Source organism: Streptomyces sp. NPDC033178 (genome assembly GCF_055577685.1).
The window spans coordinates 90,962-147,397 of the sequence record NZ_JBVIPT010000025.1 but is presented as its reverse complement, the minus strand read 5'-3'; the positions used below and the strand labels follow the sequence as shown (position 1 = coordinate 147,397).

General features: G+C 70.8%; 49 protein-coding genes and 1 riboswitch. Of the genes, 15 read left to right on the top strand and 34 right to left on the bottom strand.

Features of this window, described 5'->3' with window-relative positions; all coding sequences use genetic code 11:
• Positions 1–209 precede the first annotated feature (209 nt).
• The gene (locus ACZ5VQ_RS43420; RefSeq protein WP_469109823.1) at positions 210–389 is read left to right on the top strand and encodes a hypothetical protein; all 180 of its coding nucleotides are present in this window, start codon (positions 210–212) and stop codon (positions 387–389) included.
• Here ACZ5VQ_RS43420 and ACZ5VQ_RS43415 read toward each other — a convergent pair.
• The gene (locus ACZ5VQ_RS43415) at positions 352–1,560 is read right to left on the bottom strand and encodes an acyl-CoA dehydrogenase family protein (RefSeq protein ID WP_469109822.1); all 1,209 of its coding nucleotides are present in this window, start codon (positions 1,558–1,560) and stop codon (positions 352–354) included. The genes ACZ5VQ_RS43420 and ACZ5VQ_RS43415 overlap by 38 nt on opposite strands.
• Before the next feature lie 323 nt (positions 1,561–1,883).
• On the opposite strand from ACZ5VQ_RS43415, the gene ACZ5VQ_RS43410 reads away from it, so the two are divergent.
• Positions 1,884–3,131: a glycoside hydrolase family 18 protein gene (locus ACZ5VQ_RS43410; protein WP_469109821.1), complete on the top strand. Its 1,248-nt coding sequence runs from the start codon at positions 1,884–1,886 to the stop codon at positions 3,129–3,131.
• Between the two features lie 115 nt (positions 3,132–3,246).
• Here ACZ5VQ_RS43410 and ACZ5VQ_RS43405 read toward each other — a convergent pair whose 3' ends face one another.
• The 3 genes from ACZ5VQ_RS43405 to ACZ5VQ_RS43395 all read right to left on the bottom strand — a co-directional run bounded on the left by ACZ5VQ_RS43405 (position 3,247) and on the right by ACZ5VQ_RS43395 (position 5,671).
• Positions 3,247–3,906, bottom strand: coding sequence for a TetR/AcrR family transcriptional regulator (locus ACZ5VQ_RS43405; protein WP_362084578.1), 660 nt, complete (start codon positions 3,904–3,906; stop codon positions 3,247–3,249).
• An 87-nt stretch (positions 3,907–3,993) separates the two neighbouring features.
• Positions 3,994–4,140: an SCO1431 family membrane protein gene (locus tag ACZ5VQ_RS43400; protein WP_189839832.1), complete on the bottom strand. Its 147-nt coding sequence runs from the start codon at positions 4,138–4,140 to the stop codon at positions 3,994–3,996.
• 148 nt (positions 4,141–4,288) lie between these two features.
• The gene (locus tag ACZ5VQ_RS43395) at positions 4,289–5,671 is read right to left on the bottom strand and encodes a peptidase C39 family protein (RefSeq protein WP_469109820.1); all 1,383 of its coding nucleotides are present in this window, start codon (positions 5,669–5,671) and stop codon (positions 4,289–4,291) included.
• Positions 5,672–6,035: 364 nt separating this feature from the next.
• Between ACZ5VQ_RS43395 and ACZ5VQ_RS43390 the strand changes: the two genes are divergently transcribed.
• Both ACZ5VQ_RS43390 and ACZ5VQ_RS43385 read left to right on the top strand, forming a co-directional pair.
• Entirely contained in the window at positions 6,036–6,662 is a 627-nt protein-coding gene (locus ACZ5VQ_RS43390; RefSeq protein ID WP_469109834.1) for a uridine kinase family protein, read from the top strand.
• Between the two features lie 434 nt (positions 6,663–7,096).
• Complete coding sequence (locus tag ACZ5VQ_RS43385; protein WP_307526716.1) at positions 7,097–8,965, top strand: AAA family ATPase; 1,869 nt, start codon at positions 7,097–7,099, stop codon at positions 8,963–8,965.
• 70 nt (positions 8,966–9,035) lie between these two features.
• On the opposite strand, the gene ACZ5VQ_RS43380 is transcribed toward ACZ5VQ_RS43385, so the two are convergent.
• The 10 genes from ACZ5VQ_RS43380 to ACZ5VQ_RS43335 form a co-directional block, all read right to left on the bottom strand.
• Positions 9,036–10,145 carry a hemolysin family protein gene (locus tag ACZ5VQ_RS43380; protein WP_362084572.1) on the bottom strand — a complete coding sequence of 370 codons (1,110 nt, stop codon included), beginning with the start codon at positions 10,143–10,145 and terminating at the stop codon, positions 9,036–9,038.
• Complete coding sequence (locus ACZ5VQ_RS43375) at positions 10,142–11,506, bottom strand: hemolysin family protein (RefSeq protein WP_469109819.1); 1,365 nt, start codon at positions 11,504–11,506, stop codon at positions 10,142–10,144. The genes ACZ5VQ_RS43380 and ACZ5VQ_RS43375 overlap by 4 nt, the downstream gene beginning before the upstream one ends.
• Before the next feature lie 200 nt (positions 11,507–11,706).
• A complete protein-coding gene (locus tag ACZ5VQ_RS43370; protein WP_469109818.1) occupies positions 11,707–12,195 on the bottom strand; it encodes a PH domain-containing protein in 489 nt (162 codons plus the stop codon).
• A gap of 12 nt (positions 12,196–12,207) precedes the next feature.
• A complete protein-coding gene (gene hisG / locus ACZ5VQ_RS43365) occupies positions 12,208–13,065 on the bottom strand; it encodes an ATP phosphoribosyltransferase (RefSeq protein WP_362084564.1) in 858 nt (285 codons plus the stop codon).
• Positions 13,066–13,166: 101 nt separating this feature from the next.
• On the bottom strand, positions 13,167–13,439 hold the full coding sequence (locus ACZ5VQ_RS43360) for a phosphoribosyl-ATP diphosphatase (RefSeq protein ID WP_026249121.1): 273 nt from the start codon (positions 13,437–13,439) through the stop codon (positions 13,167–13,169).
• Between the two features lie 34 nt (positions 13,440–13,473).
• A complete protein-coding gene (gene ribH / locus ACZ5VQ_RS43355; RefSeq protein WP_362025837.1) occupies positions 13,474–13,959 on the bottom strand; it encodes a 6,7-dimethyl-8-ribityllumazine synthase in 486 nt (161 codons plus the stop codon).
• A 24-nt stretch (positions 13,960–13,983) separates the two neighbouring features.
• On the bottom strand, positions 13,984–15,276 hold the full coding sequence (locus ACZ5VQ_RS43350; RefSeq protein ID WP_469109817.1) for a bifunctional 3,4-dihydroxy-2-butanone-4-phosphate synthase/GTP cyclohydrolase II: 1,293 nt from the start codon (positions 15,274–15,276) through the stop codon (positions 13,984–13,986).
• Positions 15,273–15,917 (bottom strand): nicotinamide mononucleotide transporter family protein, encoded by a 645-nt coding sequence (locus ACZ5VQ_RS43345; RefSeq protein ID WP_469109816.1) that lies wholly within the window; start codon positions 15,915–15,917, stop codon positions 15,273–15,275. The genes ACZ5VQ_RS43350 and ACZ5VQ_RS43345 overlap by 4 nt, the downstream gene beginning before the upstream one ends.
• Complete coding sequence (locus ACZ5VQ_RS43340; protein ID WP_469109815.1) at positions 15,914–16,549, bottom strand: riboflavin synthase; 636 nt, start codon at positions 16,547–16,549, stop codon at positions 15,914–15,916. The genes ACZ5VQ_RS43345 and ACZ5VQ_RS43340 overlap by 4 nt, the downstream gene beginning before the upstream one ends.
• 152 nt (positions 16,550–16,701) lie before the next feature.
• Positions 16,702–16,832, bottom strand: a riboswitch (FMN riboswitch).
• Positions 16,833–17,169: 337 nt separating this feature from the next.
• Positions 17,170–18,369 (bottom strand): ROK family transcriptional regulator, encoded by a 1,200-nt coding sequence (locus ACZ5VQ_RS43335; protein ID WP_469109814.1) that lies wholly within the window; start codon positions 18,367–18,369, stop codon positions 17,170–17,172.
• Positions 18,370–18,490: 121 nt separating this feature from the next.
• Here ACZ5VQ_RS43335 and ACZ5VQ_RS43330 point away from each other — a divergent pair, with 121 nt between their 5' ends.
• Together ACZ5VQ_RS43330 and ACZ5VQ_RS43325 are read left to right on the top strand one after the other, a co-directional pair.
• Entirely contained in the window at positions 18,491–19,705 is a 1,215-nt protein-coding gene (locus ACZ5VQ_RS43330; protein ID WP_469109813.1) for an MFS transporter, read from the top strand.
• 126 nt (positions 19,706–19,831) lie between these two features.
• Positions 19,832–21,250 carry a uracil-xanthine permease family protein gene (locus ACZ5VQ_RS43325; protein WP_469109812.1) on the top strand — a complete coding sequence of 473 codons (1,419 nt, stop codon included), beginning with the start codon at positions 19,832–19,834 and terminating at the stop codon, positions 21,248–21,250.
• Here the strand turns inward: ACZ5VQ_RS43325 and ACZ5VQ_RS43320 are convergent.
• A complete protein-coding gene (locus tag ACZ5VQ_RS43320; RefSeq protein ID WP_469109833.1) occupies positions 21,232–22,353 on the bottom strand; it encodes a glycoside hydrolase family 6 protein in 1,122 nt (373 codons plus the stop codon). The genes ACZ5VQ_RS43325 and ACZ5VQ_RS43320 overlap by 19 nt on opposite strands.
• A 173-nt stretch (positions 22,354–22,526) precedes the next feature.
• Here ACZ5VQ_RS43320 and ACZ5VQ_RS43315 point away from each other — a divergent pair, with 173 nt between their 5' ends.
• The gene (locus tag ACZ5VQ_RS43315; protein ID WP_469109811.1) at positions 22,527–23,237 is read left to right on the top strand and encodes a DUF5995 family protein; all 711 of its coding nucleotides are present in this window, start codon (positions 22,527–22,529) and stop codon (positions 23,235–23,237) included.
• Between the two features lie 85 nt (positions 23,238–23,322).
• On the opposite strand, the gene ACZ5VQ_RS43310 is transcribed toward ACZ5VQ_RS43315, so the two are convergent.
• Positions 23,323–25,029, bottom strand: a complete 1,707-nt coding sequence (locus tag ACZ5VQ_RS43310; RefSeq protein ID WP_469109810.1) for a flavin monoamine oxidase family protein — start codon at positions 25,027–25,029, stop codon at positions 23,323–23,325.
• 81 nt (positions 25,030–25,110) lie between these two features.
• Complete coding sequence (locus ACZ5VQ_RS43305) at positions 25,111–25,899, bottom strand: carbon-nitrogen hydrolase family protein (protein WP_469109809.1); 789 nt, start codon at positions 25,897–25,899, stop codon at positions 25,111–25,113.
• A 331-nt stretch (positions 25,900–26,230) separates the two neighbouring features.
• Here ACZ5VQ_RS43305 and ACZ5VQ_RS43300 point away from each other — a divergent pair, with 331 nt between their 5' ends.
• Complete coding sequence (locus tag ACZ5VQ_RS43300) at positions 26,231–26,899, top strand: Repetin (protein ID WP_469109808.1); 669 nt, start codon at positions 26,231–26,233, stop codon at positions 26,897–26,899.
• Here ACZ5VQ_RS43300 and ACZ5VQ_RS43295 read toward each other — a convergent pair.
• The 6 genes from ACZ5VQ_RS43295 to ACZ5VQ_RS43270 form a co-directional block, all read right to left on the bottom strand.
• Positions 26,868–28,256: an MFS transporter gene (locus tag ACZ5VQ_RS43295; RefSeq protein ID WP_469109807.1), complete on the bottom strand. Its 1,389-nt coding sequence runs from the start codon at positions 28,254–28,256 to the stop codon at positions 26,868–26,870. The genes ACZ5VQ_RS43300 and ACZ5VQ_RS43295 overlap by 32 nt on opposite strands.
• A gap of 123 nt (positions 28,257–28,379) precedes the next feature.
• Entirely contained in the window at positions 28,380–29,933 is a 1,554-nt protein-coding gene (locus tag ACZ5VQ_RS43290) for an HAD-IA family hydrolase (protein WP_469109832.1), read from the bottom strand.
• Between the two features lie 95 nt (positions 29,934–30,028).
• Positions 30,029–31,099, bottom strand: a complete 1,071-nt coding sequence (locus ACZ5VQ_RS43285; protein ID WP_469109806.1) for an ABC transporter ATP-binding protein — start codon at positions 31,097–31,099, stop codon at positions 30,029–30,031.
• A gap of 3 nt (positions 31,100–31,102) precedes the next feature.
• Positions 31,103–31,930: an ABC transporter permease gene (locus tag ACZ5VQ_RS43280; protein WP_362084519.1), complete on the bottom strand. Its 828-nt coding sequence runs from the start codon at positions 31,928–31,930 to the stop codon at positions 31,103–31,105.
• The gene (locus ACZ5VQ_RS43275) at positions 31,915–32,814 is read right to left on the bottom strand and encodes an ABC transporter permease (RefSeq protein WP_469109805.1); all 900 of its coding nucleotides are present in this window, start codon (positions 32,812–32,814) and stop codon (positions 31,915–31,917) included. Before ACZ5VQ_RS43275 ends, ACZ5VQ_RS43280 begins: the two co-directional genes overlap by 16 nt.
• Positions 32,811–33,956 carry an ABC transporter substrate-binding protein gene (locus ACZ5VQ_RS43270; RefSeq protein WP_469109804.1) on the bottom strand — a complete coding sequence of 382 codons (1,146 nt, stop codon included), beginning with the start codon at positions 33,954–33,956 and terminating at the stop codon, positions 32,811–32,813. The genes ACZ5VQ_RS43275 and ACZ5VQ_RS43270 overlap by 4 nt, the downstream gene beginning before the upstream one ends.
• Positions 33,957–34,178: 222 nt before the next feature.
• On the opposite strand from ACZ5VQ_RS43270, the gene ACZ5VQ_RS43265 reads away from it, so the two are divergent.
• Positions 34,179–34,928 (top strand): GntR family transcriptional regulator, encoded by a 750-nt coding sequence (locus ACZ5VQ_RS43265; RefSeq protein ID WP_469109803.1) that lies wholly within the window; start codon positions 34,179–34,181, stop codon positions 34,926–34,928.
• An 81-nt stretch (positions 34,929–35,009) separates the two neighbouring features.
• Here the strand turns inward: ACZ5VQ_RS43265 and ACZ5VQ_RS43260 are convergent, their stop codons facing one another.
• The 8 genes from ACZ5VQ_RS43260 to rpe all read right to left on the bottom strand — a co-directional run bounded on the left by ACZ5VQ_RS43260 (position 35,010) and on the right by rpe (position 42,647).
• Positions 35,010–35,462: an Lrp/AsnC family transcriptional regulator gene (locus ACZ5VQ_RS43260; protein WP_055618648.1), complete on the bottom strand. Its 453-nt coding sequence runs from the start codon at positions 35,460–35,462 to the stop codon at positions 35,010–35,012.
• 10 nt (positions 35,463–35,472) lie between these two features.
• A complete protein-coding gene (locus ACZ5VQ_RS43255) occupies positions 35,473–36,939 on the bottom strand; it encodes an amino acid permease (protein WP_469109802.1) in 1,467 nt (488 codons plus the stop codon).
• A gap of 523 nt (positions 36,940–37,462) precedes the next feature.
• Positions 37,463–37,864, bottom strand: a complete 402-nt coding sequence (locus ACZ5VQ_RS43250) for a hypothetical protein (protein ID WP_362084504.1) — start codon at positions 37,862–37,864, stop codon at positions 37,463–37,465.
• A 15-nt stretch (positions 37,865–37,879) separates the two neighbouring features.
• Positions 37,880–38,404 (bottom strand): GNAT family N-acetyltransferase, encoded by a 525-nt coding sequence (locus ACZ5VQ_RS43245; protein ID WP_362084501.1) that lies wholly within the window; start codon positions 38,402–38,404, stop codon positions 37,880–37,882.
• Between the two features lie 87 nt (positions 38,405–38,491).
• Positions 38,492–39,934 (bottom strand): GuaB1 family IMP dehydrogenase-related protein, encoded by a 1,443-nt coding sequence (locus ACZ5VQ_RS43240; protein ID WP_469109831.1) that lies wholly within the window; start codon positions 39,932–39,934, stop codon positions 38,492–38,494.
• A 128-nt stretch (positions 39,935–40,062) separates the two neighbouring features.
• On the bottom strand, positions 40,063–40,395 hold the full coding sequence (locus ACZ5VQ_RS43235; protein WP_469109801.1) for a barstar family protein: 333 nt from the start codon (positions 40,393–40,395) through the stop codon (positions 40,063–40,065).
• Between the two features lie 443 nt (positions 40,396–40,838).
• Positions 40,839–41,882 carry a sugar-binding transcriptional regulator gene (locus tag ACZ5VQ_RS43230; RefSeq protein ID WP_362084492.1) on the bottom strand — a complete coding sequence of 348 codons (1,044 nt, stop codon included), beginning with the start codon at positions 41,880–41,882 and terminating at the stop codon, positions 40,839–40,841.
• 78 nt (positions 41,883–41,960) lie between these two features.
• The gene (rpe, locus tag ACZ5VQ_RS43225; RefSeq protein WP_143635342.1) at positions 41,961–42,647 is read right to left on the bottom strand and encodes a ribulose-phosphate 3-epimerase; all 687 of its coding nucleotides are present in this window, start codon (positions 42,645–42,647) and stop codon (positions 41,961–41,963) included.
• A 173-nt stretch (positions 42,648–42,820) separates the two neighbouring features.
• Between rpe and ACZ5VQ_RS43220 the strand changes: the two genes are divergently transcribed.
• Positions 42,821–45,019, top strand: coding sequence for an MMPL family transporter (locus ACZ5VQ_RS43220; protein ID WP_469109800.1), 2,199 nt, complete (start codon positions 42,821–42,823; stop codon positions 45,017–45,019).
• A gap of 85 nt (positions 45,020–45,104) precedes the next feature.
• Here the strand turns inward: ACZ5VQ_RS43220 and ACZ5VQ_RS43215 are convergent, their stop codons facing one another.
• Together ACZ5VQ_RS43215 and fmt are read right to left on the bottom strand one after the other, a co-directional pair.
• Positions 45,105–46,535, bottom strand: a complete 1,431-nt coding sequence (locus tag ACZ5VQ_RS43215; protein WP_469109799.1) for an RsmB/NOP family class I SAM-dependent RNA methyltransferase — start codon at positions 46,533–46,535, stop codon at positions 45,105–45,107.
• Positions 46,536–46,856: 321 nt separating this feature from the next.
• Complete coding sequence (gene fmt, locus ACZ5VQ_RS43210) at positions 46,857–47,789, bottom strand: methionyl-tRNA formyltransferase (protein WP_469109798.1); 933 nt, start codon at positions 47,787–47,789, stop codon at positions 46,857–46,859.
• Positions 47,790–48,095: 306 nt separating this feature from the next.
• On the opposite strand from fmt, the gene ACZ5VQ_RS43205 reads away from it, so the two are divergent.
• On the top strand, positions 48,096–48,647 hold the full coding sequence (locus tag ACZ5VQ_RS43205) for a hypothetical protein (protein ID WP_362084479.1): 552 nt from the start codon (positions 48,096–48,098) through the stop codon (positions 48,645–48,647).
• 179 nt (positions 48,648–48,826) lie between these two features.
• On the opposite strand, the gene ACZ5VQ_RS43200 is transcribed toward ACZ5VQ_RS43205, so the two are convergent.
• Complete coding sequence (locus tag ACZ5VQ_RS43200; RefSeq protein ID WP_469109797.1) at positions 48,827–50,995, bottom strand: primosomal protein N'; 2,169 nt, start codon at positions 50,993–50,995, stop codon at positions 48,827–48,829.
• A gap of 295 nt (positions 50,996–51,290) precedes the next feature.
• On the opposite strand from ACZ5VQ_RS43200, the gene ACZ5VQ_RS43195 reads away from it, so the two are divergent.
• Genes ACZ5VQ_RS43195 through ACZ5VQ_RS43180 form a run of 4 tightly spaced genes read left to right on the top strand, consistent with a single transcriptional unit; the run spans position 51,291 to position 56,339 of the window.
• Positions 51,291–52,604 (top strand): helix-turn-helix domain-containing protein, encoded by a 1,314-nt coding sequence (locus tag ACZ5VQ_RS43195; protein WP_469109796.1) that lies wholly within the window; start codon positions 51,291–51,293, stop codon positions 52,602–52,604.
• Between the two features lie 41 nt (positions 52,605–52,645).
• The gene (locus tag ACZ5VQ_RS43190) at positions 52,646–53,365 is read left to right on the top strand and encodes a toll/interleukin-1 receptor domain-containing protein (RefSeq protein WP_469109795.1); all 720 of its coding nucleotides are present in this window, start codon (positions 52,646–52,648) and stop codon (positions 53,363–53,365) included.
• Complete coding sequence (locus tag ACZ5VQ_RS43185) at positions 53,362–55,263, top strand: hypothetical protein (RefSeq protein WP_469109794.1); 1,902 nt, start codon at positions 53,362–53,364, stop codon at positions 55,261–55,263. Before ACZ5VQ_RS43190 ends, ACZ5VQ_RS43185 begins: the two co-directional genes overlap by 4 nt.
• Positions 55,260–56,339, top strand: a complete 1,080-nt coding sequence (locus ACZ5VQ_RS43180) for a hypothetical protein (RefSeq protein ID WP_469109793.1) — start codon at positions 55,260–55,262, stop codon at positions 56,337–56,339. The genes ACZ5VQ_RS43185 and ACZ5VQ_RS43180 overlap by 4 nt, the downstream gene beginning before the upstream one ends.
• Positions 56,340–56,436 lie beyond the last annotated feature (97 nt).

The window sequence follows — 56,436 nt, the reverse complement described above, 5'->3', positions numbered from 1 at the left end:
GACCCGTTGGCCTCGGTATGACCCCCACATACACAGAGGCGGAGCGCCGCCGCCGGACCCCTTTCCCCGCGTCGGCAGAATCGGTTCCCCAAGGGTCCCAGGGGTCCCAGGGCTCCCTGGGACCACAGGAAACCCAGTGGACGCAGGGAACCCAGTGGACACAAGGGACTCAGGGAACACAGGGAACACAGAGGTCACAGGGAACCCACGTGCACCATCAGCCCCTGGATCCCCCCATCTACCGTGCCCTGATCCGCACCTGGGCCGACCGGGGCCGGACCCTGCCGGGCCGCCACGACCCGGAGTGGGCCCGGCTCGCGGCGCCCTCGGCGATGTACGGGTACGGGAGGTTCAGCGCGACTCGGGACCCGCGAGGTGACGGGCGATGACCATCCGCTGGATCTGATTGGTGCCCTCGACGATCTGCAGCACCTTGGCCTCGCGCATGAAGCGCTCCGCGGGGAAGTCCGCGGTGTAGCCGTACCCGCCGAGCACCTGGACGGCGTCCGTGGTGACCTTCATCGCGGCGTCGGTGCAGTGCAGCTTCGCCATGGCCGCCTGCTTGGCGAACGGCCGTCCCGCGTCGCGCAGCCGGGCCGCGGCGAGGTAGAGCGCCCGGCCCGCCTCGATCTGGGTCGCCATGTCCGCGAGCATGAAGCGCAGGCCCTGGAAGTCCGCGATCGGGCGGCCGAACTGCTGCCGCCCGGTGGCGTACGCGACGGCCTCGTCGAGCGCGGCCTGGGCCACACCGATCGCGCAGGCCGCGATGCCGAGCCGACCGGAGTCGAGCGCGGACAGGGCGATCGCGAAGCCCTGGCCCTCGTCGCCGATGCGCCGGTCGTCCGGGATCCGCACCCCGTCGAAGTGGACCTGGGCGGTGGGTGAGCCCTTCATGCCCATCTTCTTCTCGGGCACCGCGGCGCTCAGCCCCTCGGCGTCACCTGGCACCAGGAACGCCGTGATGCCCCGCGCACCCTCGCCGCCGGTGCGCGCGAGCACGGTGTAGAAGTCGGCGATTCCGCCGTGCGTGATCCAGGCCTTGGTTCCCGTGATCACCCAGTCTCCCCCACTCTCGGCTTCGCTCGAGTGGGAGGTACCCCCATCCTCCCGCACAGCTTTGGTACGCAGCGACGCGGCGTCCGAGCCGGAGGCCGGCTCCGAGAGGCAGTAGGCGCCCAGAAGGCCGCCGCCGAGCATGTCCGGGAGATGCTCGACCTGCTGTTGCTTGGTGCCGTAGTTGGCGAGGGCGTGGCAGGCGAGCGTGTGCACGCTGACGCCGAGGCCGACGGTGAGGCGGGCGGCGGCCAGCTCTTCGAGTACCTGGAGGTAGACCTCGTACGGCTGGTCTCCGCCGCCGTACTCGGAGTCGTACGGGAGACCGAGCAGCCCCGACTCCGAGAGCAGCGTGAGGACTTCGCGCGGGAAGTGCCCGGCGTCCTCCTCCTCGGCCGCCTTCGGGGCGATCTCGCGCTGCGCGATGTCACGCACGAGCGAGATCAGATCCCGGGCCTCGTCCGTGGGCAGTTGACGGTCCACCGGCTGCGGGGCGCGGTCGGGCATAGCGACGCTCTCCTCCCTGTCGGGCACTTCGGCGAACGCACACCTGGGTGGGGCTGCCCCGCCTGGTCTTACTGGGCACTGTCGATGCTCGGCGCCTCCGGGTCACGGAAGCGGCTGATCAGCGGCTGTGCGCTGTGAGTATGCCCGATCGGAGGCATCCCGTCACCAGTTAACGACCGCTTACTCAAGAGTAAAGGATTCCTGTGCCTAATTGGTCCGAACCATTGACCGTACTGGTCTAGTCCTCCTACTGTTTCGCTCCAACGCTTCACCGCGTTCATGCCAAATGGCGCACGTTCCCCTCTCCCCCACGAGGAGACACGATGTTCAGCTCGCTCCGCCCCCGCGTCCGATTCCGGGCGCTCGTATCCGCCGCGTGTTGTGCCGTTCTGGGCGCGGGTCTGCTCGCCGGCGCGGGCACGGCCACCGCGGCCGGCCCGGCCGAACGGGCCGCAGCGCCGAAAGCCGCCGGATCCAAGGTCGTCGGCTACTTCACCGAATGGGGCACCTACGACCGGAAGTACCTGGTCAAGAACGTCGAGACGTCCGGCTCGGCGGCCAAACTGACGCACATCAACTACGCCTTCGGCAACGTCACCGGCGGCAAGTGCGCGATGGGCGACAACTACGCGGCGACCGAGCGGACGCACACCGCCGCCGAGTCGGTCGACGGCGTCGCGGACACCTGGGACCAGCCGCTGCGCGGCAACTTCAACCAGCTGCGCGAGCTGAAGAAGAAGCACCCGAACCTCAAGGTCCTGTGGTCCTTCGGCGGCTGGACCTGGTCGGCGGGCTTCACCGAGGCGGCCAGGAACCCGGCCGCCTTCGCCCAGTCCTGCTACGACCTGGTCGAGAACTCGAAGTGGGCGGACGTCTTCGACGGGATCGACATCGACTGGGAGTACCCGAACGCGTGCAGCGCCACCTGTGACACCAGCGGGCGGGCCGCGTACAAGAACCTGATGTCGGCGGTACGCGCCAAGTTCGGCGGCTCCGCGCTCGTCACCTCGGCGATCCCGGCCGACGCCACGGCCGGCGGCAAGCTCGACGCGGCGGACTACGCGGGCGCCGCCCAGTACGTCAACTGGTACAACCCGATGACGTACGACTTCTTCGGTGCCTGGGACGCGACCGGTCCCACGGCTCCGCACTCGGCGCTGAACTCCTACTCGGGGATCCCGAAGGCTGAGTTCCACACCTCCGCGACCATCGCCAAGCTCAAGGGCATGGGCGTCCCGGCCTCGAAGATGCTGCTCGGCATCGGCTTCTACGGCCGCGGCTGGACCGGTGTCACCCAGGCGGCGCCCGGCGGCACCGCCACCGGCCCGGCGGCGGGCACGTACGAGCAGGGCATCGACGACTACAAGGTGCTCAAGACGAAGTGCCCGGCGACCGGCACGGTCGGCGGCACCGCGTACGCCAAGTGCGGGACCAACTGGTGGAGTTACGACACCCCGTCGACCATCGCCGGGAAGATGAACTACAAGAACGCGCAGGGCCTGGGCGGCACGTTCTTCTGGGAGCTGAGCGGTGACACGTCGAACGGCGAGCTGATCAAGGCGATCAACTAGTTTCGGCAGCAGGGCATTTCAGTGGAGGGCGGGGGCCGGTCGGCGGGCTCCCGCCCTCTACCCGTTCCCGCTCCGCGATCCGTTCCCGCTCCGCGGCCCGATCCCGCCGTCGGCTTCACGTGTCCCGGCGTGCGGCCTGCGGGGCCGGGTAGGAGGCGTCCAGCTCCTCGATGGCGCGCATCGTGCCGCCGAGCATCTTCACCAGCAGCTCGCGCATGAGGTCGCGCGGGAGGCTGTAGTGGTGGATCCAGTCGAGGGTGGCCCCCTCGACACTGCACAGCCAGCCGAGCAGCGCCATGCGTGGCAGCGGGGCGATCTTCCGTCGCCCGTACGCCCCTTCGGCGATCGTCTCGACGATGGCCTCGCGCACGCCCTCCCGGATGGCGTGCACCTCGGCGTCGAAACCGACGCCCCCGCTGATGATGGTGCGGTACGCGGCGTGGTTGTTCTCGGCGTAGCGCAGATAGCCGTCGATAGTGCGGTGCACCCGCTCCGCCGGGGGCAGTTCGAGGCCACCGGCCGCCCGGGAGATCAGCTCGGCCACCGAGTCCTGGACGATCGCCAGGTAGTAGCCGCGCTTGGACTTGAAGTAGTAGTAGATCAGCCCCTTGGCCACCTGCGCCTGTTTCGCGATGTCGTCCATCGACAGTGCGTCGTAGGACGTGTCCGCGAACAACTTCCGCCCGATGGCGATGAGTTCGGCGCGGCGCGCTAAGGAACGGTCGGTGCCGCGCGCTCCGGGGCGGTCGGCATCACGCTGCTGACGGTTACTCAATTCCGGACCTGGTCTCCAACTGCGAGCGGGACCCCCGCAGTATGGCAGAGCAGCGCCACCAGCCTGTTCGACTCTCTTCGACCGCGGTCAGACGAGGCCGAGCTGCGTCACGAGCATCGCGAGCACCACCACGAACGTCCAGCCCACGACGTGTTCAAGGATCTTCGGGCCGTCGTCCTTGGGCCCGCCGGTACGGGCGCGGACACGTCCGGCGGTGGCTGAGGTCGTGGTCATGGCAGCTCGCTCACGTCGGTCTTGCAGTGGACTCCCCCCACCGTTCTGTCCACCTTGCCACCGGTTCGGGCTTTTGCGGGAGAGAGCTTGGTCACGCGCGAGGGGCTGCTGTGGCGCCCGCCACAGCAGCCCCTCGCACATCCGTCGGTCAGCGGATACCCACCGCCGCCAGCGCCGACCGCTGGGCGGCCGTGGGACTGGCCGGGAAGTAGACGTAGCAGACCCCGCCGGTACCGGAGACGACCGCCCCGGAGGCGTTGTACCGCTTGGTGCGGAGCCAGATGTTCTCCCACTCACGCCGCCTGTAGACGCGCCGGACCGCGTTGTTGTCCGGCGAGGCCGGGTCGTTGGCGATCACGTCGCCGTCGGCGGTGAACCCTATGACCGCCATCAGATGGCCCGCGGTGCCGTATCCCGCACCCGTCAGCTCGGTCTTGAGGAACGACTGGGACGTTATGGCCGGAATTCCGGCGGCGATCAGCGTCTCCAGGTCGGCCAGCGAGCCGAGCCGGGTCACCACGCCCTGGAGGTCCTTGTACGTCGCCGCGTACGCGGCGTTGAAGGGCCAGTTCCCGCAGCCGTTGTACTGGTGGTCGAAGGTGAACCGGGCGGCGTGGCACACCTGCGGATCCGCGTACTCGGGCTTGACCCAGGCCAGGTCCGCCGCCGTGGGCTTCCGTCCCCAGTACTCGATGATCATCTGGGAGGAGGTGGGGCTGCACCAGGCCTCGCCGCCGTTGTCGTACTCGGGGTACTGGCCGGCGTGGATCTCCTGCGAGTAGCGCGGCACCGTCAGCTCCCGCGCGAGAGCGGGCGTCGAGGCCGGGACGGTGAAGCGGTCCGGGACGTCGGAGCCCATCGCGCCGAGCCGCCACACGGTCGGCGTGGCCGTGGTCCCGGGCTTGCGGTACAGGGTCAGCCGCAGCCGGTACGACACCAGGCGCAGCCCGGAGGCCGCGTCGTCGATGGAGAAGGTGTCCGTCCAGACACTGCTCCTGCCGTCGCTCTGGTCGTCCACCGAGGTCCGCCGGATGTCCTGGTCCCCTGCCGCCCAGCGGCCCATCACGTACCAGGGCGCGTCCGTGCCGTCGGAGTACGTGCCCGACAGCTCGACCTGGAGCCAGGTGCCCGCCGGGGTCCGCGCGTTCCAGGAGGGGATGACCTCGGTCGAGGGGACGGCGAGGCGGTGGACCGGCGAGGTCCAGCGCGCGTACTCCCAGGTGGCGGTCGTGCCGGTGTGCGGGTCCTTGTAGTCGGTCCGGCCCTCGGGCGTCCCGATCGCCAGGCCCGGGCGCACCCCCAGCACGGCACGGGTCCCTGCCGCGGTACCCCCGCGCCAGTCGGTGTACGAGGTCCAGGCACGGTTGTCCACGAGGCGCGAAGGGGCTTTCGACGGGGCGGCGGTCCGGGTTCTCGCGGGGCCGGCCGTCGAGCCGGCGGCGGCCGCCGCCGGACTCGCGGCGCCCGCGGTGGCCGCGGCGACGGCCACGGCCAGGAGACTTCTGCGGGACGGCTGTTCAGCTCTGGTCATGGGTGGGTGACCCCCAGGTGTCCGGAACGGGCAGGTCCAATGCGTGGGTGTGGAGCAACTATGGTTCGCGATCACGGCTTCTGCCAGCACTTCGCGTGTCGCGGCGCCGACAAATATTGGTCGATACCACTGGCATGGCCGCGACAGAACGACGGCACCTTCTCCCCCGGTCGCCCGAGGCCGGCCTCGCTAGAGTGAACCCCAGGAGCGCCCCGGCGCACGTGCGCGACTCCGTCCGGACGACGCACATACGCACCGCACCGCACCACTCCGCGCCGCACGACGCACGAACACACTGCACCACTCCGCGTCGCACGACACCGCACAGAACCGCACCGCACCGCACCGCACCCAGGGATCCCTCATTCATCTCCACGCCCTCGCCTCCCGGCTGCACCGGCTGCCGCCCTCCTGCGGGCCCGTCCGGCTCGTCGGCGTCGACGGGCACGCGGGCTCGGGGAAGACCACGTTCGCGGAGCATCTGGCCGAGGCACTGGGCGGGGCTCCCGTGCTCCACCTGGACGACATCGCCACGCACGACGAGCTCTTCACCTGGACCGGGCGGCTGCTCCGGGAGGTCGTCGAGCCGCTGTCGCACGGCACGACGGCGCACTATCCGCCGTACGACTGGGACACCCGCGGCTTCGGACCGGCCCGCAGCCTGCCGCCGGCGCCCGTGGTCCTCGTCGAGGGGGTGGGCGCCGGCCGTCGCGCACTCAGGCCGTGGCTGGCGCGGCTGCTGTGGATGGAGCTGGCCGACGAGGACGCTTGGGCGCGCGGGCGGCTGAGGGACGGTTCGGCGCAGAACGAGTTCTGGGAGGGGTGGGTCCGCGCCGAGCGTCGACACTTCGCCAAAGACCCGTCAAAACCGTTCGCCGATCTTCTGGTGCTGCAGTGTTCAGAGGGGTACGAGGTGCTCCAGGGACCTGCTGCGACGTCAGCGGAGAGCCTCTCGGTCACGGACCGTGACGGTCCTGCGTCTGTGTGCTGAACTTGTGAAGACCCACATCTGAGAAGTTACCTGAGTGCTCCAACTCGGCTTGACCCGGGGGCCGTACAGGACTTACGTTCTGAATGTGCGGCCATTTGAGGCCGCCCCGCAGACGCGAAGCCCCCGGTTGTTCCCCCGTGATCGGGGGCTTCGTTCTGCCTACAGCCGTTTTTCGGACGCTCCGAGGCGCGATTCGTTCACCCTCGGTCACCAAGCCGAGTGCGCCCCATCTGCTCCCACCTCGGAGAACCTGTCGTGCGGCACCCTTCGGCCCGGTACTGCCCCGCAGGTACGATGCCTCTCGGTGCGACATTCGGACGGCTGCTCTCCGCACCGAACGCAACTCCCGTCCGCGGCACAGCGGTTCGACGAAGACTGCCGACGGGCACCGGCCCGCCCGGCGATCAACGGGGGCACGGTTTGTGGGGGACGTGATGGACTTCGGCACGCAGGGCCCCGAGGCCCCGGCCGACCTCGCCTGGCTGCGAGGTGTGGACGCCTACACGATGGGGGCCTATCCGCAGGCGGAGGAGGAATTCCGCGCCGCGGTCCGGATGGATCCGGGAATGGCCGACGGCTGGCTCGGGCTGCACGCGCTGCGCATCGACACGACGACGGCGCTGCTGCGGATGTTCCGGCACCGGGAGCGCTTCGGGGAACAGCGCTCCCGCCACCGGCGGACGCTCAACTCCTGGTACTGGCTGGGCTGGTGGGTGCAGCCGGTGCTGGAGTCGCCGCGCGATCTGCTGCTCGCGCACGCCTCGCACTGGCTCGACGGGCGTCACGTCCCGGAGCTGGACCGGGCGCTCGCGAGCCTGCCGCCCGTGGACGCGGATCCACAGGTGCGGTTCCTGCACGCCTGCCGGGCGTATCTCGTCAAGGACTGGGAGCAGTTGGTCCGGCACACGGATCCGCTGATCGACGATCCGATGCTGGGCATCGAGGCGGGTCTCTTCGGCGGCATGGCACGGGTACGCCTGGAGATGTTCGGGCAGGCCGAGCCGCTGCTGTCGTCGGCGCTGATGCGCTGTCGCAGCGAGCAGCCGCAGCGCAAGGAGCTGCGGTACTGGCTGGCGCGGGCGCACGAGGGCACGGGCCGCTCCGCCGCGGCGCTGCCCCTGTATCGGGCGGTGCACCGGGTCGACCCGGCCTTCATGGACACCTCCGCACGGCTCGCGGCGATCTCCGAGGGCGACGGGTACGACGACACGGCCGACCTCGCGGCGATCACGCTCACCGGTGTTGGCCAGGACATTCTGGACGGCCCGGACGGTGTCGACCCGCTGTTCGGCGGCGAGGGCCGTGATCTCAAGCTGTCGGAGCCCGAACTGCCGCCGCCGGGCGCGCTGCCCTCCGAGGCGGACCGGGTCCGCGAGAAGGCCATCGTGCCGGTGCGTCCGCCGCATCTGCCGACCGGGCCCACCGATCCGGCACTGCTCGAAGAGGCGCTCCTGGAGCTGGAGCGCATGGTCGGTCTCGAACCGGTCAAGCGCCAGGTAAAGGCGCTGTCCGCGCAGTTGAACATGGCGCGGCTGCGGGCCGGGCAGGGTCTGCCGGTCCAGCCACCGAAACGGCACTTCGTGTTCTCGGGCCCCTCCGGCACCGGCAAGACGACCGTGGCCCGGATCCTGGGCCGGGTCTTCTACGCGCTCGGCCTGCTCGGCGGCGACCACCTGGTCGAGGCCCAGCGCGCCGACCTGGTGGGCGAGTACCTCGGCCAGACCGCCGTGAAGGCCAACGAGCTGATCGACTCCGCGATCGGCGGCGTCCTCTTCGTCGACGAGGCCTACTCGCTCTCCAACTCCGGCTACGGCAAGGGCGACGCGTACGGCGACGAGGCGTTGCAGGTGCTGCTGAAGCGGGCCGAGGACAACCGGGACCACCTGGTGGTGATCCTCGCGGGCTACCCGGAGGGCATGGACCGCCTGCTGGCCGCCAACCCCGGGCTGTCGTCCCGCTTCACGACCCGCGTCGACTTCCCCTCGTACCGTCCGCTCGAACTCACCTCGATCGGCGAGGTGCTTGCCGCGGAGAACGGGGACGTGTGGGACGAGGAGGCGCTCGACGAGCTGCGCTCCATCAGCGGGCACGTCGTCGACCAGGGCTGGATCGACGAGCTCGGCAACGGGCGGTTTCTGCGGACGCTGTACGAGAAGAGCTGTGCGTATCGTGATCTGCGGCTCTCGGTCTATCCGGGCCACCTCACCCGGGACGACCTGTCCACGCTTCGGCTCGCCGATCTCATGCAGGCGTACGGCGAGGTGTTGTCGGGGCGGGGGCCGCAGGATCCTTCGCCGATGTGAGCGACACGCAGAACTGGGTGGGGCCGCGGAAACCTTCCGGCTTCCGCGGCCCCACCCAGTTCGTGAGCCCTCAGCTCGCCAACGCCTGCTCCGGCGTCTCCGGGCCCCGGGCCGGATCCGGCGCCTCCTTGCGCGGCTCGCCGACCCGTACCGCCGGAGTCTCCCGGTGCGCCGGATCGCGTACCTCACCGACCAGCAGCTCCAGTACGTCCTCCAGGGCGACCAGGCCGAGCACCTTCCCCGACGCGTCGGCGACCTGGGCGAGGTGCGTCGCGGCGCGGCGCATCACGGTCAGGGCGTCGTCCAGCGGGAGTTCGGCCCCGAGGGTCGTCATGGGGCGCCAGACCTGCTGCGGCACGGCCCGCTCGGACTCCTCCAGGTCGAGTACGTCCTTCACGTGCAGATAGCCCATGAAGGCGCCGTTCTCGGCGGCCACCGGGAAGCGGGAGTACCCGGTGCGGGCGGTGAGTGCGACGACCTGGCCCGGCGTGACCGAGGGGCCGACGGTCACCAGGGACTCGCTGTCCAGGAGCACGTCGGTGACCGGGCGGGAGCCCAGCTCCAGCGCGTCTTCGAGGCGCTCCTGCTCCTCGGGATCGAGCAGGCCCGCCTGTCCCGCGTCCTCGACCAGCCGGTTGAGCTGCTCGCTGGTGAAGACCGCCTCGACCTCGTCCTTGGGCTCGACGTGGAAGAGCCGCAGGATGACGCGGGCGCAGGCACCGAGGCCCAGCGTCACCGGCTTGCAGAGCCGGGCGAAGGCGACCAGGCCGGGGCTGAGCCACAGCGCGGTCTTCTCGGGGGCGGCCATCGCCAGGTTCTTCGGCAGCATCTCGCCGACGACGAGGTGCAGGAAGACGACCGCGGCGAGGGCTATGACGTACCCGAGCGGGTGGATCATGCCCTCGGGCAGGTGCACGGCGTGGAACACCGGCTCCAGGAGGTGCGCGACGGTGGGCTCGGCGACCGCGCCGAGCGTCAGCGAGCAGACCGTGATGCCGAACTGCGCGGCGGCCATCATCTGCGGCAGGTTCTCCAGGCCGTACATGACCTGCCGGGCCCGTGCGGTGCCGAGCGGTTCGATCTGGCTGCGGCGGACGGAGACCAGCGCGAACTCGGCACCGACGAAGAAGCCGTTGGCGAGCACGAGCAGGGCCGCGAACAGGAGTTGGAGCACGCTCATCGGACGGCCTCCACCACGGAAACGGAAGCGGAGGCGGAGACGGCGGCCGAAGCGGCACCGGCGGTCCTGACCAGCCGGACCCGCTCGGCCCGGTAGTGCCCGACCTGGCGCACGGAGAGGCGCCAGCCGGGCAGTTCCGCCTTGTCACCGGGTGCGGGGATCCGGCCGAGCAGATCGGCGACCAGGCCGGCGACCGTCTCGTACGGGCCCTCGGGGACGTCCAGGCCTATGCGCTGGAGGATGTCGACACGGCAGCTGCCGTCGGCGTCCCAGGCGGGCCGGCCGTCCTCGGCCGGTGCGGCGGCGAGTTCGGGCACGTCGTGGCCGTCGTGCTCGTCGCGGACCTCGCCGACGAGTTCCTCGACGATGTCCTCCAGGGTGACCACGCCGGCCGTGCCGCCGTACTCGTCGACGACGACGGCGATGGGCTGTTCGTTGCGCAGCCGCTCCAGGAGGGGCTGCACGGGCAGCGTCTCCGGGACGAGCAGCGGGGCCTGGGCGATCCTGGTGACGGGCGTGCGCAGGCGGTCCTGCGAGGGCACCGCGAGGGCGTCCTTGAGGTGCACCATGCCGACGATCTCGTCGATCCGCTCCCGGTAGACGGGGAAGCGGGACAGGCCGGTGGCGCGGGTCAGGTTCACGACGTCCTCGGCGGTCGCGGAGGACTGGAGGGTGCTGACCTTCACGCGCGGGGTCATGACGTGCTGCGCGGTGAGGTCGGCAAGCGAGAGCGTACGGACGAACAGGTCGGCGGTGTCCTGTTCCAGGGCGCCTGCCTGGGCCGAGTGCCGGGCCAGCGAGACCAGCTCGCCGGGGGTGCGGGCGGAGGCCAGCTCCGCGGTGGGCTCGACGCCCAGGGTGCGGACGAGCCGGTTGGCCACGGAGTTCAGCCCCGAGATCACCGGCCGGAACACGGTCGAGAAGGCGTGCTGCGGGCCCGCGACGAACCGCGCGACCTGCATGGGCCTGGAGACCGCCCAGTTCTTGGGCACGAGCTCGCCGATCACCATCTGCACGGCCGAGGCCAGCAGCATGCCGATGACCACGGCGACACCGGACACGGCGCCTTCGGGGATGCCGACCGCGGTGATGGGGCCGTTCAGGAGTTCGGCGAGCGCCGGTTCGGCGAGCATGCCGACGACCAGCGAGGTGATGGTGATGCCGAGCTGGGTGCCGGAGAGCTGGAAGGACAGCTCCTTGAGCGAGTTGACGACCGTACGGGCCCGTCGGTCGCCCTCGGCGGCGGCCTTCTCGGCGTCGGGGCGCTCCACCGTGACGAGGCCGAACTCGGCCGCCACGAAGAAGCCGTTGGCGAGAATCAACAGGAACGCCGCTCCGAGGAGCAGCAGGGGGATGGTCATGCCGCCGCCTCGATATGTCGGGAGGGGGCGGCGCAGGTACTACAGGACGATCCGTCCATCGCTGGAGGGAGTCACTCCTCGAAATAGCAGGGGGCCTCTGGATCCCGGGTGGGAAGGCAGAGGCGGAGGCGCAACGAAAACGCCTCCGCCAACAGATTAATCAAGACATGGGCCCGTACGGCAGGGTGGAAGGCCGAGAGTCAGGCGTGATGTTCGTCGTGCTCGTCTTCCTGATGTCCGTCGGGCTCGTGAACGGAGTGGGTTTCGACGAGGGCCCGCAGCGCACGGGCGTCGCGGATCGCGTGCTGCTTGGCGATGCCCGGCTGGATGCCGAGCGCGGCCAGGCTGGTGCCGTCGCTGAGGTTCAGGAACACCCACGGGTCGCCCGGGCGCAGGTTGACCTGCAGGATCTCCGCCCAGGCCAGCTTCCGGCGGCCGGCGATGTTCACGACGGTCACGCCGGACTCGTCGGCGACGACTTTCGGCCGGGAGAGCAGCACGAGCACCCCGAAGAGCAGGGCCCCGGTGAAGACGAAGCTGGTGCGCTCCCCCGGGCTGAGCTTCTCCAGCAGCATCGCGACTGTGGTGATGACCACGAAGATCGTGGCGCCGGCGGTGAGCAGGACGGCTCGGGTGCGGCCCGGGCGGAAGGTGACCGGAAGAGCGGGCAGCTCTGGTGTGTCGGACATGGCGGGCGGTCCTCAGAGGCGGCAGGCGTGGATGGCCGTGGTCAGGATGGCCCGCGCGCCGATGTCGTACAGGTCGTCCATGATCCGCTGGGCTTCCTTGGACGGGACCATGGCGCGCACGGCGACCCAGCCCTCGTTGTGCAGCGGCGAGACGGTCGGCGACTCCAGGCCGGGAGTGAGGGCGACGGCCTTCTCCAGCTGCTCGACGCGGCAGTCGTAGTCCATCATCACGTAGGTCCGCGCGACGAGGACGCCCTGGAGGCGGCGCAGGAACTGCTGGACCTTGGGCTCGGCATCCTCGGTGGCCTCCGCGCCCGTGCGGCGGATGACGACGGCCTCGGACTTCATGATCGGATCGCCGAAGACCTCAAGGCCCGCGTTGCGCAGCGAGGTGCCGGTCTCCACCACGTCCGCGATGACCTCGGCGACACCGAGCTCGATGGCCGTCTCGACGGCGCCGTCGAGGTGGACGACGGACGCGTCGACGCCGTGGTCGGCGAGGTACTTGGCGACGATGCCCTCGTACGAGGTGGCCACGGTCTTGCCGGCAAGGTCCGCGAGGCCCGCCGCCGTGCCGGGCTTGCCGGCGAAGCGGAAGGTGGAGCGGGCGAAGCCGAGCGGGAGGATGGCCTCCGCGTTGGCGCCGGAGTCAATGAGCAGGTCGCGTCCGGTGATGCCGATGTCGAGCTTGCCGGAGGAGACGTAGATCGCGATGTCGCGGGGGCGGAGGTAGAAGAACTCGACCTCGTTCTCCGGGTCGACGATCCGGAGCTCCTTGGCCTCCCTGCGCTGCTGGTAGCCGGCCTCATGCAGCATCTCCCCCGCGGGGCCTGACAGGGAACCCTTGTTGGGGACGGCGATGCGCAGCATGAGGTCGGCTTCCTTTGTTCGTCCGTACGGCTGTCGGCTCGTACGGTGCGGGAGTGGGCGTGCTTCTCGGAGGTACGGCTCGGAGTTCTCTGAGTCGCGGCTCAGAGATGGGCGTACACGTCGTCCAGCGAGATGCCGCGGGCGACCATCATCACCTGGACGTGGTAGAGCAGCTGCGAGATCTCCTCGGCTGCCGCTTCCTTGCCCTCGTACTCGGCGGCCATCCAGACCTCGGCGGCCTCTTCGACGACCTTCTTGCCGATGGCATGGACCCCCTTGCCGACCAGCTCTGCGGTGCGGGAAGTGGCGGGGTCGCCGGTGGCGGCCTTGTGCTGGAGCTCGGTGAAGAGCTCCTCGAAAGTCTTCTTGGACATGGTGCTGCCCACCCTACGCGCAACCGCCGTTCGCTCAGCGCCAGGGTTCGGATACTGAGCGGAGGGTGGCCGCCGTCGCCACGGCGGCCGTCACCGCCTCGTGCCCCTTGTCCTCGTTCGAGCCCTCGATGCCTGCGCGGTCCAGGGCCTGTTCCTCGGTGTCGCACGTCAGGACGCCGAAGCCGACGGGCACGCCGGTGTCGATCGAGACCTGGGTGAGCCCCTGGGTGACGCCCTGGCACACGTACTCGAAGTGGGGGGTGCCGCCGCGGATGACGACGCCGAGCGCGACGATCGCGTCGTACCCGCGGCCCGCGAGGACCTTCGCGACGACCGGCAGCTCGAAGCTGCCGGGGACCCTCAGGAGGGTCGGCTCGTCGATTCCCAGCTCGTGCAGGGCGCGCAGCGCGCCGTCGACGAGACCGTCCATCACCTTCTCGTGCCACTGCGCCGCGATGACGGCGACCCTGAGGTCACCGCAGTTGCGTACGGACAGTTCGGGTGCACCCTTGCCGCTCACGTGTGTGTCTCCTCGTGCTCTTCGTTACTGGTTGCCGCAGGCGGACACGGTGGTCGTGTCCAGCCAGGGCAGGTCGTGCCCCATCCGGTCCCGCTTGGTGCGCAGATACCGGAGGTTGTGCTCGCCCGCCTGTACGGGCATCGGCTCGCGGTGGATGACCTTGAGGCCGTGGCGGACGAGCGCGTCGGTCTTCTCGGGGTTGTTGGTCATCAGGCGCAGGCTGCGCACGCCGAGGTCCTCCAGGATCTGCGCGCCGGCCGCGTAGTCCCGGGCGTCGGCGGGCAGACCCAGCTCCAGGTTGGCGTCGAGGGTGTCGTGCCCCTGCTCCTGGAGTTCGTACGCGCGCAGCTTGGACAGGAGCCCGATGCCGCGCCCCTCGTGGCCGCGGAGGTAGACGACGATGCCGCGGCCCTCCGCCTGGATGCGCTCCAGGGAGGCTTCGAGCTGGGGGCCGCAGTCGCAGCGCAGCGAGTGGAAGATGTCGCCGGTGAGGCATTCGGAGTGGACGCGTACGAGGACGTCCTCGCCGTCGCCGATCTCGCCGTGGACGAGGGCGACATGCTCGACGCCGTCCACGATGGAGCGGTAGCCGAAGGCCGTGAACTCGCCGAAGGCGGTGGGCAGTTGGGTCTCTGCCTCGCGGCGGACCGTGGGTTCGGAGCTCTGGCGGTAGGCGATCAGGTCCTCGATGGAGATGATCGAGAGGCCGTGTACGCGGGCGAAGACCACTAGCTGGGGCAGCCGGGCCATGGTGCCGTCGTCGTTCACGATCTCCGCGATCGCACCTGCGGGCGCCAGGCCAGCGAGCCGCGCCAGGTCGACGGCGGCCTCGGTGTGGCCGGGCCGGGCGAGGACACCGCCCTCGACAGCACGCAGCGGGAAGATGTGACCGGGGCGGGTCAGATCGGACGCCTGTGTGACCGGGTCGGCCAGCACCCGTACGGTGTGGGCGCGGTCGGCGGCCGAGATGCCGGTGTCAACCCCTTCCTTGGCGTCGACCGACACCGCGTACGCGGTGCCCTTGCGGTCCTCGTTGATGGCGGTCATCGGGGGCAGGTTCAGCCGGTCCAGCTCGGGACCGGTCATCGGAACACAGACCACGCCCGAGGTGTAGCGGACCATGAAGGCCATCAGTTCAGGGGTCGCGGCGGAGGCCGCGAAGATGAGGTCGCCCTCGTTCTCCCGGTCCTCGTCGTCGACGACCACGACCGGGCGGCCCGCCGCGATGTCGGCGACGGCCTGTTCGACCGGGTCGAGCGCGAAGTCCGAGGCGTCTTGATCGTGACCCGTGCTGTACCAAACCGGCGCGGTTGTCATGCCGGGGCTCCTTCCAGGACGGGCTGCCCGGCCTTGCGGGAGCGCAGCCACCAGTCGCGCATGCCCCACAGGACGAGCGCGCCGTAGATGATGTAGACGAAGCCGGAGAAGGCGAAGCCGTTGGCGAAGTTCAGCGGTACGCCCACCAGGTCGACGAGCAGCCAGGCGAACCAGAACTCGACCATGCCGCGCGCCTGGGCGTACATCGCGACGACCGTGCCGACGAAGATGTACGCGTCCGGCCAGGGGTCCCAGGAGAGCGTCGGGTACGCGGTGAACAGGCTGCCGACCGCGAGGGTGCCGACGGCCGCGGCGCCGAGGAGGTACCCGCGCTCGCGCCAGGTGGCGAAGCGCACGGCGATGGAGCCGTCCTGCGCACCGCCCTTGCCGCGGTTCCACTGCCACCAGCCCCACAGGGCGACGGCCATGACCACCATTTGCTTGCCGGCGCTGCCGGAGAGGTGGGCGGTGGCGAAGGCGGCGAGGAGGATGGCACCGGACAGGAACTGGACGGGCCAGGTCCAGATGGACCGCCGCCACCCGAGGGCGAGGCCGATGAGACCGATCACGTTGCCGATCATGTCGGCCCACTTGATGTGCTGGCCGAAGAGCGTGAACGCCTCGGAGTTGAGCCAGTTCACGACGTCGCTCCCTGGCTGCCGGGCAGCCCGGCCGGCTGCTCTCCCCGCGAGCCGAGCAGCCGCTCGACGTACTTGGCGATCACGTCGACCTCGAGGTTGACCGGGTCGCCGGGCTGCTTGAGGCCGAGCGTGGTCAGGTCGAGAGTGGTCGGGATGAGGCTGACGGTGAAGAAGTCGGGGCCCGCCTCGACAACGGTCAGGCTGATGCCGTCAACGGTGATGGAGCCCTTCTCGACCACATAGCGAGTGAGGTCCTCGGGAAGGGAGATCTTCACGATCTCCCAGTTCTCGGACGGCTTGCGCTCGACGACCTCGCCCGTGCCGTCCACATGGCCCTGCACGATGTGCCCGCCGAGGCGCTCGCCCACGGCCATGGGGCGTTCGAGGTTGACACGGGAGCCGACGGCGAGGACACCGAGGCTGGAGCGGTCCAGGGTCTCCGCCATCACGTCGGCGGTGAACTCGTCGCCCTCGTGCTCGACGACCGTCAGACAGACGCCGTTGACGGCGATGGAGTCTCCATGGCGCGCACCTTCGGTGACTACGGGGCCACGGAGCCGGAAACGGGAGGCGTCGCCGAGGTTCTCGACGGCGGTGATCTCACCCAGCTCTTCGACGATTCCGGTGAACACTTCCCGGGTCCTCCTGCCATTTCGGGCACGGACTCCGGGGCCTGTCGATGACGACAGATATGAGCGAGCGAGGACACCGGGGGCGACGCCGCGTAGGACGCGTCCCGTGGGACACGTCGAAACAGACGGCGGCGCGCACGAATGCCCGCCCGCCGCGCACTGCCTCCCATCCGGACTTTAACCGTCGGTCCAGGAATTTCACCTGGTCAACCGGCCGCTGGAAGCGACCGGGTCGCGGACTGTAACCGCCGGTTCGGACTTTCACCGACCCCGGAGTGCGCTGCTTCTGGTACAGACTCAGTGTGCCACGCCTGATCGACGCCCATGCGGGCGAATGTTGTGGGCTGCCTCACAGGGTGTGCCGATGGACTTCACTGGACACTCGTGGCGGACCAACTACCTTTCAGACACAGCAGCTTAGTATTGGTCCATACCTATTGACGCTTTGGTCTAGTCCTCTTTAGGGTCTGCGTTCACCGACGCCTCCACGGGCTCCGCGTTCGCCGGCCCGCCCCCAGAACGACCCGGCGGCGGTGACGGAGGCCCTTGCCCCGCCGCCGGGTCTCCGTTTCCCGGCCATCGACCGTTGCCGTGCGCCGCCACCCCGCCCAAGACGGGCGTCACCTCTCCGGAGGCGCGAACAGTTCGTCCTGGGCCCCGTCCCGGGCCATCAGCAGCGCCCCGCGGAGCACGGCGCCGCCGCCCAGGGTGCCGGCCCGCACCTCGGTGGGCAGCGGCGACATACGGCCGACCCGGTCCCGGACGCGGGCGGCCAGCACCTCGCCGCCCGCCCCGCCGATCTCGCCCGCGAGCACCAGGCAACCCGGGTCGAGGACGGCGACGACGGACGCGGCGCCGAGGGCGACGCGTTCGGCGAGCATGTCGAGGAAGCCCGAGGCCAAGGGGTCACCGGCATCGGCCTCGACCCGCGCCACGGCCTCCCGCACCAGCGCCGCCGCATGCGGTTCGTGCGGCGCGGCGGGCGCCACGATCCCGTAACGCCCCGCCAGTTCGGAAATCGCGGCGGCGCCCGCGAGGGAGTGGAAACCGCCCTCGCAGCCCGTCGCGGACGGCAGGCCGCTCGTGCCCGGCACCGGCAGGAAGCCGATCTCGCCCGTACCGCCGGAGGCACCCCGGCGCAGGACGCCGTCCAGGACGACGGCCGCACCGATGCCGTGGCCGAGCCAGAGCAGGACGAAGGTGTCGCGATCCTGTGCGGCCCCGTCGCGCTGCTCGGCCAGCGCCGCGAGGTTGGTCTCGTTCTCCACGAGGACACGGGCCGGCAGTCGCTCCTGCAACGCCGCGGCGAGCCGGCGGTGCCATTCGGGCAGCCCCGAAGAGTCGCGGAGTTCGCCGGTGGCGGGGTCGATCAGCCCGGGGGCTCCGACGCCGATGGTGTGCAGCCGCTCGACGCCCGCCTCCTTGGCCGTACGTTCGACCAGCGTGACCGCCTGCTCGACGGCGGGCCCGGTGTCCGTTCCGTCGCCGATCGGCACCGACGCCTCGGCCAGCACGGAGCCCAGCAGATCCGACACGAGGACGGCCACGCCCTCGGTCCGTACGTCCAGTGCGGCCAGGTGCGCGCGGTCGGCGACGATCCCGTACAGCCGGGCGTTCGGGCCGCGTCGCTGTTCGCCCGACTCCCCCACGACGCCTATGAGTCCGGCCGCGGCGAGACGTTCCACCAGGTCGGCGACGGAGGGCCGGGACAGGCCGGTGAGCTGCTTCAACTGCCCTGCCGTCAAAGGGCCTTCCTGCTGGAGGAGACGCAGGGCGAGCCGGTCGTTGATGGCCCGGGCGGTGCTCGGTGATGCGGGCATGCCGGGATCCTTCCAGATCGGGGGCGCCGGGGCGGCAGGGCCCGATACCGCCTATCTATCAGGCAGGGTCCCTGATAGTTTACGGCGGCACAGTGGGGAGAGGACAGGGAGGGGCCGGGAAATGAGTGAAGTGGTCTACGACCAGCGCGAGGTGAAACGCTCCCGGTACGCCGTGGCGGTGGTGTTCGCCGTGCACGGTGCCGTCACCGGTTCGTTCGCGACCCGCGTCCCGTGGATCCAGGACCACGCCTCCGTGAGCGCGGGCCAGCTCGGCCTGGCGCTCGCGTTCCCGGCGATCGGAGCGTCCGTCGCGATGCCGCTCGCGGGCAGCGTCAGCCACCGCTTCGGCGCCCGCGCCGCCCTGCGCGGCCTGATCGCGCTGTGGACGCTCGCGCTCGTCCTCCCGGCACTCGCGCCGAACCTGCTCACCCTGTGCCTGGCCCTCTTCGTCTACGGCGCGACGGCGGGCATGGCCGACGTGGCGATGAACGCCCTGGGTGTCGAGATCGAGAACCGACTCGACAAGTCGATCATGTCCGGGCTGCACGGGATGTGGAGCGCGGGCGCACTGGTCGGCTCGGCGGCCGGTACCGTCGCCGCCCATCTGGGCTCGGACGCGCGTCTGCACCACGCGCTCGCCGCCGTGGCGCTCACGCTGATCGGCGTGGCCGCCTGTCAGTGGGTGCTGGACCTGCGCCCCACCGAGGACGAGGAACCGCCCCCGCGCTTCGCGCTGCCTCCGAGGTCGGCGCTGCTCATCGGCGCGATCGGCTTCTGCGCGGTGTTCGCGGAGGGGGCGAGCCTGGACTGGTCGGCGGTGTATCTGCGGGACGTCCTCGACAGCTCGGCCGGGGTCGCGGCCGCGTCCACGACGGGCTTCACGCTCACCATGGCGATCGCCCGGTTCGCCGGCGACTCGGTGGTGGACCGCTTCGGCCCGGTCCGCACGGTACGGGTCAGCGGCGCCCTCGCGACCCTCGGTGCGCTGCTCGTCGTGCTGGCCCAGAACGCCGCGGTGGCCATGGCCGGCTTCGCCCTGCTGGGCCTCGGCATCGCCGTCGTCGTCCCGCTCTGCTTCGCGGCGGCCGGTCGCAGCGGCCCCAACCCGTCCCAGGCCATCGCGGGCGTCGCCACCATCACGTACACCTCGGGCCTGATCGCGCCGTCCGCGATCGGGGCCGTGGCGGACGCGACGAGCCTGGTGACGTCGTTCGTCCTGGTGACGGTGCTGACCCTCGGTCTCGCCTCGTTCGCGAACGTGCTGCGCGCCAGCGGCCGCACCGCCGGCGGGAAGGTCAGCCCGGCGGACGCGCCGGTTCCGGATCGCCGGCCCTGAACCGGCCGCCCTCCCCTCTCCGCTCTCCCCGCTCCGCCCTACCATGGCGCTGATCTTCACTTACGGATCTTGATGTCGGCCCATCGACGTTCAGATCTCGACGTACAGAGAAAGCGAAGCCCCACCATGGACCTCGGCGTGCGCTGGAAGCTGCACGGTGACGGGCGCACGCCCGCGCCGGGGGCGGTCGTCCGCCCCGACGAACGGCTGTCGTGGCCGCGTACGGCAGGGCTCGGCGCCCAGCACGTGGTGGCGATGTTCGGGGCGTCCTTCGTCGCGCCGGTCCTGATGGGCCTGGACCCGAACCTCGCGATCATGATGTCGGGCGTCGCGACGGGGATCTTCCTGCTCGCGACCCGCGGCCGGGTGCCCAGCTATCTGGGCTGCTCGCTGTCCTTCGTGGGCGTCGCGGCGGTGATCCGCGCGCAGGGCGGCACCAGTGCGACCGTGACCGGTGCCGTCTTCGTGGTCGGCGTGGCGCTGTTCCTCGTGGGTCTGGCGGTGCAGCGCTTCGGGGCGCGGATCATCCACGCCGCGATGCCGCCGATCGTCACGGGCGCGGTCGTCATGCTGATCGGCTTCAACCTGGCGCCGGTCACCGCCTCCACGTACTGGCCGCAGGACCAGTGGACGGCGCTGCTCGTGATGGTGTTCACCGCTCTCGCCGTGGTGTGCCTGCGCGGTTTCTGGTCACGGATCGCGATCTTCCTCGGGCTGGTATTCGGGTACGGGATCTCCTGGGTCTTCGACCGCCTCTTCGGGCGGATCCACTCGGTCGACGCGAGCGGCAAGCTCACCGATCACTGGCGGCTCGACCTCTCCGCCGTGGGCCGGGCCGACTGGATCGGGCTGCCGAACTTCCACGGCCCGTCCTTCGACTGGTCGGCGATCCTCGTGGCGCTGCCCGTCGTCATCGCGCTGGTCGCCGAGAACGCGGGCCATGTGAAGGCGGTCGGCGAGATGACCGGCGACCCGCTGGACGACAAGCTGGGCACCGCGATCTCCGCGGACGGCGTCGGCTCGATGCTCTCCACCGTCGTGGGCGGCCCGCCCAACACGACGTACTCCGAGAACATCGGCGTGATGGCCGCGACCCGTGTCTACTCCACGGCCGCCTACTGGGCCGCCGCGGGCTTCGCGCTGCTCTTCGGCCTCTGCCCGAAGTTCGGCGCGGTCGTGGCCGCCATTCCTGGCGGTGTGCTCGGCGGGATCACGGTCATCCTGTACGGCATGATCGGCCTGCTGGGCGCGCAGATCTGGCTCAACGCCGGGGTGGACCTGCGCAATCCGCTGAATCTGGTGCCGGCCGCGGCGGGCATCATCATGGGCGTCGGCAACGTCACGCTGGAGTTCACCGACACGTTCTCGCTGAGCGGCATCGCGCTCGGCACGCTCGTCGTCATCGTCGGGTACCACGCGCTGCGCGCGATGGCCCCGTCGCACCTCAAGTCGCGGGAGCCGCTGCTCGACGAGGGCACCTCTTCGTACGACGACTCATCGGCCGCGGGGGCGGACCCGGGGTCGGATCAGCGCGCCAAGTCGTAGGCGTAGTCCGGGGTGAACGTCCCCGGCGCGCCCTTGCAGCCGTCGGACTCGCCGGGCAGCTTCACCCACAGGTAGGCGTCGATCCGTGCCTCTCCGGTGCTCATGGTCGGCGCCTGTCCGAGCTTGCGGCCCGCGGGGTCGCACCACTCGCCGTCGGCCGGGGCTCCGTTGCCGTTGCGGCTGGTGTCGATGACGGCACCCAGGCCCGCCGGGCCGCCGAGGGCGTCGAGGGTCCGGCGGACGTACGCGATCTCGTCGCCCGTCCGGTTGAAGTTGGAGACGTTGCTGAAGATGCCGTCCGAGGAGGCGGCGGACGCGGCACCGGCCCGGCGGAGCAGCCCGGCCTGCTTCTCCGGGGTGTTCCAGTCGGAGTGACCCGCGTCGAAGTAGACCCGTGCCTTCGGGTTCGCCGCCTTGAGGACGCGTCCCGCGCGGGCCAGCGAGGCGAAACGGGCGGCCCGGTCGCCTTCGGACAGGCAGTCGGACTGGGCGATCGCGTCCGGCTCCAGGACCACGATGACCTCCTCGGAACCGAGGCCCGCCGCGAACTTGTCGATCCACCCGTCGTACGCCCCGAGGTCCGGCGCACCGCCCTGCGAGGCCCCTCCGCAGTCGCGGTTCGATATCGCGTACGGGACGACGACCGGGACCCTGTCCTTCGCCGAGCCGGCCGAAGTGACCGCCCTGACGCGGGCGGTGATGTTCGACGGCGTGTAGTCCGCGAACCACACAGCGGCGGGCCGGTCGGCTATCCGGGACTCGATGAGCGGGCGGCGCGGGTCGCCGCGGTGGTCGCGGACCCAGTCGAGGACCTGGGACTCGGGGTGTCGGTACAGCTGCACCGACACGGGTTCCGTCCGCGGCTTCGTCGACGCGGTCTTCGAGGGCTTGGGGCTCGGCTTTGTCCTGGACGGGGAGGGCGACGGAGACGGTGAGGCGGACGTCTTGGAGGGCGACGGCGTGGGCACTCCGGGCAGCGGCTGCAGGAGCGGTGAGCTGGTGACGTCGGGGCGCGCCTCGTCGCTGCCGCGACCGTCGTCGAACGCGGACATCATCCCTGTCACGGTGCCGACCGCGACGACCGCGGACGCCACGGCGACCATGGCGCCGCGCCGGGCGGCGCGCCTGCGCTCGGCCCTGCGTGCGGCCAGGCGATGGGCACGTTGCCCTGACACGTGGTGCTCCCCCCTCCGTCGGGTCCCGCGTGTTCCCCCGTTCTGGGGAAGCGCTCGGCCCGGCGGCCCTCGGCACAGCCTAGGCCTGGGACCCTGCCCCCATGGTGCCGTTGGAACAGTTCACAGCTCGCGTGCACAGCGTCGACGCGGTGGTGCACCGGATGCGTGCGCTCGGTGCGGGCTGGCCCGAGCGGGACGGTGTCGCGGTCTTCAACCGTGTCTACCTCACCGTCACCGAGGAGGTCGACCGGCGCCTGGAGACAGGGCACTTCACCGATGCCCGCGCCGCGATCACGCTGGACGTGCGGTTCGCGGAGCGCTATCTGGACGCCGTCGAGGCGGTGGCGGACGAGCGCCGTCCGCCCGCCTGCTGGCGGCCGCTGTTCCAGCTCCGGCGCCATCCCGGAGTACGTCCGCTGCAGTTCGCCCTTGCGGGCATCAATGCGCACATCGGGCACGATCTGGCGCTCGCGGTGGTGGACACCTGTCGTACGCTCGGCTGCGAACCGGCCGAGCTGGAGAACGAGTTCGACCGCGTGGGTGACGTCCTCGTCTCGCTGGAGGAGCGGATCCGCGAAGATCTGATGCCAGGCCCCGATCTCCTCCAGATCGCCGATCCGCTGACCCATCTGCTCGGCGCGTGGAGCCTGGACCGGGCCCGGGACGCTGCGTGGTCCGCCGCCCGGGCGGTGTGGGCGCTGCGGGAACTCCCCGATCTGGCCGAGGAGTTCGTGGAGCGGCTCGACACGGGGGTTGGCCTGGTCGGCCGTTGCCTGCTCACTCCGCTGAGCGTTCCGCCGGGAGCGCGGTGATCGGCCCGCGGGCCGGTGGGGGCTGGTCGTGCCCCGCGGCGGAGCCGCATGTCGATACGGCCCCGCGCCCCCGGAGGGGTCCGGCTCAGTCCTCGGGCAGTTCCACCGGGGCGATCTCGTCGTAGACGTCGCCGGGGCCCGGGTTGGCCGGGTCCGTTCCGCCGCCGAAGTGGTGCATGACGCCCCACACGGCGTTGAGCGCGGTCTGTACGGCGCCCTCGGCCCAGCCGGCCGTCCAGGAGATGTCGTCGCCCGCGAGGAAGATGCCCCGCTTGTCCTCGGGCAGCCGGTCCTGCATGAAGTGGGTGAACAGGCGCCGCTGGTAGCGGTAGTGGCCGGGCAGGTTGGCCTTGAAGGCGCCCATGAAGTAGGGCTCGTTCTCCCAGGACACGGTCACCGGGTTGCCGATGATGTGCTTCCTGATGTCGACCTTCGGATAGATCTCGCCGAGCGACTTCAGCATGACCTCCATCCGCTCGTTCGCGGACAGCGGCAGCCACTTCAGGCTGTCGTCGCACCAGGTGTAGGAGAGGCAGATGACGGCGGGCCTGTCGGGCCCGTCGTCGAGAAGGTAGGTGCCGCGCGTCATCCGGTCGGTGAGCGTCATCGACATGACGTCACGGCCCGTCGGATTTCCCCTGTCGTCGACGGCCTTGTCCAGCCAGAACGGCCGGTCGACCGGCACGAAGAGCTTGCTCGACTCCATGTAGTGGGTGCGCTCGATCGCCGTCCAGTGGTCGATCGGGAAGAGCGCGTCGTCGCAGGCGACCTTGGACAGCAGCATCCAGGACTGGGCGGTGAAGATCGCCGCCCGGTACGTACGGATGTCGCCGGAGGCGTCGGTGACCGTGATCCCGTTGCCGGCCGTGCGGTTCAGACGGGTCACGGCGGGCCGCGGCGCCCCGTCGTGCAGGGTGGCGAGCGACGTTCCGTACGCCCAGTGCACGATCTTCTGCGGCTCGCGCTCCCACAGGCGCAGCGGGAGTTGCTGGCTGCCGCCGACGATGCCGCGGTGGTGGTCGTCGGCCTCGGTGTAGACGACGCGCAGGATCTCCAGGATGGAGTTCGGGAAGTCGGTGTCCCAGCCGCCGGTGCCGAAGCCGACCTGGCCGAAGATCTCGCGGTGCCGGAAGGACTTGAAGGCCTCCGACTCGCAGAGGAAGCCGTAGAAGGTCTGGTTGTCGAGCTTCTCGACGAGCTTCGCCCAGATCTCGCGGATGCGCGGCACGTCGCGCTCGCGCATCGCCTGGTTCATGTCGGAGAAGTCGGCACCCTCTTCGAGGCAGGCGTTCCACGCGTTCATCACGTCGCGGTAGACCTGCGGCAGGTCGTCGACGCTGGTCGCGTAGTGCGACTCGCCCTTGAGGTCGACCACGGTCGAAGGGGTCGCCTCGGCAAGGGGGTTGGGGAACGGCTCGGTCCGCAGCCCCACCAGGTCGATGTAGTGCTGGAGCGCCGTGGAGGACGGCGGGAAGCGCATCGCGCCCATCTCGGCGGTGAGAGAGGGGTCGCACCCGTCGAAGCCCACCGTCCGCAGCCGGCCGCCGATCCTGTCGGCCTCGTACACGACGGGCTTGAGGCCCATCTTCATCAGCTCGTACGCGGCCACGATGCCGGAGAGGCCGCCGCCGATGACGGCGACCTCGGTGCCGAGTTCGGTCGCCGGTATCTGGCCCAGGCCCGCGGGATGCGCGAGGAAGTCGTCGTACGCGTACGGGAAGTCCGGGCCGAACATGGTGATCGGCGGCTGCGCGTCGGTGTGCGGGACGGCGGGGGGCACCGTGGACGTCATGGGGTACGGACTCCTTGCAGGGAAAGCTGGGTGGTGAGGCTGCCCGGTGGGTCTGGGGCGGGCCCGGTGGATCCGGGGATGTCAGACGAGGGACCCGTAGAGGCCGGGGCGGCGGTCCTTCAGATACGGGTTGGCCTCGCGCGAGGCGGCGAGGAGGGCGGGGACCACGTCACCGAGGACGAGTTCCTCCCCGCGGCCGGCGCGGGCCCGGGCGCCTCCGTCGGGCCCGGCCAGCGTGGAGAGCCCGACGAACTCGAACTCCCCTTCCGCACCGACCCGGTTGACGTACGCGACGTACATCTGGTTCTCGAATGCACGCACCGGTACGACGGACTCGGCGACGAACTGGAACGGGTGCATCTGGGCCGTGGGCACGACGAGGAAGTCGGTGCCGGCGAGGGCGTGCGCGCGGACGTTCTCCGGGAACTCCACGTCGTAGCAGATCATCAGGCCGACGCGGAGGCCGTCGAGCTCGGCCTGGACGACCGGCTCGTCGCCGGGGGTGAACCACTCCTGCTCGAAGCAGCCGAAGAGGTGGGTCTTGCGGTAGTTGGCGAGGCGCGTGCCGTCGGCGGAGATCAGCTGGGCCGAGTTGAAGACCAGCTCCCCCGCGCGCTCCGGGTAGCCGTAGGCGATGGCCACGCCGTGCCGGGAGGCGATCTCGGCGATCTCGTCCGCGGAGTCGCCGTCGGCGGGCTCGGCGAGGCGGTGCACGTCGGCGCCGATCGCGTAGCCGGTCAGGAACATCTCCGGGGCGGCGAGGAGCCCGGCGCCCGCGGCGGCGGCACGGTCCGCGGCCTCGTCGAGGACCTTGAGGTTCTCGACGACCGAGCCGGGACGGCCGGAGCTCTGGAGCAGGGCGGTGCGCATGCGTGTTCCTCACCGGGATCGGAGGGGGTTCGGGGGGCCAGATAGACGGTACGGGCGGCGGGCTCGGGCGGACAAGGAGGAGCCGTTGCGCGCCGGTGAACGAATCGTTGCGTCCGTCGGCGGTACGGCGGCGATTCGTTGCGCGCCCCTGGTGCGCGCCCCTGGCATGAGGGCACCTCCTCCCAGGGGCGCAGGTCACGGGTGTACTCCCCCGCCGGGCGGCGGAGGCGTGGTGCAGCCTGCGGCGCGATGTGGCGCGGCACCGGCGCCGGGACAGTGAGTGCTGTCCGCACCCGCCGTCGAACCACCGGACGAACCACGAAGGGCCGATATGAACCGCCGTACGAAGACCGCCGTGCTCGGTGCCGCTCTGCTCGTGACCGCCGGGGCCACGGGGGCCGCCGGGGCAACCTCGTCCACCACCGCCTCCACCACGCCGTCGGCCGCCACCGGATCGACGTCAGCGCCCTCCACGCCCTCCACTGCCTCCACTGCCTCCACTGCCTCCAGCGTCCCAGCGCCCTCCACTGCCTTTGCGTACACGTCCGGTGAGCGTCAGCGTGAGGCCGCCGCGCTCACCGGCAGGGCGATGCTGTACCGGTCGGCCGGGGACGACATCACGTTCTCCTTCGACGCGCATCTGGCGGCGGAGGACACGGACGATCCGCTGAAGGCCACCGGCACCTTCGAGTGGAGCCACTACGCCGGCGGGGACGGTGCCTGGGCGAAGGCCGAGGTGGACTGCCTCGTCACCGGTGCCAAGGTGGCTGTCGTCTCCGGTGTCGTGACCGACTCGGACCTGCCGGGCGCCAAGGGCAAGCGGGTCGGCATCACCGTCCACGACACCGGGCGGCAGGACCGGCTCGGATACAGCTGGGCCTCCACCGGAAACCCCGTCGAGACGAAGGACCTGCCCAAGTGCGTCGGCTCCGCGCCCTTCGAGAAGGTGAAGAAGGGCACGGGCGACTTCACGGTCGTGCCCTGGAACCCGAAGTTCTAGCCGCGCGGGCCGCCCCCTTTCCGGCGGCACCCTTCCCGGCCGCCGCCTTTCCGACGGCCGCCGGCAGCGCGGCCGTCACGAGGTAGGGCACCGCGAACAGGGCGAAGGCGGCACCGTGCGTGGTCGCCGACCCGACCACCCCGTAGGCGCCGTACACGGCGATGGTGGTCAGGTCGGTGCCCACTCCGGCCACCGAGGTCAGGGTGGCCCGGCCGGTTCCGCGGATCCGGTCCTGGAGCCGGGCGTCGGCCAGCACGCTCGCCAGCTGGAAACCGCAGAAGGAGAGCGCCACAAGGCCGATGCCGGCCGGGGTCCGCACCCACGCCCCCGCGGCCAGCGCCACCGCGGAGACCGCGAGCAGCCCGGCGAAGCCGCCCGTGCCCAGCCGCCTGCCCGCGCCGGCGAGCAGCCCGCCGACCGTCGCCCCCGCCCAGATCAGCAACAGCCAGTTCGGGACAGCGGCTTCCGCGACGCCCGTGTCACGCACGAGCAGCGGTGTGTACTCGTCGAGGGCGCCCCACACGGCGGTGACGGCCGGTACGAGCAGCAGGGCGCCACGGACGGACCGGTCGCCACGGGCCTCGGCGAGCCCGGCCCGCAGCGTCCGGGTCCAGCCGTCGCCACGTGCGTCGCCACGTACGTCGCCAAGTCCGTCATCCAGTCCCTCGCCAGGGCCGTCACCCAGCCCCTCGCCGAGGTCGTCGCCCGGGCTTTCGCGGCGGGCGTCGCCGTCCTTCGCCGCGTCGGCCGGTTCCCGGTGCTCCGGGAAGCGTGCCGCGGTGGCCGCCGCCAGGAGGCAGGCGAGCACACTGGCGAGTCCGACGGCCGGGTAGCCGCCGAACGCGTACACCGGCCCGGTCAGCGGCATCGCCGCCATCACGGCCACGAGCCCGGCCGCGCGGGCCCGGCCCATGACGGCCCCGTACCGGTCGGCCGCGTCGAGCCGGTCCAACTCCTCGTAGACCAGCGCCTCCAGCGCGCCGGAGCCGAGTGCTCCCTTGGCGCCCCAGAGGACGAAGCCGAGGGCGAAGGCCCAGTACGACGGGGCGAGTACCCACAGGGCGAATCCGGCGGCCGTGAGCAGCGGTCCGAACCAGAGCAGCAGGCGCCGCGAGACGGCGTCGGCCCAGGCGCCGGACGGGATCTCCAGCAGGACGCCGGTCAGCGCCCACAGGCAGAACAGCGAGGAGATCCGCCAGACCGTGAGGCCCGTGTCGCTGAACAGCAGGGCGTAGACCGGGTAGAGCAGGACGAAGTCGTCGAGGAACGCGTAGCCGTACAGCGTGGCCGTCAGCCGCCGGACGGCGGGGCCGGAGCCAGGGCCGGTGCCGGGCACACGCGCAGGTGAGAGAGTCATGAGGCCTTCCCGCAGGGACCGCAGGGACAGTTCGGACGCCGGAGATACGGCGTCCGAGGCGGTCCTCGGGCCCCTCGGGAGGCACGGCTGGTGGATCAATGTCGCCAGGTCATGACGCAAATGCTAGTCCGAACGGACCACCCGGCCCAGCGAGAATGTCGTGATCACCGCCGCGTGGTCCGACGGCCAGTCGTTGTCCTCGACGTCGGGCCAGGTGCGCGGAGTGCCGGTGACGAGGGTGCGGGAGGCGAGGACCCGGAGCCCGGAGCCCGCGTACAGGACGTAGTCGATCCGGTCCTGCGGCTCTGGGCGCCCGCTGCCGTCCTCGTGCTCGGTGTGGACCGGCGACCAGGTGTGGCCGGGGCTCCGGACCGGGTCGGGGTGCGCCTCCCGGTAGGAGTCGCGCAGGCCGGCCTCCTCCGCGGCCCTGGTCACGGGCCACTCGGAGTCGTCGCGATCCAGGTGGGAGGGGGCGTTGAAGTCGCCGACCAGGAGGACCGGAATGGTGTCGCGGGCCGCCAGGTCCGGGGCCATCGCGGCCAGGATCTCCCGTACCTGCCCCAGCCGTACGGACTCGTGGGCCGCCAGTTCGGACGCGGCGAGCCCGTCGAAGGAGGCCTCGTACGGACCGTACGGCGTGTAGTCGAGGTGGGCGCTCCACAGCACGACGTCCTGGTCCGCGCCGAGCGTGACGCGTACGCCGGTCGCCCCGTAGAAGCCGGGGTCCGCGGCACCGAGCCGGCCGGTGATCGGATACCGGCTGATGACGCCGAGGTTCTCGCCGGCCTGGTGGTACTCCCAGCCCAGCGCCTCGGCGAGTTCCCGGGCGGCGGTGCCGTACGTCTCCTGCAGCCCGACCACGTCGACGCCGGTCTCCAGGATGATCTTGAGCTGCTTCTCGCGATGATGGCGGACCTTGGTACCGCCGAACCAGAGATTCCAGCTCATCACGCGAAGTTCACGCAGGTCAGATGAGTCGGACAGGTCGGACGGGCCAGGCAGGTCAGACGGTTCAGGCAGGTCAGAAGGTTCAGACCGGTCAGAAGGCTCAGTTGCCTCACGGGTGGTGATCATGTCGCGCAGTCCGGCCGGGGTCACGTCCTCCAGGCTCTCCCGGACCGTGCGGCCGGGCGCGGCGGCGATCGGCGCGAGCGACGGCACCGCGAGCACCGTGCAGCCCGCCGCCTCCGCCGAGGAGACACCGGTCCTGGTGTCCTCGACGGCCACGCAGGAGGCGGGTTCGACGCCGAGGGCGCGGCAGGCGGCGAGATACGGGTCGGGGGCGGGCTTGGTGCGCGGGGTGTCGTCGGCGGTGACGGTGACCGCGAAGCGTCCGGCGCCCAGGCCCTCGACGACGAGGTCCGCGATGGCGCGCGGTGACGCGGTCACCAGGGCGGTGGGCACGCCGTCCGCGGCCAGTGCGTCGAGGAGCCGGAGCGCGCCGGGCCTGGCCACGACACCGGAGCGCACCCGGACGGCGAACTCCCGGTGCAGATCGGCTGCGACCTCGGCGAACGGGGCTCCCGTGGCCCGGCTCAGCATCTCGGCGGTGTGCTCGACGGGCCGCCCGAGCACGTCCTCCTCGTCGGCCTCCGTGAGCGACCGGCCGAGCCCCGCCGCGACGTGCTCGACCGCCTCCCACCACAGCCGTTCGGTGTCCACGAGGGTCCCGTCCATGTCGAACAGGACGGCCTGGAGCGGCTGTTGGGGACGGCGAGGGGTGCGGTCGGCAGGGGTGGTGTGGGGGATGTGGGGGGTCACGCGGCTCTCTCTCACAGGCGGTCGGCGACCAGGACGGGACGCTCCGGCAGGCTCACGGTCACGGCGGTGCCCGCGCCCAGCGCGGCGGCCTCGTGGGTCGGCAGGTCGGCCTTCACCTCGGTGCCGTCGGCGAGCCGGACGGTGACGCGGGTGGCCGCTCCGAGGAAGGCGGAGGCGACGACCCGGGCGTCCGAGGCGTCCTCGGCCGTCACCCGCAGCGCCTCGGGCCGTACGAGCACGTCCACGTCCGGCGAGGCGGGCGCTTCGCCGTCGACCGGCAGCCGCTGCCCGAGCACCTCGACCGTCCCGTCGGTCACCCGGCCCGGTATGCGGCTCATCGTGCCGACGAACTCGGCGACGAACGCGGTCGCGGGCCGCCCGTACAACTCGGCCGGAGCGGCGCACTGTTCGAGCCGTCCGGCGCGCATCACGGCGACCCGGTCCGCCATCGACAGGGCCTCCTCCTGATCGTGCGTCACGAACAGTGTGGTGATGCCGAGTTCCTGCTGGAGCCGGCGGATCTCCTCGCGCAGCGTGAGCCGCACCTTGGCGTCGAGCGCCGACAGCGGTTCGTCGAGAAGCAGGACGCGGGGCCGGAGCGCGAGCGCGCGGGCGAGCGCGACGCGCTGCTGCTGACCGCCGGAGAGCTGGTGCGGGAAGTTCCCGCCCTTGTCGCCGAGCCCGACGAGTTCGAGCAACTCGGCTGCCCGCGACTGCCGTTCGGCCGTACGCACCTTGCGCATCCGCAGCCCGAAGGCGACGTTGTCGAGCGCGCTGAGGTGCGGGAAGAGGCTGTACGACTGGAAGACCATCCCGGCGTCGCGCCGGTGGGCCGGGACGCGTGTGACGTCCTCGCCGTCGACCAACACCTCACCGGAGTCGGGGTGTTCGAACCCGGCGAGCATCCGCAGGGCCGTGGTCTTGCCGCAGCCGGACGGGCCGAGCAGGGCGAGGAGTTCGCCGGGCCGTGCGGTCAGGTCGAGCCCGTCGAGGGCGACGGTACTGCCGAACTCCCGGCGCAGGCCCCGGAACTCGACGGTGGCGGCCGTCGTGGCCGTCTTCTCAAGCGTGGTTGCGGTCATGGTTCATCCCCGGGGAGCGGTACGGGAGCGCCCACCGAATCCGGCGAGCGCGAGAAGGAGTGCCCACGTGACGAGCAGGCTGAGCACGGAGACGGCGACGGACAACTGGGCCTGCGAACCGCTGACGTTGACGATCCACACGGCGAACGGCTGGAAGCCGAGCAGCTGGGCGACGGTGAACTCGCCGAGCACCAGGGCCAGGGTGAGGAACGACGCGTTGAGCAGCGCCCCGCGCAGGTTCGGCAGCACGGCCCGTACGAGCGCCTGCGGCCAGCCCGCGCCACAGCTGCGGGCGGCCTCGACGAGGGTGCGTACGTCCATCGCGCGCAGCCCGGCGTCCAGGGCCCGGTACACGAACGGCAGCGCCATCACGACGTACGCGAGGACGAGGACGAATGGGAAGTCGGGGTTCTGGATCGACACGAACGTCTGGAACAGCGGGGTGCGGGAGAGGTGTTCGGGCCCCCACTTCAGGACCGTGCCGATCCCGGCGACGAACGCGATGGGCGGAACGACGAGAGGCAGCGAGCAGACGATCTCGACGACCGGCCGCAGCTTCGGCGCGCCGAGCCGCAGCGCGACCATGGCGGGCACCATCAGCAGCAGCACGATCGCGATGGTGGCGGCGGCCAGTTCCAGCGAGAGCAGCAGGCTGGAGACGAACCCGTCGGTGCCGAAGATCTGTGTGTACGCGTCGAAGGTGACGCCCTGTCCCGGCACGTCGACCGTGAAGACGACGGACGCTGCCAGCGGCACCAGGAAGTAGAGCGCGGCGCCGGCGAGGACGACCCCGCGCCAGGGACGTACGGACTGGTTCAGTTGTCGAGCCATCGCGCGCTCCGTCGTTGCAGGGGCAGGTACACGGCCATCACCAGGCCCGCGACGAGGACCATGTCGAGGCTGAGGGCGAGCGCCACGTTCTCCTGGCCGACCAGGACGTTGCCGGAGATGGCATCGGCGATCTGGAGGGTGACCAGCGGGACCGAACTGCCCACCATGGCCGCGGCGGTGGCGTACGCGGCGAAGGCGCTGCCGAAGAGCAGCACGAATCCGCCGAGGAGGGAGGGCGCGAGGACGGGCAGGGCGATGTGCCGCCAGTACTGGACGGCCGTGGCCCCGTTGTTCCGCGCGGCCTCGCGCCACTGGACGCGCAGTCCGTCGAGGGCGGGGGTGATGGTGAGGACCATCAGCGGGATCAGGAAGTAGAGATAGACGATCACCAGACCCGAGAAGCTGTAGAGGCTCCAGCCGTTGTCGGCGAGGCCCAGATGGCGGGTCAGGACACCGGAGTTGCCGAGCGTGGCGACGAACGCGAAGGCCAGCGGGACGCCGCCGAAGTTGGCGAGAACCCCGGACGCGGTGAGCACGGCCTCGCGCAGAGCGCGGAAGCGGGAGGTCACCACGGCCTGGGCGACCAGCAGGCCGAACACCGTCGAGACGACCGCCGAGACGGCGGACAGCTTGACGCTGCCGAGCAGGGCGGTGAGGTACGCGCCCTTCAGCGAGGCGGTCAGGTTCGCCGTGGTGTACGAAGTCGCCCCGGTGGCCGGGTCCTTGACGGTGAACGCGCCGTTCAGCATGGCCAGCGCGGGGATCCCGAAGGCGAGCGCCACGAAGGCGAGCAGCGGGACGACGGCGAGCCAGCCGGGCGCGTGGCGCCGCCGCTTCGGGGAAGCGACGGGCGCCACGTCCACACGTGTGAGGGTCGCGGTCATCCGGAGACGGCCTTGCCCCAGCCCTGGCCGAGCACGGTCTTGGCCTTGCTCTGCTGGGCCTCGGTCGGGAAGGCGGGCGTCCCGGAGACCTCGGGAAGCTTGGCGGCGGCGGTCTTGTCGAGCGTGCCGGCCTTCTCCATGGCGGTCATCAGGGCCGGACGGGCGTATCCCTTGAGCCAGAGGTTCTGGCCCTCGGCGCTGTAGAGGTACTCCTGCCACAGGCGAGCGGCCGCGGGGTGCGGGGCGTCCTTGTTGATGGCCTGCGAGTAGTACTGGGAGAACTTGCCGTCGGACGGGACCGCGACCTTCCAGTCGAGCCCCTTCTTCTTGAACTCGTCGGCGTAGCCGGCGTTGAGGTAGTCCCAGTCGATGCTGATCGGCGTCTCGCCCTTCTCGACCGTGGCGGGAGTCGACTCGACGGGCGTGTAGTTGCCGTTCTTCTTCAGCTTGGCGAAGAAGTCGAGGCCGGGCTGGATGTCGTCGAAGGAGCCGCCACTCGCGAGGGAGGCCGCCCAGACCCCGCCGAAGGCCGAACCGGACTTGGTGGGGTTGCCGTTTAGCGCGACCTGCCCCTTGTACTGCGGCTTCAGCAGGTCCGCGAAGGTGGTCGGGCAGGTCTTCACGCGCTTGGCGTCGCAGCCGATGGAGATGTAGCCGCCGTAGTCGTTGAACCAGCGGCCCTGCGCGTCCTTCTGCCCCTCGGGGATGTCGGCGAAGCCCGCGACCTTGTAGGGCGCGAGGAGTCCCTGCTGGGCGGCGCTGAGCGCGAACGAACTGCCCAGGTCCAGGACGTCGGGCGCCCGGTCCTGGCCCTTCCTCGACGTCACGGCGTTGATCTCGTCCTGGCTGCTGCCGTCGGGGTTCTCGACCTCGATCTTGATGCCGTACTTCTTCTGGAAGCCGTCGATGAGGGCGCCGTAGTTGGCCCAGTCGCGGGGCAGCGCGATCGCCTGCAGCGTGCCCTCCTTCTTGGCCGCCTTCACGAGTGCGTCCATGCCGCCGAAGGCCTCGGCGGAGGTCGCGGTGGCGGCGCTCTTGCCGTCGGTGGTGGTGGACGCGTCGTCGGGGGCCGCGCCGCAGGCACTCAGGGCGAGTGCGGCGGCGCCGACGAAGACGGCTGTTCTGGGCAGGGACACGGTCACGTTCTTCTCCAGGGGGCGCGCAGGGATCACTCGAGACGCAGAGCTGGTCAGCAGAACTTGTCTGAACAAGTTGGCCCAAGTAGGCCCGGCGTTGATGACCTGTTCGTAAACATTGTCGAAACCGTGACCCTTGATTTCCCTGCCACTCGCCGGGCGCACGTGTCACCAGCGATCCTCGTCTAGGCTGATCAAGGGGTCCACATCTGCGCACAGAGGGGGAGCATGGCGACGCGACACGAGGAGATCGCCGAGGAACTCAGGCGGGCGATCGACCGCGAGGAGTACACCGTGGGCAGTCGGCTGCCCGCCGAGACCGACCTCGCGGCCCGCTACGGCGTCTCCCGCGGAACCGTCCGCCAGGCCGTCGCCGCCCTGACCGCCGAGGGCCTCATCGGCTCCCGGCAGGGCGCGCGCCGCGTGGTCCTCGCGAGCCGCCGCAGCCAGTCCTTCGAGGAGCTGCGCTCCTTCGCCCAGTGGGCCCGCGCGATGGGCCGCGAGGCGACGGGCCACGTGGTGTCGTCGCAGTACCGCCCGGCCACCCCCGAGGACTCCGTCCGCCTCCAACTGCCCACCAGCACCCCGGTGTTGCACGTCCTGCGCGTACGCGGCCTGGACGGCGAGCCGGTCCTCCTGGAGCGCACGGTCTACGCGGCCTGGATCTCCCCCGCCGTCGAGGCCGTCGAACCGGACTGCCCCTCGGTCACCCAGCGCCTGTACGAGGACACGGGCCTCGTCTTCGCCTACGGCGAGCACGTCATCGACGCGGTGGCCGCCGGCGCCCAGGACGCCGACCTCCTCGACGTCCGCCGCACCAGCCCCCTCCTGCGCGTCCGCCGCGTGACAACAACCCGCGAGGGCCGCCCCGTCGAATGGTCCGACGACCGCTACCGCCCGGACGCGATCACCTTCAGCGTCCACAACTCCATAGCGAACAACGCCTTGGCCCGCCAGTCGGGCCAGTCGGACTTCTGAGCACCGCCCCTTCAGGGGCGCGGGGAACTGCGCAACCAGCCACAACGAGCCCGCAGGCCGCTACACCACCCGCACAACCACCTACGTCGGCGACCCCGAAGAAAACCTCCGCAACAAAGGCGAAAGCACCAACACAGACTTGGTCCGCTCCACAAACGGCTCGCCGGCAATCCGCTCAAGCACCCGCTCGAAATGCCGCATGTCAGAAGCGAAAACCTGGACCATCGCATCCGCCTCCCCCGTGACGGTGGACGCGGCCACCACCTCCTGATACCGCTCAAGCCCCCGCTGAATCGTCTCCGGCGAGGTGTTCCGCCGGCAGTAGATCTCGACGAACCCCTCGGTCTCCCACCCGAGCGCGGCGGGGTCGACCCGAACGGTGAACCCGGTGATCGCCCCGGTGGCCCGCAACCGGTCCACCCGCCGCTTCACCGCGGGCGCGGACAGCCCGACCTCCTGCCCGATGTCGGCATAGGAGCGGCGGGCGTCCTCGGCGAGGGCGTGCACGATGCGTTCGTCGAGATCGTTCAGCACTGCGGGTGGATCACTTCTCTGGAGTGGCGAGACGGGAGCGGCGATAGCCGTAACTGAAGTAGAACACGAGCCCGACGGCCATCCAGACCCCGAAGACGACCCAGGTCACGGTGTCGAGGCTGCCCATCATCCACACACAGAAGGCGAAGCCCAGCGCGGGCATCACCGGCGACAGCGGCACCCGGAACGTACGGGGCATCTCGGGCCGCGTACGCCGCAGCACCACGACGGCCACATTGACCAGCGCGAAAGCGAACAGCGTGCCGATGCTGGTCGCGTCGGCGAGCTGCCCGAGCGGAATCGCGGCGGCGAGGACACCGCAGAACAGCGACACGATGACCGTGTTGACGCGGGGCGTACCGGTCTTCGGGTGGACGCGCGAGAAGACCTTGGGTACGAGGCCGTCGCGGGACATGGCGAAGAGGATGCGGGTCTGCCCGTAGAGCACGGTCAGCACGACGCTCGCGATCGCGATGACCGCGCCGGCCGCGAGCAGCGTGCCCCAGAAGGCGTCCCCGGTGACGTCCTTCATGATCCCGGCGAGCGCGGCCTCCGAGCCGGTGAAGCCCTGCCAGGGCTTCGCGCCGACGGCGACGGCCGCGACGAGCACGTACAGCGCGGTCACGATGATCAGGGAGAGCATGATGGCGCGGGGCAGGTCGCGCTGGGCGTTCTTGGCCTCCTCGCCCGCCGTGGAGGCTGCGTCGAAACCGATGTACGAGAAGAAGAGGGTCGCTCCGGCGGCGCTGACGCCCGCCATGCCGAGCGGCATGAAGTTCTCGTAGTTGCCGGAGCGGAAGCCCTGGATGCCGATCGCGCAGAACAGCAGCAGCGCGGCAATCTTCACGACGACCATGACGGTGTTGGCGCGCGCGGACTCGCGGGCGCCGCCGAGCAGGAACGCCATGGCGAGCAGTACGACGATGAGCGCGGGCAGATTGAAGACGCCCCCGTCACCGGGCGGCGCGGAGAGCGCGTCCGGAATGGTGACGCCGATCGTGCCGTCGAGCAGCTCGTTCAGGTACTCGCCCCAGCCGACGGCGACGGCCGCGACGGAGACGCCGTACTCCAGGACCAGACACCAGCCGCAGATCCACGCGATGAGCTCGCCCATGGTTGCGTACGCATACGAGTACGAGGACCCGGCGACCGGGATGGTGCCCGCCAGTTCGGCGTACGAGAGGGCGGAGAAGAGGGCCGTGAGACCGGCGATCACGAAGGAGACGGTGACGGCGGGGCCGGCCTTGGGGACGGCCTCGCCGAGCACCACGAAGATGCCGGTGCCGAGCGTGGCGCCGATGCTGATCATCGTCAGCTGCCAGAGGCCGAGGGAGCGCCGCAGAGTGCCGCCCTCGCCCTGGCCACCCTCCGCGACCAGGCTCTCCACGGGCTTGCGGCGCATCAGGCGGGCGCCGGCTCCCGGGGGCTCGGGGGTGGGGTGACTGCGGGACTGCGGGGGTGCGCCGTGGTCGAGCACGCGGCTGGCTCCTTCATCGCTGCCGGTCAGGGCGGCGCGGCCCCACGGCAGTCCGGAGGAAGGGGACCACCGTGCACGGGGTCCCCGCCACACTACGTTCAGCGCATGACTCTACGAGGACAGCCTTTCCAGCCGTAATGCAGCAACCTTGCGCGCCTCCGCAAGATCGTTGCGTTGATCGCGGACAGGCGCGTGTTCGTTGCGCGGGGCCTTTCGACCGTTGCGCGGGCGCCGCCGCCCGGCCGGGCGCGGCCCGGCCGTCCGGCCGCCACCGAGGCCCTTCGCCCGACCGCCGCACAGGCCCGGGAGGCCGCTCGTGTCGGCCCGCCGCCCGACCGTGGGGCAGACCCGGAAGCCACTCGCGCAGGACGTCCCTCCGCCCTTCGCACAGGTCCGCCACCCGACCACCGCACAGACCCGGGAGGCCGCTCCTACCGGCGCCCCGCCCGACCGCAGGGAAGACCAGGAAGCCACTCCCACAGGACGTCCCCCTGTCGCAGGACAGGCCCCCTGGGCCGCCCGCTCAGGCCCCGTCCGGCTCCCCCGCGATGGCCCGCGCCTCGGCCACGTCGTCCTCGTCGAAGCCCAGCTGCCCGGGCCGCCCATGGGCATGGACCGCCGCCTGCTCATCGATCCACCGGTTGTGGGCCTCCCAGGCGGCCTGCTTGCTGGTGCCCATGGCCGCCCCGATCTGCGACCAGGACGCCCCGGCCCGGCGCGCCGCGCGCACGCTCAACTGGCGCCCGTACGCGGCCTTGCGAGCCACCACCTCGCTCAGCGCGAGCAGTTCGAGCAGCTCGCCCCGGTCGAGGGCCTCCTCGTCGCTCCCCGCCCCGGCCAGCGACTCACGCACGCGCAGCTCGTCGAGACGGGCCACGGCCGTCCGCAGCGTGTACTGGGGCTCGATGCTCTGCGGTGTCGTCATGACGCTACCGTCTCGTCAGGCAGGCTTGACGTCAAGAGGGCCTGACGACAGATCCTTGACGAGGAAGACGCAGGGGTCGGCGCACTCCTGGCGCACACCGTCCACGTCGAGATACGCCCAGCGGTCGACGTACGACACGGTGGGCCGGTAGCCGAGCCGTGCGTAGAGCCGCGCGGCCGACGGGTTGTCGTCGCCCACGCCGAGCCCCATGAGCCCGGTGCCGCGGGCGAGGGCCTGTTCCTCGGCGGCACGCACCAATGCCGTTCCGATACCCCGCGAGCGGAGCGACGCGGGCCAGACGAACAGCCCGTTGAGCTCGGGACAGCCCGGCCGGGCCGCCCGCACCTCGGGAGCCTCGCAACCGGTCCAGCGGACCTCCGCGTGGCCGACGGGCAGTCCGTCGAGCCAGGGGATCAGATAGCTGCTGTCACCCGCCTCCTGCCGCGCGAACCGCGCCCCGTGACTCCCGTCCACGCTGTGCGAGGGCATGAACCGCTCCAGCACCGCGATGTCCTCGGCCCGGCAGACGTCGATCCTCATCCGCCCGACCCTAGCGACAACTGAAAGCCGTGCGGCCCCCGCGTTTCGGCATGCGGGACAACAGGGGCCGTACGGAAGGGAGTTGCGTCAGCTCCAGCTGGCGTGCAGCGGCTCGCCCTCCGCGTAGCCCGCCGCGCTCTGGATGCCGACGACGGCCCGCTCGGCGAACTCCTCAAGGGAGTTGGCACCGGCGTAGGTGCAGGAGGAACGGACGCCCGCGATGATCGAGTCGATCAGGTCCTCGACGCCCGGCCGAGTCGGGTCGAGGAACATCCGGGAGGTCGAGATGCCCTCCTCGAACAGGGCCTTGCGGGCACGGTCGTACGCGGACTCCTCCGACGTGCGGTTGCGCACCGCGCGCGCGGACGCCATGCCGAACGACTCCTTGTAGGGACGCCCGTTGGCGTCGTGCTGGAGGTCGCCCGGCGACTCGTACGTACCGGCGAACCAGGAGCCGATCATGACGTTCGACGCGCCCGCGGCCAGCGCCATGGCGACGTCGCGCGGGTGGCGCACCCCGCCGTCGGCCCATACGTGCTTGCCGAACTTCTTCGCCTCGGCGGCGCATTCGAGCACGGCCGAGAACTGCGGGCGGCCCACACCGGTCATCATGCGCGTGGTGCACATGGCGCCGGGTCCGACACCGACCTTGATGATGTCCGCGCCGGCCTCGATGAGGTCGCGTACACCCTCGGCGGCGACGATGTTGCCCGCGACGATCGGCACCTGGGGGTCGAGCCCCCGGACCGCCTTGACCGCGGCGATCATCGACTCCTGGTGGCCGTGCGCGGTGTCCACGACGAGCGTGTCCACGCCGGCCGCGAGGAGCTGCTTGGCCTTGCCCGCGACATCGCCGTTGATACCGACGGCGGCCGCGATGCGCAGCCTGCCGTCCGCGTCGGTGGCCGGCGTGTAGAGCGTGGCGCGCAGGGCGCCCTTGCGGGTGAGGATGCCGGCGAGGCGGCCGTCCTTGTCCACGGCGGGCGCGTACCGGCGGTTCGCGTGGTCGAGCCTGTTGAACGCCTCGCCCGGCTCGATGTCCGCGTCGAGCAGCAGCAGGTCCCGGGACATGACCTCGGACAGCTGCGTGAAACGGTCGACGCCGCTCAGGTCGGCGTCGGTGACCACGCCGACCGGCCTGCCCTCGCCGTCCACCACGACACCGGCGTTGTGCGCGCGCTTCGGCAGCAGGGACAGCGCGTCGGCGACCGTCTGGTGCGGGGCCAGCACGATCGGGGTGTCCAGGACGAGATGACGGCTCTTGACCCAGGAGACGACCTCGGTGACGACCTCGATCGGGATGTCCTGCGGAATGACGACGAGCCCGCCCCGGCGGGCCAGCGTCTCGGCCATCCGGCGGCCCGCGATGGCCGTCATGTTGGCGACCACCAGTGGAATCGTGGTCCCGCTGCCGTCCGGCGAAGCCAGGTCGACGCCCTGCCGTGAACCGACCGCGGAGCGGCTGGGCACCATGAAGACGTCGTCGTACGTCAGGTCGTACGCGGGCTGGATGTCGTTGAGGAAACGCACGTGCTGCACATCCCAGTCGTTCAGAGGTGGCCCCCGAACAGGACAGCCCGAGGGAAGAGCACGTACTTCATTGTCCCATGTCGACGGGTATGCACGCCCCTGACCGATCGTCCAGGCCGGTCAGGGGGCTACTGGTGCGATGCTCCAAGCGCCAGCGCCACGGTGAGCGCCGGGGTGCCGTCCGTCGCCCGGGAGAACACGTCCCGCGCGATCTCCCACTCGTCGGGCCGCGCCTTCGCGTACGGCTGCCAGCCGGTGACGACGACGAGCAGCCCCTTCTCCACGGCGGGCGAGGGCCAGACGGAGGAGTCGCCGAGGCTGTCGGCGAGCGCGTCCCAGTTGCGCCCGAACCAGTCCGGCAGTTCCAGGGCGCTCACACAGCGCTCCATGAGGCCCGCCTTGTCCGCGACACCGTCGAGGTCGAGCGCGACCAGGTGGCGGCCCGCCACGTCGTGCGTCATCTCAGCACCGCCCCGCCCTGAACGAGTTGTATTGAATCCTCCCCCAGCTGTAGCAGGGGATTCCTGGCTCACGCCGCCTGCGGGTCAGCGACCCGACAGGTCTTCCACGATCGACACCAGCCGGGTTGAAACCAGCCCGGTTTGTACCGCAAAGCTTGGAGGTGCGTGTGCTGTCTTGATTCTCGATCAACACGGTGTACGCGCTTGGTTCTCGCAACGCACAGCAGTGACCTTACCCGACCGCGTGGACCCACGTGGGGGCCGAGGCCGGTGCGACCGCCCCGATGTTCGTCGACGTCTACGAACAGCCGGCCGACACGGCCACCAGTCAGACCAACAGCACGGAAAACAGGCGGGGGACGGACCGGAGCAGCATGTCGCCGATGCTGCCACAGCCGTCCCCACGCGGCGCGTCGCCGAGCCGCCGTCGGAGCGTTGCGGGCTCAGGGCCCGTCCGGGTCCGCCCGGTTCAGGGCGGGGCGGGGGGTCGGGCCCGCCGTCATCAGGTAGTCCGCGGCCGCCGTGTCCGTCACCAGGCTGGTGACGAGGCCGGAGCGCAGTACCGCGTCGATGGCGGCGGCCTTGCGCTGGCCGCCGGCGATCGCGACGACCTCGGGGATCCGCCGCAGCCGGTCGGCCTCGACGGTGATGCACCGCTCGCCCAGGTCCCGGCCCACGCGACGTCCCTCGGAGTCGAAGAGGTGCGCGGACATCTCGGCGGCCACACCGAGGGTGGCGTAGTGGGCGCGCTCCTCCTCGGTGAGCATGTCGTGCACCGTCGAGATGCCCGCCTCCCAGGAGCCGATCGACACACAGGCGACGGTGACCTTGTCGAAGTACTCGAAGGCGCGGGCGATCCCCGTCTGGCTGCGCAGCGCCGCCGCGGTGGCCACGTCCGGCAGCAGCATCGGCGCGTAGATGGGATGGGCGTCCCCGCCGGAGACCTGGGCGGCCCTGCGGACCGCCTCGACCGAGCCGCGCTCGGCCGTCCCGGCGTCGTAGACACCCGTCAGCTGCACCACCGTGCACGGCGGCAGCCGGTCGAGCGCGGCCGCCATGTGGATGGTGGAGCGGCCCCAGGCGAGGCCGAGCACATCGCCCTCGGCGACGAGTTCACCGAGCAGGTCGGCGGCGACCTCACCGAGGTTCTCCGGGTCGGGCGACTCCTCGGCCTCGGCCGGTGACTCGACGACGACGGCGTGCCGCAGGCCGTAGCGGGCGCGCAGCGCGTCCGAGCGCTCCGCGTCCAGCTCGGCGGGGACGCGGATCTCGATCCTCACGAGATCCCGTTCGAGAGCGGTTTCCAGGACCCGGGCCACCTTGAAGCGGCTGACGCCGAACTCCTCGGCGATCTGGATCTTGGACTTGCCCTCCAGGTAGAAACGGCGGGCCATGGCCGCCGCCTGCACCAGCTCAGCGGGTCCCATCCGCATGGCCGACCGGCCCGCCGACATACCCGACACGGCGATCTCCTCACTGCTGTTCACACTCTGGATTCGCCGTTCATCCTTGCAGATCCGGCGTACTTGATCAGCCCTGAGGGGCGGCGTTCACGTTCCCTTGGCTCAGTGGTCGCATGCCCATGCTGCCTGGGCCGTCGCCTCCTCCGCCTGCGTGCGCAATGCACGTACCGCCTGGGCGGGGTCGGCCGCCCCGTACACCGCCGAACCGGCGACGAAGACGTCGGCGCCCGCCTCGGCGCAACGCTCGATGGTGGAGGCCGAGACCCCGCCGTCGACCTGCAGCCACAGCTCAAGACCGTGCTTGTTGATCAACTCGCGGGTGCGGCGGATCTTCGGCAGCATGATGTCGAGAAAAGCCTGGCCTCCGAAGCCCGGCTCGACGGTCATGATCAGCAACATGTCGAGCTCGGGGAGCAGATCCTCGTACGGCTCGATGGGAGTCGCGGGCCGCAGGGCCATGGAGGCCCGGGCGCCCTTGGCCCGGATCTCGCGGGCGAGCCGCACGGGTGCGGCGGCCGCCTCGACATGGAAGGTGACGGAACCGGCACCCGCTTCTACGTACTGCGGCGCCCATCGATCGGCGTCCTCGATCATCAGATGGCAGTCCAGCGGCGTGTCCGTAGCACGCGCCAGAGACTCTACGACCGGCACACCCAGCGTGAGGTTCGGGACGAAATGGTTGTCCATCACGTCGACATGGAGCCAGTCAGCCCCTTCCACCGCCTTTGCCTCCTCGGCAAGGCGGGCGAAGTCGGCGGACAGGATGCTGGGGTTGATCTGCGCGGCCATGCGTTAAGCCTGCCATGCCCGGCGCCGGTTGTTCTCCCCGGTCGTCGAGGTCTCCGCGGTCCTCGTACCGAACCGGTCGGTATATACCAATCCTGCCGAGGGACTGCACCTGCCTTGCGGCCCGTGCCATCCTTGTCGGCCCACCAGCTCCACACGCGGCTACGGGGGTCGCCATGACGGACGCACAGGGGAAGCAGGGACGCGGGATCGGCTGGCTGGTGTGCGGCCGACGCAGCAAATGGATCGTGGTCGGACTGTGGCTGGTGCTGCTGTTCCTGACCGCGCCCTTCGCCTCGAAACTCACCGACGCGCAGGACAACGACGCGGCGTCCTGGCTGCCCGGATCCGCCGAGTCCACCCAAGTCCTGGAGATTTCCGAGGACTTCAGGCCGGAACAGATCCCCGCGGTGGTCGTGTACGCCCGCGAGAGCGGCCTGACGGCCGAGGAACGGGCGGAGATCGCCGAGGACGCGCGCCAGATCAAGGAGCTGCGTGCGCACGGCATCCTCGGGGCGGAGACCCGGGGCCCGGTCTTCGACCGGCAGACCGATCCGCGTGCGGCCCAGATCCTCGTCCCCATCAGGATGGACGAGAAGGGCTGGGAGGAGATCTCGCCCGCCGTCGACTCGATCCGTGACGTGACCGGCAAGGGCGGCGACGGGCTCGCCGTCCATGTGACGGGCCCGGGCGGTACGTCCGCGGACTTCTCCGAGGCCTTCGAGGGCATCGACTCCACACTGCTGTTCTCGGCGATGGCCGTCGTCATCGTGATGCTGCTGCTGACCTATCGCAGTCCCACCCTGCTGCTGGTCCCGCTGCTCGGCGTGGTCGCCGCACTGTTCACCGCGCAGGCGGTGATCTACTTCCTCGCCGAGCACGCGGGCCTGACCGTCAACGGCCAGAGCGCGGGCATTCTCACCGTCCTCGTCTTCGGCGCGGGGACCGACTACGCCCTGCTCCTGGTGGCCCGCTACCGGGAGGAACTGCGCCGCCACGAGGACCGCCACGAGGCGATGGCGCTCGCCCTGCACCGGGCGGGCCCGGCGGTGCTCGCGTCCGGCGCGACCGTCGTGCTGAGCATGCTGGTGCTGCTCGCCGCCGAGATGAACTCGACGCGCGGCCTCGGACCGGTCGCGGCCATCGGCGTCGCCGTGGCACTGGCCGCGATGATGACCCTCTTCCCCGCCCTGCTGGTGATCTTCGGCCGCTGGATCTTCTGGCCGGTGATCCCGCACTTCGGCTCGGCCGATCCGACCGAGCGCGGTGTCTGGGCGCGGATGGGCAACCGCATCACCCACCGCCCGCGGCTGATCTGGGGCGTCACGGCGGCGGCGCTCGCGCTGCTCTCGCTGGGCCTGATCCAGCTGCGCGCGGAGGGCATCAGCAACGCCGACGCCTTCACCGGCAAACCCGACTCGATCGTCGGCCAGGAGGTGTCCGCGCGTTACTTCCCCGCGGGCAGCGGCGATCCGCTCGTCATCGTCAGCGACCGCGCCCAGGCCGAGGAGGTCGGCCAGGCGGTCGCGGCCACCCGCGGTGTCGTACCGGAATCCCTCGGCCTGCCACCGGGCACGAAACCCGAGTTCGAGGGCAAGGTCCTCTTCGAGGCCACCATCACCGCCCCCGCGGACAGCGAGGCCGCGAAACAGACGGTGGAGCGGGTGCGGGACGCCGTGCACGAAGTACCCGACGCCGACGCGCAGGTGGGCGGCGGCACGGCCTCACTGCTCGACATGGACAAGGCGACGACCCACGACAACATCCTGATCATCCCGTTGGTGCTCATCGTGGTCCTGCTGATCCTGTGCGCCGTGCTCCGCGCCCTGATCGCCCCGCTGCTGCTGATCGGCACGGTGGTGCTGTCCTTCGCCGCGGCGCTGGGGATCAGTGCGCTCGCGTTCCGCCACATCTTCGACTACGCGGGCGAGTCGACGGACTTCCCCCTGTTCGTCTTCGTGTTCCTGGTCGCCCTGGGTATCGACTACAACATCTTCCTGACCACCCGCATCCGCGAGGAGGCAGGACGCCAGAGCACCCGCAAGGGCGTGGTGACGGGCCTGGCCACCACCGGCGCGGTCATCACCTCGGCGGGCCTGGTCCTCGCCGGAACCTTCGCCGCCCTCGGCACGCTCCCCATGGTCGCCTTCGCCGAGATCGGCTTCGCGGTCGCGCTGGGCGTACTGCTCGACACGTTCATCGTGCGCTCGGTGCTCGTGCCGTCCCTGTTCCTGGACGTCGGCCCGAAGGTGTGGTGGCCGCACCGGCTGGCCCACGAGGACGGGGGCACGGCGGGTCCGCCGACAGCCACCGGATCCGGGACCGGGACCGGGCCTCCGGAACCGGCATCGAAGCCGGGAGGCACACCGGAGTAGACCGGCCTGTCGGTGTCCGGCCTGTCAGTGTCCGGCCTGTCGGTGTCAGTGGCTCAAGGGCCGCGCCCCGCCCGGCAGCTGGGGCTCAGGCGGTCCGGCGGATGAGCGCCAGATACATGGCGTCCGTCCCGTGCAGATGCGGCCACAGCTGTACGTCGGGACCGTCGCCCAGCACCGGTACGCCCGGGAAGAGCGGGCGGGCGTCGAGGAGTTCGGCCGAGCCGCCGTGCTGCTTGAGCACATCGTCGACCACGGCCCGGGTCTCCGCGAGGTGCGGTGAGCAGGTGGCATACCCGACGACACCGCCGACCCGCACCGAGTCGATCGCCGTACGCAGCAGTCCGCGCTGCAACGGCGCGAATCCGTCCAGGTCGTCGGGGCGCCGCCGCCAGCGGGCCTCGGGACGACGACGCAGTGCGCCCAGCCCTGTGCAGGGCACGTCCATCAGTACGCGGTCGAACGTGCCCGGACGCCACGGCGGCCGTGTCCCGTCGGCGGCGATGACCTGGTAGGGCCCCGGGTTCCCGGCGAGCGCCTTGGCGACGAGGCCGGCCCGGTGCGGTTGCTTCTCGGAGGCGAGCAGCAGGGCCCCGCGCTCCGCGGCGAGGCCGGCGAGCATGGCCGCCTTGCCGCCGGGTCCGGCACAGCCGTCGAGCCATGCCTTGTCCGGTCCGTCGAGGGGCGCGTTGGCGAGGGCGAGCGCCACGAGCTGGCTGCCCTCGTCCTGCACGCCCGCACGCCCTTCGCGTACGGCGTCGATGGCGCCCGGTTCGCCGCCCTCGGACAGCCGCACGGCGTACGGCGACCAGCGTCCCGGAAGTGCGTTCTCGTCCCCGAGCGCGCCGAGGATCTCATCGGCGGTGGAGCGCCCCGGGCGGGCCACGAGGGTCACCTCGGGCCTCTCGTTGTCGGCTTCGAGGAGATCCTCGATCCCCGCACGCCCGCCCCCCAGTGAGTCCCACAACGCCGAGACGACCCATCGTGGATGCGAGTGCACCACGGCGAGATGGTCCTCGGGGTCATCGTCGTAGGGCGGCGCGACCAGCTCCAGCCAGCCGTCGAGATCGCGCTGCGCGATCTTCCGCAGCACGGCGTTGACGAACTTCGCCCGCCCGTCCCCGAGCACGACCCTCGCCAGCTCGACCGACGCGGACACGGCGGCGTGCGTCGGGATCCGCGTCCCGAGCAACTGATGCGCACCGAGGCTCAGCACATCCAGCACCGGCGGGTCGACCTCGCGGAGCGGCCGGTCGACACACGCGGAGATGACCGCGTCGTACGTCCCCTGCCGCCTCAGCGTCCCGTACACCAGCTCCGTGGCCAGCGCCGCGTCCCGCCCGTCGAAGTCGCCCTTCTCCCGCGCCTTCCGCAGCAGCGGCGGCAACACGAGATTCGCATACGCGTCCCTCTCGTCCACCGCCCGCAACGCGTCGAAGGCAAGCATCCGCACGGGGTCCTTCTTGGGACGACGGTACGGCTTGCCCTGCTGCCGGGGCCGACGGGACTGCTCGTTCACGTAAAAGGTGCTCCGGATCGTGGAAGAGGTACGGGTCCAGCGTACGTCGCGGGAACGGTCGTGCTCCTTCTCAGGGCACGCGTGCATGCACGGGGGACGGACGGCTCGTGCTTCAGGGGCGCGGGGAACGACGCACCTTTGGGGACGCGGGGAACGACGCACCTCTGGGGCGCGGGGAACTGCGCACCTTTGGGGGCGCGGGGAACTGCGCATCTTTCAGGGGCGCGGGGAACTGCGCGACCAGCCCCACCGGGCCGGCACCCGACAGCCCACCCGTCCCGCGCACCCACTCGCGCCGAGCCGCCCGTCGGAGACGAACCCTCAGCCCCCCACCACCTCGTCACCCCCGATGCGAACCCCCCGCGCCCAATCCGCCGCCCGCATCGGCTTCTTCCCCTGAGCCTGCACCCACAGCAACTCAACGGCACACGACCCGGTCCCCACGTACACATTGTTCTTGCCGACGCCCAACGCCCCCGGCGCAAGATCCGTCCGCTCGGGAGCAAGCGCAACCTGGATCAACTTGAGCCGCTCCCCCCGGAACACGGTCCACGCCCCCGGCGCGGGCGTACACCCGCGTACGATCCGGTCGACGCGAAGCGCGGGCGCGGCCCAGTCCACATGCGCGTCCTCGACGCTGATCTTCGGAGCCAGCGTGACGCCGTCCCCCGGCTGCGGCACGGCCTTCAGCGTGCCGTCCTCGATCCCGTCCATGGTCGCGGCAAGCAGCCCCGCTCCCGCGAAGGCGAGCCGCGTGAGCAGATCCCCGCTGGTGTCGGTGGGCCGCACCTCCTCGGTGACGGTCCCGTAGACGGGCCCGGAGTCGAGCCCCTCCTCGATGAGGAAGGTGGAGGCTCCGGTGATCTCGTCCCCGGCCATGACCGCGTGCTGCACGGGCGCCGCCCCACGCCAGGCGGGCAGCAGGGAGAAGTGCAGATTGACCCAGCCCTGGGCGGGGATGTCGAGCGCGACCCGCGGCAGCAACGCACCGTAGGCCACCACGGGGCAGCAGTCCGGCGCGATCTCCCGCAGCCGCGCGAGAAACGCCTCGTCCCGCGGCTTCACCGGCTTCAGCACCTCGATGCCGGCCTCCTCCGCACGCTCGGCGACAGGGCTCGCGACAAGCCTCCGCCCCCGCCCCGCCGGCGCGTCGGGCCGGGTGACGACGGCGGCCACCTCATGCCGCCCGGAGGCGATCAGGGCGTCCAGAGCGGGTACGGCGACCTCGGGGGTACCGGCGAAGACGAGCTTCATGGGTGGCAGTCGGCCTCTCGGGCGAGTTCATGACGGGCAGCACACCAGTCTATGGGGCGACGCGGACCGTGCGAGCGGTGCGGGCAGTTCGGGCGGGACCCACCCGTCGCGAGGCGAAGACGAAGACGAAGGCGAAGGCGAAGGCCGAGGCGAGCGCACGCCCAGCCGCCGGGGGCGTACGCATATGCCCCCACGCCCCATAAGCGTGACTACTCACCCTCAAACGCGTTGGTCAAGAAAGAGTTGACCAAAACGGGCCGCACTCGCGGCCCGGTCCTTTTCAACGCCGGTTCGAGAGGCTTGTTCATGGCCGACCACGCAACCCACGACGCCCAGGCTCGGGCCAGCCTGCACTTGCTGGTGCGGGACATCGAGCGGGTCCGCCGGCAGGTGGACGCACTGCGCACGCTGACAGCCCAGCTGGGCAACGTCTACCGCCCGCGCCGCTCCGGCCCGTCCACGGGCTTCGTCGTCTACGGGCGGGCCCCCGCCCCGACCGTCCGTCTCGCCCAGGAGCTGCGGGACAGCGTCGAGACCCTGGTCACCGCCGCCGTGGACTTCGACCGCTCACTGGGCTTCTCGTGGGACGCGGTGGGCTCGGCGCTCGGGGTCACCAAACAGGCGGTGCACCGCCGTTACGGCGCCCGCCGGGCCGCTGCCCAGGCCGCCGCCGAGGCCGAGCGCGCCACGGAACCGTCGGGTTCCTCCCGCACGGTCGCCGTCAACACCGGCCTTCCCACGGTCCCCGCGGCCCGTTCCATGCCGATGCCGATGCCCACCCAGCCGACATCGGGCAGCCCCACGCTCCGCGAGGACATCATCAGGCCGAGCGCCTTCCCGGGCCCGCGCAACGGCTGACGCCCCACCCACCTGTCTGCCCCCGACCAAGCTCGGGGGCAGACCCGTATCCCCGCCCGAACACCCGCCGACACCCGACCGCCCTCACCGAACCCGGCACGGCACGGCACGGCACGGCACGGCAACGGCAACGGCAACGGCAACGGCAACGGCAACGGCAACGGCAACGGCGCGGACGGTCACCCGATATCCGGCGGGTCGATCCGAATCCGCACCACGTCACTCCCCCCGCCGCCCCCACTGCCACCGCTCCCCCCACGCGCCATCCGAGCCGCCTGAGCGTTCTTCAACGCGGAGGCCAACGCGGCCCCCTTCCCCGGCGGCACCCTGATCAGCGCCCGCTCCCACGGCTCGCCCACCGATGGTGCCCCCGCACGCCGTGGCCGCCCGGGGTCCGCCGGAGGCACCGGCACGGGCCCCAACACCTCGGCCTCACGCGGCAGTTCGACCGTGGCCATGAAACCGGCGAGCGCCTCCGCCGTCCCGGACACGGCAGCCATCCGCGACACGGGCGGAAAGCCCAGCTCGGCGCGCTCGGCCAGCTCACGGACGGCGTGCCCCACCGGATCCCACCGCACCAGCGCCTGCACGGGCCGCAGCGTCGGCTCGGCGACGACCACCACGGTCCCGCCGTCCCGCTGCCCCCGCACCAGCGCCGCCGCCCCGATCCACCGCCGCAACGCGTCCTCGCCGGCCCGCAGATCGGGCCGCCCCAGCATCGCCCAGCCGTCGAGCAGCAGCGCAGCCGCGTACCCGCCCTCGGCCACGGGCTCAGCGCCCGGGGTGCTGACGACCAGCGCGGGTGCGCCCGGCACCGTGTCCAGGACCTGCTCGCGCCCCGACGTACGCACGGGGACCGCCGGAAAGGCCCGCCCGAGCTCCTCGGCGGTCCGCCGCGCCCCCACGACCTGCGCCCGCAGCCGGAACCCACCGCACTCGGGACAACGCCACTCCGTTTCGTCCCGACCGCACCACCCGCACCGCAGCCCGCCGGCGTCCTGCCCCTCCAACGGCCCGGCACAGTGCCGGCACCGAGCCGCCGCCCGGCACTGCGCACAGGCCATCCGCGGCACATAGCCACGCCGCGGCACCTGCACCAGCACCGGCCCCTGCGTCAGCCCCTCCCGTACGACCCGCCAGGCGAGGGTGGGCAGCCGTGCGGCGCGCGCCGCCTCGTCGCGCGCGAGATCCCCGTCCCCCACGGTCCGTACGAGCGGAGCCGCCCCCCGCACCTGCTCCCGCTCGGCGACGATCGGAGCGGCCCAGCCGCTCTCCACGAGTTGGGCGGCCTCGACGGTGCAGCTCCAACTTCCCAGCAGGAACGCGCACTTGTCGTGCGCGGCTCGCAGCAACAGCACCTCCCGCGCATGCGGCTGGGGGGCGTGCAGCTCGCTGTGGCTGCCGTCCCCGTCGTCCCACATGGCGACAAGCCCCAGATCCCGCACGGGCGCGAACATGGCGGCCCTGGTCCCCACAACAGCCCGTACGGACCCACGTCGCACCGCGAGCCACTGCCGGTACCGCTTCTCGGGGCCGGCCTCGGCGGTGAGCACGGCATGCTGCCCCTCGCCCAGCACGGAGGTCAGCGCGGCGTCGACCCGGCTGACGGCCCGTCCGTCCGGCACGACGACGAGCGCGCCGCGGCCCGAGGCGAGCGTCGCCCCCACGGCCCGCGCCAGCTCCTCGGCCCAGCCGGGCCCCGGCAGCGCGTTCCACACGGCCCGGGGCGTCCCGCCGCCCGCGAGTGACTCGACAAAGGCGGCCCCCCGCGAGTACCGCGCCCAGGACCCGACCTCCGGCGCCTCGGGAACCGGCAGCGGCTCGGGGGACGGCTTCTGTTCGGCTCTGGCGTTGCGCGGTGGTACGGCCAGCTGGAGCACATCGGCCAGACTCCCCGCGTACCGATCGGCGACGGCCCGGGCGAGCCCCAGCAACTCCTCGCTCAACACGGGCTCGGGCGAGACGACTTGAGCGAGCGCGGCCAGCGGCCCGGAGTAGTCGGACTCGGCCAGCCGCTCGATCAGGAACCCGTCGATCAGCCCCCCGCCCTCGCGCCGCCCCTCCCGCACGCGATGCCGCCCGGCCCCGAAGCGCACCCGCACCCGCACCCCGGGCTGCGCCTCGGCGTCGAGCTCTTCGGGCACGGCATAGTCGAAGTACCGATCGAGATGCAGCACGCCCTTGTCGACGAGCACCCGCGCCACGGGCAGCTCCTTGGCGACCGCGGCCCCCCGCCAGGTCCGCGGCTTGGCCCGCGGCGCCTTTCGTACGGCATCCCGAATCAACGCAAGCTGCTCGGGCGGGGCACCCTCTGCCCCACCTTCCCCACGCCCATCCGCGCTGCTCACAGCAACATTCCTACCAGACCCAACTGACACCACTGCGCGCCCGAGATCCCCTCCGCCACCGGCCCGCACCTCGCCGGAAATCACCGCCGGGCGAACACACAAGTCCGCCCCACCAGCCATTTCCACCCTCGATCTGGACTCCACGGCGAGCTGACGTTGGAGCCGGCCTCCGGCCCGGTATCAGAACTGGAAACGGGAAACTCCGTCCCTCACCTTGCTCGTGTCACCGTGCGCGGCAGACGCTGATGCGCAACGACGGGCCAGACAGGGGGGACCTCGGCATGAGGAGATTCACATGCTTGAGCAGCCGCACGTGTTCGGGCCCGAGCTGCGTCGATGTCGGCTGGCCGCTGGGCTGACCCTGACACAGCTCGCGTCGTCGGTGCACTACAGCAAGAGCCAGATCAGCAAGATCGAGACGGGGCACAAGCGGGCCAGCTCCGAGTTCGCGCGGCTGTGCGACAGCGCGCTCGACACGGGCGGCACCCTGTCCGCGCTCGTCCCCGCCTCCGGCCCCAGCGCTCGTTCTTCGTCCCTCGACCAGGCAGGAGCCATGTCACCGACAGCCGAACCGGAACAGCCGCCCGTCTTATCCCTGTGGCCGCCGCCCTCCCGCCGACAGATGATGACCGCAGGCGCCGCGGGCGTCCTCACCGTGGGCACGATGGGTCACTCGCCCTTACCCCCAGAAGTCGTGTCCTCGGACGAGACTCTGTTGAGCGCCCATTGCGGCCTGCTCGACCAGTACCGCCGCATCGCGCAGTTGTCACCGCCGGACCCCCTCCTCCCGGCCCTCGCGGAACACACGAAGGCTCTCCGCACGCTGGCCGCCCAGACCGGCTCTCGCACCGGCACCGACCTGCTCGCCCTTTCCGCCCGCTTCGCGGAGTTCTCCGGCTGGATGGCGCAGGAAGCGGGAGACGAGGTAGCGGCCCTACGCTGGACCAACCACGCCGTGGCCCTGGCCGACGCATCCGGCGACCACGACCTTGCCTCGTACGCCCTCGTACGCCGCGCCCTGATCACCTACTACCGAGGCGAGTCCGCCGACACCATCGCCCTGGCCGACGGCGCACTGAGCCATCGGCTCCCACCCCGCATCCGAGGCCTGGCAGCCCAGCGCAGGGCTCAGGGCTACGCTCTGGCGGGCGACTACGACGCCTGCATGCGGGACCTCGACCTGGCTCGCGAGCTCATCGTTCGCGCCGCCGCGGACGCCGTCCCGACAGCACTCGTCCCCGTCCTCGGCCCGACGCACCTCACCGACCCGGTCTCCATGGTCACCGGCTGGTGCCTCCTGGATCTGGGAAGGCCCCGCGAGGCCGCCGACCTCCTCGACCGCGAATGCGCCCGCCTACCGGCCCACGCCCTCCGCACCCAGGCCCGCTACGGCACCCGCCGAGCCCTCGCTCACGCCATCGCGGGCGAATTGGACCATGCCTGCGCACTCACAGCCGGACTTCTCACCACGACGGCCTCCATGGCGTCAGCAACGATCACCACGGACCTCCGCCGCCTCTCCCGCACGCTCTCCCGCCACCCGCGCCACCCCGCACACCAGGCCCTCGCCCCACGACTCGCGGCCGCACTCGCCCCCCGTGCCCACTGACCGATGTGTCGCCACTCCCAGCCCAGAAGGGTCACTTAGTCATGCCTGATGTCTTCATCAACTACCGGACCGGTGACAGTGAGCAGGCTGCCGCAACCATCGAGGGCGCCCTGTCCACGCGGTTCGGCACGGACCGGATCTACCGCGCCAGCAAGTCGATCCAGCCAGGCGCACTCTTCGACGAGGACCTCATCCACAGCGTGCGCCGCAGCGGCGTGCTCCTCGCGCTCATCGGTCCGGCGTGGGTTGATCATCCGGCCCTGGGCCGCGAGGGCGACTGGGTACGCAAGGAGATCCAGGAGGCGCTCCTGTGCGAAATACGGGTCGTGCCTGTTCTGATCGGCCGGAGGACCGAACGTCCGGCCAAGGACCAACTCCCCAAGTCGTTGGCCCGGCTCGCGGACTGCCAAACACTTCGGTACGACAACCAGAACAACGAGTACGACCTCAAGCAGATCGGCGACACCCTGGCCACGCTCGTGCCAGAACTCACCGTGGTCGACAACCAGACACCGGCCGAACCCAACTCCGGCGCCGTGCACAACACCGCCCACGACGTCCACGGGACGTCCGTCCAGTCGGGGACCGTGAACGGCGATATCAACAACGTCAGGGGCGCGCACGGCACCGTGCACATCGGCCCCAGCAGTCGGACCGTGCGCCAGACCGGCGCCGGCGCCAACTACGTCGAAGGCAACAACGAGAACGGCATTCACCAGAACTTCGGGGCCGTACCTCAGGATGCGGACGACGAGCAGTGAGCGAAAGTTTCAGGGACCTGTACCTGACCGTCCTCGGAGCAACGCAGCAATCCCTCCTGAAACCCTCTGCCGCTGTCCCGCGCCGGGTCGCCGAGGATCAGCTCATACGGCTGCAGAGGCAGTTCGCCCGACCGGACGGCATCAACGCCGCATACGACGTACTGGCGGCGGAGCACACCGTTCTCCTGCACGGCGAACCGGGCAGCGGCAGGAGCTCGGCGGCCCGAGTTCTGCTGCGTGAACTCCCGCCGGGCAGAGGGATGTACCACGAACTCGCCCCCGACCAGCCCAAAGGAAATACTGCGTGGCTCTCCGCCGATCTCATCGGTGAGGAGGACCGCATGCTCCTGGATCTGTCTGCGACGGATGCCGCCGCGTGGAACGCCGTCCACGAGGAGCTTTCAGGTTTCCGACATGAGCTGTTGCGGAAGGGCGCCTTTCTCGTAGTCGTGCTGCCGCACCGGTTCGAGGACCGGCCGTTCACCGACTTCGTCCACAGGACGATCGGCCGCCCCAACGCTTGGGAGGCCGTTGTCCGCCGCCTGCGTCTCAATGGTCTGGAGGACACGATCTGGCAAGACCATCGGGACGTGCTGCATGACCATCTCGACGCGCTTCCGCCAATGCGCGAGGTGGCTCATCTCACCGACCTGATCCTGACGGCTCGTGCCTTCGACCATGAAGAGGGCACATTCGCGGACTGGTGCGAGGCCGCCGTCGCGGCACTGACCGACCGGGACAAGCAGGTGGCAGACCTGCTCCCGACGCTGGAGGAGGGCGAGCAACGTGCATTGCTCCTCACGGCGGCCATGCTGGACGGCGCCCGGGCCGAGGCCGTGCACCGCGCGACGAGGGTCCTTATGGAGAAGGTGGGTTCGGAGCAGGACGCTCGCCCCCTCCTTGAGCGCAGCGGTCTCTCGCACCGTCTGTCGAACGTTCACGCCACGATGGGCACCGACACCTGTGTGCGTTTCCCTGAACTCGGCTTCGCCCAGGCCACCCGCCATCACTTCTGGATCAATCTCCCTGATGTACGAGCTCCCATGGGCGAGTGGCTCGGCAACGTCCTGAAGCTCCGTGAGCTGACGGAGACAGACCGCGAACGGCTGGTGGTCCGCTTCACGGAGCTGTGTCTGAGCACGGGCGACACCGAGGATCTCGCCTCGTTCGTCATTGATTGGACCCGGGACGGCGCCTCCCGCGCGACGGAGGTGCAAGCTGCCGCTCATCTGCTCGGAAAGGCCGTCGAGAGCGAGGAGTTCGGCAGCTACTTCCGCAGACTGACACGCGAATGGAGTGCCAACCGTCCCACAAGAAACCTCCGCGAGGTGTTGGTGGAGGTCTGCGAGAAGGTGATGTCGATCCACCACCCTGATGCCGCGCTCGTACGGCTTCACCATCTCGCCCGGAACGAACCGCAGCCCGGCATGGCCCGCGAGGCGCTGTTGAGCTTTGTGAGCCAGGACAGCAGGCTCCAGCGACGTCTGCTCTGGCGGCTGGCTACCTCCCAGCCGTCTCACCATCGACCGGACGCCGATCTGTTCCTCGCCTTCTCGGACCTGCCGGACGACTTCCTCCTCGTGTCGGCCACCCGGGAATGGCTCACAGCCTGCTGGCGGATGGCCTTCGACCTGCACACTCCCGAGCGCTGGGCTCCCTGCGCCCGGCACTGGCTGGCAACGGCCGACGCGGTCGGCGACGGCGACCTCTCCAGCGCGGCCCTGGACATCCTGGTCGATGCCTCCGCGTCCCGCTATCCGGTGCTCAGTCGCATCTACGCCGACGCACGACGAACCGTCTCACCCGCGCTGTCCGCCCATCTGCTGCGGACCATCAACAGGGCGCAGACCGCGCACTTCTCTCGGCAGTCGCCCAATCTGGAGGTATCCCCCTCATGAGTTCCGGCCAGAAGACGGTTTCGCTCTTCCTCAGCCTGATCTGCGCGCTGCTCATCCTCATCCTCGGGCTATATCTGGGCTGGCCCGTGTGGGCGTGGGGCAGTGCCGTCGTCGTTCAGCTCGCCGCGTGGTCGACGATCTCCGTCGTCACGGCCCGTGCGCGCCAACGGGATCCGTTCCCACCCGGCACCCTGCCCGAGCGTCCCGCGCCACCCGTCGTCGAACGACGTGAGCTGCATGTGACCCGTGTTCCGCTGCCCAGCAAGCTGCCCGACTACGACTTTCTCTTCTCCGCGCGAGTGCGTTGGTGTCCTGTGGACCCCGTGTCGGGCGACCAGCTGATCAATCCGGGGGCGTTGGCTGTGGAGGCCGTCCTCGCCCGCGCCCGCGCCGTCACGACGGTCCTCGCCCCCTTCAGGAGTTCACTGGTCCAGCACGAGCTCAACGGGACGTTGGGTGTGATGGAGCCGGACCGCGACAGCCACGTCCAAGCGATGGCCCTCGACGTGGTTCTCTCCCTCTCCGACGAGGACCAGTCGCGACTCGACCGGCTGGCGGCCATACGCAAGGACGAAGCCGTGTGGGAACACCAACGCAGGTACGAGCAGAACAAGCGCGAGTATCTCGGAGACGACGTGCTGACGAGCACGGGCAGCGCGGTCGTGTGGTGGCTGGCGAAGAACGACGACCACGTGGAGAAGACCGTGCAGGACATCGGCCTCCTGGCCAGGCTCTCATCGGCAGCGAACAACACCGAGGTCGACGAGCCGTTCCGGTATCTGGTTCCGGAGGCCTTCCCACCGGAACCTGTCGAACATCCGCTTCCGGAGCCGGAGATGCCGGTCTTCGAGAACCGTGTGCCGTCCGCAGCGGACGTGTTCGCCGACTTCTTCCGGCGGGTGGGGTTCCGTCCAGGGGAGGACGAAGGAGCACTGATCGCCGACCAGGTCGCGATGGCGATCGCGTCCCGGGATGCAGTGGCCGCGGAGGAGATACGCCGGCGTTTCGGGCAGGCAGCGATGCCTTACACCAATGGCGCCAAGCCCGCCTCGGTGGGAGACAACGGCGACGTCTGACGCGGGGGGGGGGGGGGGGGGGGGGGGGGGGGGGGGGGGGGGGGGGGGGGAGGGGAGGGGGAGGAGAGGGAGAGAGGAAAGACCGACGACATCCAAT

Coding starts and splice junctions, on each gene's coding strand:
- ACZ5VQ_RS43415 (WP_469109822.1), bottom strand. CDS start 1,560: ATGCCCGACCGCGCCCCGCAGCCGGTGGACCGTCAACTGCCCACGGAC.
- ACZ5VQ_RS43410 (WP_469109821.1), top strand. CDS start 1,884: ATGTTCAGCTCGCTCCGCCCCCGCGTCCGATTCCGGGCGCTCGTATCC.
- ACZ5VQ_RS43400 (WP_189839832.1), bottom strand. CDS start 4,140: ATGACCACGACCTCAGCCACCGCCGGACGTGTCCGCGCCCGTACCGGC.
- ACZ5VQ_RS43395 (WP_469109820.1), bottom strand. CDS start 5,671: ATGACCAGAGCTGAACAGCCGTCCCGCAGAAGTCTCCTGGCCGTGGCC.
- ACZ5VQ_RS43385 (WP_307526716.1), top strand. CDS start 7,097: ATGGACTTCGGCACGCAGGGCCCCGAGGCCCCGGCCGACCTCGCCTGG.
- ACZ5VQ_RS43380 (WP_362084572.1), bottom strand. CDS start 10,145: ATGAGCGTGCTCCAACTCCTGTTCGCGGCCCTGCTCGTGCTCGCCAAC.
- ACZ5VQ_RS43375 (WP_469109819.1), bottom strand. CDS start 11,506: ATGACCATCCCCCTGCTGCTCCTCGGAGCGGCGTTCCTGTTGATTCTC.
- ACZ5VQ_RS43370 (WP_469109818.1), bottom strand. CDS start 12,195: ATGTCCGACACACCAGAGCTGCCCGCTCTTCCGGTCACCTTCCGCCCG.
- hisG (WP_362084564.1), bottom strand. CDS start 13,065: ATGCTGCGCATCGCCGTCCCCAACAAGGGTTCCCTGTCAGGCCCCGCG.
- ACZ5VQ_RS43360 (WP_026249121.1), bottom strand. CDS start 13,439: ATGTCCAAGAAGACTTTCGAGGAGCTCTTCACCGAGCTCCAGCACAAG.
- ACZ5VQ_RS43350 (WP_469109817.1), bottom strand. CDS start 15,276: ATGACAACCGCGCCGGTTTGGTACAGCACGGGTCACGATCAAGACGCC.
- ACZ5VQ_RS43335 (WP_469109814.1), bottom strand. CDS start 18,369: ATGCCCGCATCACCGAGCACCGCCCGGGCCATCAACGACCGGCTCGCC.
- ACZ5VQ_RS43330 (WP_469109813.1), top strand. CDS start 18,491: ATGAGTGAAGTGGTCTACGACCAGCGCGAGGTGAAACGCTCCCGGTAC.
- ACZ5VQ_RS43325 (WP_469109812.1), top strand. CDS start 19,832: ATGGACCTCGGCGTGCGCTGGAAGCTGCACGGTGACGGGCGCACGCCC.
- ACZ5VQ_RS43320 (WP_469109833.1), bottom strand. CDS start 22,353: ATGGTCGCCGTGGCGTCCGCGGTCGTCGCGGTCGGCACCGTGACAGGG.
- ACZ5VQ_RS43315 (WP_469109811.1), top strand. CDS start 22,527: ATGGTGCCGTTGGAACAGTTCACAGCTCGCGTGCACAGCGTCGACGCG.
- ACZ5VQ_RS43310 (WP_469109810.1), bottom strand. CDS start 25,029: ATGACGTCCACGGTGCCCCCCGCCGTCCCGCACACCGACGCGCAGCCG.
- ACZ5VQ_RS43305 (WP_469109809.1), bottom strand. CDS start 25,899: ATGCGCACCGCCCTGCTCCAGAGCTCCGGCCGTCCCGGCTCGGTCGTC.
- ACZ5VQ_RS43300 (WP_469109808.1), top strand. CDS start 26,231: ATGAACCGCCGTACGAAGACCGCCGTGCTCGGTGCCGCTCTGCTCGTG.
- ACZ5VQ_RS43295 (WP_469109807.1), bottom strand. CDS start 28,256: ATGACTCTCTCACCTGCGCGTGTGCCCGGCACCGGCCCTGGCTCCGGC.
- ACZ5VQ_RS43290 (WP_469109832.1), bottom strand. CDS start 29,933: ATGGACGGGACCCTCGTGGACACCGAACGGCTGTGGTGGGAGGCGGTC.
- ACZ5VQ_RS43285 (WP_469109806.1), bottom strand. CDS start 31,099: ATGACCGCAACCACGCTTGAGAAGACGGCCACGACGGCCGCCACCGTC.
- ACZ5VQ_RS43280 (WP_362084519.1), bottom strand. CDS start 31,930: ATGGCTCGACAACTGAACCAGTCCGTACGTCCCTGGCGCGGGGTCGTC.
- ACZ5VQ_RS43275 (WP_469109805.1), bottom strand. CDS start 32,814: ATGACCGCGACCCTCACACGTGTGGACGTGGCGCCCGTCGCTTCCCCG.
- ACZ5VQ_RS43265 (WP_469109803.1), top strand. CDS start 34,179: ATGGCGACGCGACACGAGGAGATCGCCGAGGAACTCAGGCGGGCGATC.
- ACZ5VQ_RS43250 (WP_362084504.1), bottom strand. CDS start 37,864: ATGACGACACCGCAGAGCATCGAGCCCCAGTACACGCTGCGGACGGCC.
- ACZ5VQ_RS43245 (WP_362084501.1), bottom strand. CDS start 38,404: ATGAGGATCGACGTCTGCCGGGCCGAGGACATCGCGGTGCTGGAGCGG.
- ACZ5VQ_RS43235 (WP_469109801.1), bottom strand. CDS start 40,395: ATGACGCACGACGTGGCGGGCCGCCACCTGGTCGCGCTCGACCTCGAC.
- rpe (WP_143635342.1), bottom strand. CDS start 42,647: ATGGCCGCGCAGATCAACCCCAGCATCCTGTCCGCCGACTTCGCCCGC.
- ACZ5VQ_RS43220 (WP_469109800.1), top strand. CDS start 42,821: ATGACGGACGCACAGGGGAAGCAGGGACGCGGGATCGGCTGGCTGGTG.
- fmt (WP_469109798.1), bottom strand. CDS start 47,789: ATGAAGCTCGTCTTCGCCGGTACCCCCGAGGTCGCCGTACCCGCTCTG.
- ACZ5VQ_RS43205 (WP_362084479.1), top strand. CDS start 48,096: ATGGCCGACCACGCAACCCACGACGCCCAGGCTCGGGCCAGCCTGCAC.
- ACZ5VQ_RS43195 (WP_469109796.1), top strand. CDS start 51,291: ATGCTTGAGCAGCCGCACGTGTTCGGGCCCGAGCTGCGTCGATGTCGG.
- ACZ5VQ_RS43190 (WP_469109795.1), top strand. CDS start 52,646: ATGCCTGATGTCTTCATCAACTACCGGACCGGTGACAGTGAGCAGGCT.
- ACZ5VQ_RS43180 (WP_469109793.1), top strand. CDS start 55,260: ATGAGTTCCGGCCAGAAGACGGTTTCGCTCTTCCTCAGCCTGATCTGC.